This window comes from Psychromonas sp. 14N.309.X.WAT.B.A12, from assembly GCF_030397575.1.
In the GTDB taxonomy this organism is placed as follows: Bacteria; Pseudomonadota; Gammaproteobacteria; order Enterobacterales; family Psychromonadaceae; genus Psychromonas.
Genome location: NZ_JAPNXS010000013.1, coordinates 1 through 57,671, shown reverse-complemented (window position 1 = coordinate 57,671; position 57,671 = coordinate 1). Strand labels below are relative to the sequence as shown.

Annotated in this window: 51 protein-coding genes and 2 pseudogenes (1 of these 53 running past the window's edge); 34 read left to right on the top strand and 19 right to left on the bottom strand. The window is 37.3% G+C overall.

Annotation, left to right across the window (positions count from 1 at the left end):
- A protein-coding gene (gene dacB, locus OW492_RS14995) for a D-alanyl-D-alanine carboxypeptidase/D-alanyl-D-alanine-endopeptidase (protein ID WP_290041146.1) crosses the window boundary here: on the top strand, positions 1-1,227 show its 3' portion. It extends 252 nt beyond the left edge of the window; only the last 1,227 of its 1,479 coding nucleotides appear in the window; its start codon lies beyond the left edge, outside the window; its stop codon occupies positions 1,225-1,227.
- 80 nt (positions 1,228-1,307) lie between these two features.
- Here dacB and OW492_RS14990 read toward each other — a convergent pair whose 3' ends face one another.
- Both OW492_RS14990 and srmB read right to left on the bottom strand, forming a co-directional pair.
- Complete coding sequence (locus OW492_RS14990) at positions 1,308-2,843, bottom strand: hypothetical protein (RefSeq protein ID WP_290041145.1); 1,536 nt, start codon at positions 2,841-2,843, stop codon at positions 1,308-1,310.
- A gap of 152 nt (positions 2,844-2,995) precedes the next feature.
- Entirely contained in the window at positions 2,996-4,357 is a 1,362-nt protein-coding gene (gene srmB, locus OW492_RS14985; protein WP_290041144.1) for an ATP-dependent RNA helicase SrmB, read from the bottom strand.
- A 211-nt stretch (positions 4,358-4,568) separates the two neighbouring features.
- On the opposite strand from srmB, the gene cobT reads away from it, so the two are divergent.
- The 7 genes from cobT (at position 4,569) to OW492_RS14950 (ending at position 13,014) form a co-directional block, all read left to right on the top strand.
- Complete coding sequence (gene cobT, locus OW492_RS14980; protein WP_290041143.1) at positions 4,569-5,624, top strand: nicotinate-nucleotide--dimethylbenzimidazole phosphoribosyltransferase; 1,056 nt, start codon at positions 4,569-4,571, stop codon at positions 5,622-5,624.
- Between the two features lie 44 nt (positions 5,625-5,668).
- Entirely contained in the window at positions 5,669-6,445 is a 777-nt protein-coding gene (cobS, locus tag OW492_RS14975) for an adenosylcobinamide-GDP ribazoletransferase (protein ID WP_290041142.1), read from the top strand.
- Positions 6,446-6,458: 13 nt separating this feature from the next.
- On the top strand, positions 6,459-7,115 hold the full coding sequence (locus OW492_RS14970) for a histidine phosphatase family protein (RefSeq protein ID WP_290041141.1): 657 nt from the start codon (positions 6,459-6,461) through the stop codon (positions 7,113-7,115).
- A gap of 273 nt (positions 7,116-7,388) precedes the next feature.
- Positions 7,389-8,831 carry a sodium:proton antiporter NhaD gene (nhaD, locus tag OW492_RS14965; protein WP_290041140.1) on the top strand — a complete coding sequence of 481 codons (1,443 nt, stop codon included), beginning with the start codon at positions 7,389-7,391 and terminating at the stop codon, positions 8,829-8,831.
- 696 nt (positions 8,832-9,527) lie between these two features.
- The gene (locus OW492_RS14960; RefSeq protein WP_290041139.1) at positions 9,528-9,944 is read left to right on the top strand and encodes a pilin; all 417 of its coding nucleotides are present in this window, start codon (positions 9,528-9,530) and stop codon (positions 9,942-9,944) included.
- 6 nt (positions 9,945-9,950) lie between these two features.
- A complete protein-coding gene (gene pilB, locus OW492_RS14955; protein WP_290041137.1) occupies positions 9,951-11,636 on the top strand; it encodes a type IV-A pilus assembly ATPase PilB in 1,686 nt (561 codons plus the stop codon).
- Positions 11,637-11,787: 151 nt separating this feature from the next.
- A complete protein-coding gene (locus tag OW492_RS14950; protein ID WP_290041136.1) occupies positions 11,788-13,014 on the top strand; it encodes a type II secretion system F family protein in 1,227 nt (408 codons plus the stop codon).
- A 534-nt stretch (positions 13,015-13,548) separates the two neighbouring features.
- On the opposite strand, the gene OW492_RS14945 is transcribed toward OW492_RS14950, so the two are convergent.
- Positions 13,549-14,463: a LysR family transcriptional regulator gene (locus OW492_RS14945; RefSeq protein WP_290041135.1), complete on the bottom strand. Its 915-nt coding sequence runs from the start codon at positions 14,461-14,463 to the stop codon at positions 13,549-13,551.
- A gap of 301 nt (positions 14,464-14,764) precedes the next feature.
- On the opposite strand from OW492_RS14945, the gene OW492_RS14940 reads away from it, so the two are divergent.
- The 4 genes from OW492_RS14940 to OW492_RS14925 all read left to right on the top strand — a co-directional run bounded on the left by OW492_RS14940 (position 14,765) and on the right by OW492_RS14925 (position 18,580).
- Complete coding sequence (locus tag OW492_RS14940) at positions 14,765-15,748, top strand: DctP family TRAP transporter solute-binding subunit (RefSeq protein ID WP_290041134.1); 984 nt, start codon at positions 14,765-14,767, stop codon at positions 15,746-15,748.
- An 85-nt stretch (positions 15,749-15,833) separates the two neighbouring features.
- Positions 15,834-16,334, top strand: a complete 501-nt coding sequence (locus tag OW492_RS14935) for a TRAP transporter small permease (protein ID WP_290041132.1) — start codon at positions 15,834-15,836, stop codon at positions 16,332-16,334.
- A 57-nt stretch (positions 16,335-16,391) separates the two neighbouring features.
- On the top strand, positions 16,392-17,666 hold the full coding sequence (locus OW492_RS14930) for a TRAP transporter large permease (protein ID WP_290041131.1): 1,275 nt from the start codon (positions 16,392-16,394) through the stop codon (positions 17,664-17,666).
- Positions 17,667-17,743: 77 nt separating this feature from the next.
- Positions 17,744-18,580 (top strand): aspartate dehydrogenase, encoded by an 837-nt coding sequence (locus OW492_RS14925; protein ID WP_290041130.1) that lies wholly within the window; start codon positions 17,744-17,746, stop codon positions 18,578-18,580.
- Positions 18,581-18,641: 61 nt separating this feature from the next.
- Here OW492_RS14925 and OW492_RS14920 read toward each other — a convergent pair whose 3' ends face one another.
- Positions 18,642-18,932 carry a putative quinol monooxygenase gene (locus OW492_RS14920; protein WP_290041128.1) on the bottom strand — a complete coding sequence of 97 codons (291 nt, stop codon included), beginning with the start codon at positions 18,930-18,932 and terminating at the stop codon, positions 18,642-18,644.
- Between the two features lie 148 nt (positions 18,933-19,080).
- A complete protein-coding gene (gene yddG, locus OW492_RS14915; protein ID WP_290041127.1) occupies positions 19,081-19,992 on the bottom strand; it encodes an aromatic amino acid DMT transporter YddG in 912 nt (303 codons plus the stop codon).
- A 202-nt stretch (positions 19,993-20,194) separates the two neighbouring features.
- Here yddG and OW492_RS14910 point away from each other — a divergent pair, with 202 nt between their 5' ends.
- A complete protein-coding gene (locus OW492_RS14910; protein WP_290041126.1) occupies positions 20,195-21,208 on the top strand; it encodes a hypothetical protein in 1,014 nt (337 codons plus the stop codon).
- Positions 21,209-21,586: 378 nt separating this feature from the next.
- Positions 21,587-22,759: a chromate efflux transporter gene (gene chrA / locus OW492_RS14905; RefSeq protein WP_290041125.1), complete on the top strand. Its 1,173-nt coding sequence runs from the start codon at positions 21,587-21,589 to the stop codon at positions 22,757-22,759.
- A 92-nt stretch (positions 22,760-22,851) separates the two neighbouring features.
- Here chrA and OW492_RS14900 read toward each other — a convergent pair whose 3' ends face one another.
- Positions 22,852-24,444, bottom strand: a complete 1,593-nt coding sequence (locus OW492_RS14900) for an ABC-F family ATPase (protein ID WP_290041124.1) — start codon at positions 24,442-24,444, stop codon at positions 22,852-22,854.
- Between the two features lie 178 nt (positions 24,445-24,622).
- Here OW492_RS14900 and OW492_RS14895 point away from each other — a divergent pair, with 178 nt between their 5' ends.
- The 7 genes and pseudogenes from OW492_RS14895 (at position 24,623) to OW492_RS14865 (ending at position 31,075) form a co-directional block, all read left to right on the top strand.
- Positions 24,623-25,885, top strand: coding sequence for a DEAD/DEAH box helicase (locus OW492_RS14895; protein WP_290041123.1), 1,263 nt, complete (start codon positions 24,623-24,625; stop codon positions 25,883-25,885).
- 232 nt (positions 25,886-26,117) lie between these two features.
- Complete coding sequence (locus tag OW492_RS14890) at positions 26,118-26,687, top strand: DNA-3-methyladenine glycosylase I (RefSeq protein WP_290041122.1); 570 nt, start codon at positions 26,118-26,120, stop codon at positions 26,685-26,687.
- A 278-nt stretch (positions 26,688-26,965) separates the two neighbouring features.
- Positions 26,966-27,514: pseudogene (locus OW492_RS14885) on the top strand (ECF-type riboflavin transporter substrate-binding protein).
- Between the two features lie 6 nt (positions 27,515-27,520).
- Positions 27,521-29,221 (top strand): ABC transporter ATP-binding protein, encoded by a 1,701-nt coding sequence (locus OW492_RS14880; RefSeq protein WP_290041120.1) that lies wholly within the window; start codon positions 27,521-27,523, stop codon positions 29,219-29,221.
- A complete protein-coding gene (locus OW492_RS14875) occupies positions 29,218-30,057 on the top strand; it encodes an energy-coupling factor transporter transmembrane component T (RefSeq protein ID WP_290041118.1) in 840 nt (279 codons plus the stop codon). The genes OW492_RS14880 and OW492_RS14875 overlap by 4 nt, the downstream gene beginning before the upstream one ends.
- A gap of 47 nt (positions 30,058-30,104) precedes the next feature.
- Complete coding sequence (locus OW492_RS14870; protein WP_290041116.1) at positions 30,105-30,581, top strand: NYN domain-containing protein; 477 nt, start codon at positions 30,105-30,107, stop codon at positions 30,579-30,581.
- A gap of 128 nt (positions 30,582-30,709) precedes the next feature.
- Entirely contained in the window at positions 30,710-31,075 is a 366-nt protein-coding gene (locus OW492_RS14865) for a NirD/YgiW/YdeI family stress tolerance protein (protein WP_290041114.1), read from the top strand.
- 194 nt (positions 31,076-31,269) lie between these two features.
- Here OW492_RS14865 and OW492_RS14860 read toward each other — a convergent pair whose 3' ends face one another.
- From OW492_RS14860 to OW492_RS14850, 3 genes are all read right to left on the bottom strand, one after another.
- On the bottom strand, positions 31,270-32,310 hold the full coding sequence (locus tag OW492_RS14860) for a TRAP transporter substrate-binding protein (RefSeq protein ID WP_290041112.1): 1,041 nt from the start codon (positions 32,308-32,310) through the stop codon (positions 31,270-31,272).
- A gap of 85 nt (positions 32,311-32,395) precedes the next feature.
- A complete protein-coding gene (locus OW492_RS14855) occupies positions 32,396-33,715 on the bottom strand; it encodes a TRAP transporter large permease subunit (RefSeq protein WP_290041110.1) in 1,320 nt (439 codons plus the stop codon).
- Positions 33,712-34,134, bottom strand: a complete 423-nt coding sequence (locus OW492_RS14850) for a TRAP transporter small permease subunit (protein ID WP_290041108.1) — start codon at positions 34,132-34,134, stop codon at positions 33,712-33,714. Before OW492_RS14850 ends, OW492_RS14855 begins: the two co-directional genes overlap by 4 nt.
- Positions 34,135-34,405: 271 nt before the next feature.
- Between OW492_RS14850 and OW492_RS14845 the strand changes: the two genes are divergently transcribed.
- Complete coding sequence (locus OW492_RS14845; protein ID WP_290041107.1) at positions 34,406-35,362, top strand: helix-turn-helix domain-containing protein; 957 nt, start codon at positions 34,406-34,408, stop codon at positions 35,360-35,362.
- A 118-nt stretch (positions 35,363-35,480) separates the two neighbouring features.
- Here the strand turns inward: OW492_RS14845 and hemB are convergent, their stop codons facing one another.
- The 8 genes from hemB to ubiE all read right to left on the bottom strand — a co-directional run bounded on the left by hemB (position 35,481) and on the right by ubiE (position 42,051).
- A complete protein-coding gene (hemB, locus tag OW492_RS14840; protein ID WP_290041105.1) occupies positions 35,481-36,488 on the bottom strand; it encodes a porphobilinogen synthase in 1,008 nt (335 codons plus the stop codon).
- 79 nt (positions 36,489-36,567) lie between these two features.
- Positions 36,568-37,353, bottom strand: coding sequence for a TatD family hydrolase (locus tag OW492_RS14835; RefSeq protein WP_290041104.1), 786 nt, complete (start codon positions 37,351-37,353; stop codon positions 36,568-36,570).
- Positions 37,346-38,134 carry a twin-arginine translocase subunit TatC gene (gene tatC / locus OW492_RS14830; RefSeq protein ID WP_290041102.1) on the bottom strand — a complete coding sequence of 263 codons (789 nt, stop codon included), beginning with the start codon at positions 38,132-38,134 and terminating at the stop codon, positions 37,346-37,348. Before tatC ends, OW492_RS14835 begins: the two co-directional genes overlap by 8 nt.
- A 3-nt stretch (positions 38,135-38,137) precedes the next feature.
- Positions 38,138-38,527 carry a Sec-independent protein translocase protein TatB gene (gene tatB / locus OW492_RS14825; protein ID WP_290041101.1) on the bottom strand — a complete coding sequence of 130 codons (390 nt, stop codon included), beginning with the start codon at positions 38,525-38,527 and terminating at the stop codon, positions 38,138-38,140.
- A gap of 163 nt (positions 38,528-38,690) precedes the next feature.
- The gene (gene tatA / locus OW492_RS14820; protein WP_290041100.1) at positions 38,691-38,900 is read right to left on the bottom strand and encodes a twin-arginine translocase TatA/TatE family subunit; all 210 of its coding nucleotides are present in this window, start codon (positions 38,898-38,900) and stop codon (positions 38,691-38,693) included.
- 81 nt (positions 38,901-38,981) lie between these two features.
- Complete coding sequence (gene ubiB, locus OW492_RS14815; protein ID WP_354669237.1) at positions 38,982-40,622, bottom strand: ubiquinone biosynthesis regulatory protein kinase UbiB; 1,641 nt, start codon at positions 40,620-40,622, stop codon at positions 38,982-38,984.
- The gene (locus OW492_RS14810; protein ID WP_290041098.1) at positions 40,619-41,269 is read right to left on the bottom strand and encodes an SCP2 sterol-binding domain-containing protein; all 651 of its coding nucleotides are present in this window, start codon (positions 41,267-41,269) and stop codon (positions 40,619-40,621) included. The genes ubiB and OW492_RS14810 overlap by 4 nt, the downstream gene beginning before the upstream one ends.
- Positions 41,270-41,295: 26 nt before the next feature.
- Entirely contained in the window at positions 41,296-42,051 is a 756-nt protein-coding gene (gene ubiE, locus OW492_RS14805; protein WP_290041097.1) for a bifunctional demethylmenaquinone methyltransferase/2-methoxy-6-polyprenyl-1,4-benzoquinol methylase UbiE, read from the bottom strand.
- A 376-nt stretch (positions 42,052-42,427) separates the two neighbouring features.
- Between ubiE and pgi the strand changes: the two genes are divergently transcribed.
- The 4 genes from pgi to OW492_RS14785 all read left to right on the top strand — a co-directional run bounded on the left by pgi (position 42,428) and on the right by OW492_RS14785 (position 48,312).
- Positions 42,428-44,080 carry a glucose-6-phosphate isomerase gene (gene pgi, locus OW492_RS14800; protein ID WP_290041095.1) on the top strand — a complete coding sequence of 551 codons (1,653 nt, stop codon included), beginning with the start codon at positions 42,428-42,430 and terminating at the stop codon, positions 44,078-44,080.
- A gap of 363 nt (positions 44,081-44,443) precedes the next feature.
- Positions 44,444-45,298: a hypothetical protein gene (locus OW492_RS14795; protein ID WP_290041094.1), complete on the top strand. Its 855-nt coding sequence runs from the start codon at positions 44,444-44,446 to the stop codon at positions 45,296-45,298.
- Between the two features lie 124 nt (positions 45,299-45,422).
- Positions 45,423-47,315, top strand: coding sequence for an acyltransferase family protein (locus tag OW492_RS14790; protein ID WP_290041092.1), 1,893 nt, complete (start codon positions 45,423-45,425; stop codon positions 47,313-47,315).
- Positions 47,316-47,547: 232 nt separating this feature from the next.
- On the top strand, positions 47,548-48,312 hold the full coding sequence (locus OW492_RS14785) for a sulfotransferase family 2 domain-containing protein (protein WP_290041090.1): 765 nt from the start codon (positions 47,548-47,550) through the stop codon (positions 48,310-48,312).
- Positions 48,313-48,380: 68 nt separating this feature from the next.
- Here OW492_RS14785 and OW492_RS14780 read toward each other — a convergent pair whose 3' ends face one another.
- A complete protein-coding gene (locus OW492_RS14780) occupies positions 48,381-49,445 on the bottom strand; it encodes a glycosyltransferase family 9 protein (RefSeq protein ID WP_290041088.1) in 1,065 nt (354 codons plus the stop codon).
- Between the two features lie 173 nt (positions 49,446-49,618).
- Between OW492_RS14780 and OW492_RS14775 the strand changes: the two genes are divergently transcribed.
- Positions 49,619-50,428, top strand: coding sequence for a glycosyltransferase domain-containing protein (locus OW492_RS14775; RefSeq protein ID WP_290041086.1), 810 nt, complete (start codon positions 49,619-49,621; stop codon positions 50,426-50,428).
- A gap of 84 nt (positions 50,429-50,512) precedes the next feature.
- Positions 50,513-51,217: a 3-deoxy-D-manno-octulosonic acid kinase gene (locus OW492_RS14770; protein WP_290041084.1), complete on the top strand. Its 705-nt coding sequence runs from the start codon at positions 50,513-50,515 to the stop codon at positions 51,215-51,217.
- On the opposite strand, the gene waaA is transcribed toward OW492_RS14770, so the two are convergent.
- Complete coding sequence (waaA, locus tag OW492_RS14765) at positions 51,198-52,484, bottom strand: lipid IV(A) 3-deoxy-D-manno-octulosonic acid transferase (protein WP_290041083.1); 1,287 nt, start codon at positions 52,482-52,484, stop codon at positions 51,198-51,200. The two genes, OW492_RS14770 and waaA, sit on opposite strands and share 20 nt — an antisense overlap.
- Positions 52,485-52,567: 83 nt before the next feature.
- Here waaA and OW492_RS14760 point away from each other — a divergent pair, with 83 nt between their 5' ends.
- From OW492_RS14760 to OW492_RS14735, 6 genes and pseudogenes are all read left to right on the top strand, one after another.
- Complete coding sequence (locus tag OW492_RS14760; protein ID WP_290041082.1) at positions 52,568-53,617, top strand: CDP-glycerol glycerophosphotransferase family protein; 1,050 nt, start codon at positions 52,568-52,570, stop codon at positions 53,615-53,617.
- A 252-nt stretch (positions 53,618-53,869) separates the two neighbouring features.
- Entirely contained in the window at positions 53,870-54,961 is a 1,092-nt protein-coding gene (locus OW492_RS14755; RefSeq protein ID WP_290041081.1) for a glycosyltransferase family 4 protein, read from the top strand.
- 158 nt (positions 54,962-55,119) lie between these two features.
- A complete protein-coding gene (locus tag OW492_RS14750) occupies positions 55,120-56,280 on the top strand; it encodes a glycosyltransferase (protein WP_290041080.1) in 1,161 nt (386 codons plus the stop codon).
- A 156-nt stretch (positions 56,281-56,436) separates the two neighbouring features.
- Positions 56,437-56,748: a thiosulfate sulfurtransferase GlpE gene (gene glpE / locus OW492_RS14745; protein WP_290041079.1), complete on the top strand. Its 312-nt coding sequence runs from the start codon at positions 56,437-56,439 to the stop codon at positions 56,746-56,748.
- A gap of 51 nt (positions 56,749-56,799) precedes the next feature.
- Positions 56,800-57,150, top strand: coding sequence for a DUF6572 domain-containing protein (locus OW492_RS14740; protein WP_113819923.1), 351 nt, complete (start codon positions 56,800-56,802; stop codon positions 57,148-57,150).
- Between the two features lie 232 nt (positions 57,151-57,382).
- Positions 57,383-57,671 (top strand): annotated as a pseudogene (locus tag OW492_RS14735) (transketolase); the annotation flags it as partial.

The following is a 57,671-nucleotide window of genomic DNA, read 5'->3' as shown; positions in this document are numbered from 1 at the left end:
CGTTACCAAACCGCTATTCAAGGTGATAAAAAAGCATTAAAAGCTGGCATTTATAAAGGTGATTTAAGTTTGCACTTTAGCGGTGACCCGACGTTAACTCGTCAGCACATTAAGCAATTATTGCAGGGGCTAAAGCGTGCTGGTGTGAATAAAATTGAAGGCGATTTTTTATTAGATAATAGTGCATTTAACGGTTATCAATGGAGTAATGGGCAGGCTTGGAATGATTTAGGCGTATGTTATACCTCTCCAACAAGTGCCATTATCGTTAATCGTAATTGTGTGCAAGGAAATTTAAGCGTACCTGCGGAGCAAGCTGAAAAGGCGAGGTTATTTGTTCCTGATTATGAGCCTGTTGATATCACCGCAGATGTTGATGTAGTGACCAAAGAACAGCGTGATACACTATTTTGTGATTTAGAACTAACTCGTGATAGCCATAATAAATACCATCTATGGGGCTGTATGGTACCGCGTAAACGAGCGTTCCCATTAGCCTTCGCGGTTAACGACCCAAATACCTATGCGCAAAAAATAGTTGAGGCGGAAATAAAGCAAGTTGGTATCAATTTGATCGGAGACGTAAAAGTAGCGACATTAGATTATCAAAAGACTGTCGCTTCCTCTTCTGTTTTAGCATCACATCTTTCTCCGAGTTTATCTGCGTTATTAAAGCAGATGATGAAAGATTCAGATAATCTGATTGCGGATAGTTTATTTAAAACCGTTGGCGCACATTATTTCCAACAAGCGGGTAATTTCCGTAATGGTACTAAAGCGATGAAAGCGATCTTAAAAGAGCAGGGAATCGACTTAGAAAACGCTTATATTGCTGATGGTTCAGGGTTATCTCGTCATAACTTAATGAGTGCTGAATTATTTATGTCGGTAATGAAGTTTGTGTACCAGCAAGAAGCTAAATTAGGTTTGCTGGATAGTTTATCCGTTGCAGGAGTGGATGGAACATTAAGGTACCATAAAGGCGTTAATGCGAAAGCCTTAAAGGGTAAAGTCATTGCTAAAACAGGCTCATTAAAAGGTGTCGCGAACTTAGTTGGCATTGTAAAAAGCCCAACTGGTGACAAATTGTTTGTATTGATGATTAATGGTTATAACCAAGAAAATAGTGTTACTCGAGCGGTTATACCTAGGGTTGAAAAAGCGTCAGCTTATCTCTTTGAAAAAGCTTTCTTTAAACACATTTATGAAGGTACAACACCTAAATAGCGAAGCAATTAAAAAGGGGAACTATCCGATAAGATAATTCCCCTTGTTACTGTGACTTACTGCTATGTCTTAATGGGCCGTTATTTAATAGAAAACCAAGTGGTCGGCCTACCTTGAGCAAACAACAATACGCCAGTTGATTGTAATGGTGCATCAATAGCTTTTGCATCACTGACCTTAAGCGGGTAACTCAAGCCATCTGATTCTAACTGTAGCCATTGATTATTCTTTTTAACTAGCAAGTCTTGCCAAGAAAAGTGCTGTGTTTGTGCTACTTCAATAGGTGCTTGAATACGCGATACGCGACTTGAGAACACTAAGCCCTTATCTTTTTGTTCAAAGACTAACATTTCACAGCCGTTACTTGAGCACCAGTCTAATAGAACGATAGCTTCTTCTTTACCATCGCCATTCAGGTCAAATCGGACTGAGTTAAAGCGTGTGTTTTTAGGGTCTGTTCTGTGTATTTTGAAGTATTGGCGTACTGCTTTTTGTACTTCTACATCAATTTGATTTGGTGCATCAAGTTGTTGTGGAGAAAGTTGACGTGTTACTTGGATGGTTTCACTGTCTATATTACCGTGTTTTGCATTCATTTTGTCAAAGGAAATTGGATGTTCTAGCGGCGTTAACACATTATTATTATTGATTTCAGTGCAAATTAAACTGAGCCCTTCACGTTTAAACACCAGCTCTTCACGAATATTTTTATCGCCTTCTTTAGTTAACATAACCACTACTGAATCAGGGGTGTTACTTTTCCAAAAACCCGTTTTAATATTTTGCTCTGATAACTCACCTTGCTGGAATACAACGGTATGATTGTCATTTAACGATAGGTTAATCTCTTGTTGCTGTATAGCTTGGCTGAGGTACTCACCAGTGTAGGATTGGTCATTATCTAATTCGCCTAGTTCACCGCAACCAAAGAATTGACCATCTACGCTCTCCACCTTAGTGGTGTAACCCCAATACTCTTTATGGTCCGACAGGTAACATTGCCCTGGTTCAATTTTTAGGGTGAGTCGCTGATCATTGTCATCGGTGGCATGCAGAACATGTTGTCTATCAGTCTCTATTTGTGAGTTAGTAATAGTATAAGATTGGTTACTGGTTTTAGCTGCAAAGTAGAGCTGGTTTTCATGGATGTTAATACGCCAATAGGGCATGTCACCAGTCGCTTTAAAACTAAAACTATCAACGGCTTTAGCACATTGAAGTGAGGATTTAGCTAATGCCATGTGATGCACTTTATCGATACGTGTAACAACTGATGAACTTGATTTTTTATCCGTGAAGCTAATTTCACCAGCGAACTCTATATAAACCGGTTCTGATTGACTGTTACCTATCTGCTGATAGATTTCAGCTAAAGGCTCTTCTGTTTGTATCGGATACTGCTCTGGATCGTCACAAGGTGTGAAATAAGCTTGGTTATTTTTATAGCTGAGTTGCCCCCTGAAGCTAGTACCTAATATATGAGAAAAGGGTGTTGCTTGAGGAAGTGTTGAAAACACACTTGCTGTTTCTGTATTGATTTCGGGGGGAGTGGAAGCACAGGCTGATAATAGGGTGATTAATGACGTTGAAATTAACAGTGGATAAGATAGACGCATAATTGACCTTTAGACAGTTTCAGCTGAAAAATAAAAACCTTTATTATAATTACTATAACAGTCTGAAAATAATTGTCTGTAAGCTCAGATAGTTAACTTCTCAATTCTAAGAGAAGTTAACTGTTTTGACAAACATTGCTTAATAAAGTTAATTATTTATCAACATTTTCCTCTTGCTTTTTGTTTTTACCTGCCCAGTTTGGTTTACCTTTGGCTTTAATTGCACGGTGGCGCTGTTTACCCATATCTTGTTTTTTCTTTTGACGCTTCTCTTTTTGTAGGCGTTTTACTTCTTCTTCGCGTGCTTTGCCTTTTTTAGTTAAAGGTTTTTTAGTTTTACGTAAACTTGTTTTAGCTTCTTTGTGCGCAGGACGTAAACCTTTAATCACACGGCGTTTTAAGATTTGATCGGTATAACGTTCCACTTTAGCTAAGATATCAATATCATGCGCTTCTATAATTGAAATCGCTGTACCTTTTTTACCACCTCGAGCTGTACGGCCAATGCGGTGTACATAAACATCAGCACTACGCGGCATATCATAGTTAATAACATGGGTAATGTCTGGTACATCAATACCGCGAGCAGCAACGTCGGTAGCAATTAATATGTTGGTTGTGCCTTCTTTGAACTGACGTAATGATAAGTTACGTTTTTCTTGATCCATTTCACCACGTAGGTAGTTACAACGGATATTCAGTTCAGCAAGTTGCGCTACTAACTGAGCAAGACGATCACGTGTTTTTACAAACACAATCATCTTATGAACTTGTTCATGCTCAGGTTCTTGCTCCAGGATTGCAGCTAATAATTTTAATTTATGCTCTGGGTTATCAGCTAAATGTACATATTGTAAAATTTTACCGCTTTCTCTACGTGTTACTTCTGCATCTAATTTAACTGGATTTTTTAATACGTCACGTGCAAATTCGCGTAACCCTTTGCCTTCTAAAGTCGCTGAGAAAAGGGCAGTCATTTTACGCCAGCGAGCTTCACCTGCAATGCGATCCATCTCTGCGATGAATCCCATGTCTAACATACGGTCTGCTTCATCTAATACTAGGCATTCTACTTCGCGACAGTCAAAGGCTTCAGCATCAATGTATTCCATTAAACGGCCTGGGGTTGCGATCACAATATCAACAGTGCCCATAATGGTATCTTCTTGTTCTTGATAAGAGATTCCACCAATAATATTACCAACAACCAGTTTAGTACCTTCTACTAGCTGTTCAGCGACTTCACTGATTTGTACAGCAAGCTCTCGTGTTGGGGTTAATACTAAAATACGTGCAGAGCCACCTTTACGACGAGGATAATCAATTAAGCGTTGTACCGCAGGTAACAAGAAAGCCAAGGTTTTACCTGTACCTGTTGGCGCGCTGGCCATGATATCTCGTTCATCCATTGCGGGTGGGATCACTAGGTTTTGAATACTTGTAGGGCGTGTGTGGCCCATTTTAGCAACGGCGTTTAATAAATGCTGATCAAGATCAAGCGATGCAAATGACATGAGATTTTCCAATACAATAAAACAAAAAGCACATTATAAAGCAAAGATTGTGTTTAGGGGGGAATTGTCTATTAATTAACGCATTTATTCTTAGGAAATGCTTGGATTGCGATAAAATTGATTTACCATAAGATAAAATCTTGTATTTACCTCATATAATACAATAAACGTGTATTCTGTCAGTTCATTGATTTAAGTGTAAGGAAGTTGTGTGTTTAATATTGTTGCCCCGCTAGATAAAGTTACTTCAGAGTTTGTTGATGCTTTACAAGAAAAAATCGACCTTAAAACTAAACCGCAAGGTAGTTTAGGCTTATTGGAGTCTGTGGCGTTTAAAGTGGGTTTATTACAACAAACATTAACGCCTGTTTTTAATCATCCAAGTGTGGTGATTTTTGCCGCGGATCACGGTGTTGCGGAAGAGGGCGTGAGTTTATTCCCACAAGTTGTCACAGAGCAGATGGTATTAAACTTTTTGAATGGCGGCGCTGCCATTAACTGCTTTTCTAAACAGCATAATATTGATTTAAAGATAGTTAATGCCGGTGTAAAGGCTAACTTCGACCATCTTCAAGCCGAGAACTTTATTAATCAGCCTATTGCCTTAGGCACACAAAACTTTGCACAGAGTGCAGCCATGACAGAACAACAATGTGAAGCTGCAATTGCACAAGGTGCAGAAGTCGTTTTACAACAGCATAAAGCAGGCTGTAATGTGATTGGATTTGGTGAAATGGGCATTGCTAATACCACTTCTGCTGCTGCCATTATGTCGGCGCTATTATCTTTATCGGGTCAACAATGTGCAGGTAAAGGAACAGGTATTACTGACCAAACTGTATTATTAAAAGCGCGGGTTATTGACCAAGCAATACAAAAGCATCAATTACATGATGCGGATGCAATGACGGTGTTACAAAAGGTGGGCGGATTAGAAATCGCCATGATGGTCGGCGCGATGTTAAAAGCTGCTGAATTATCAATGTTAGTATTGGTAGATGGGTTTATCGCTTCAAGCGCGGCATTAGTCGCCAGCGAGATCAATGATAACTTTTTACAATATACACAGTTCTGCCATCAATCTGATGAACAAGCACATCAGTTGCTATTAAATAATATGCAAGCAACACCATTATTAAATTTAGGAATGCGTCTGGGTGAAGGCTCTGGCGTAGCCGTTGCGTATCCATTGTTAGTGTCAGGGTTAACCTTTTTAAATGAGATGGCTTCTTTTAATGATGCCGGTGTTTCCGATAGTAGCCAGTAAGTATCCATCTAAATTCAATGCGAGAAATAAGGCTTAAATATAAAATGCGGCAGCTAATCATCAAACAATGGACGTTATGCTGTTATGCATTGTCCTTTTTCTCGCGTGTACCTGTTCCTGCATCAACGGACTTTAAAGCTTACCCTTTCCATCTTGGTAATATTTACTTTCCTTTTGTTGGTTTGTTATATGCACTTGTGTGCATTTTAGTTTATGTGTTTGCTAACTTGTTTTTTAATGAAAGTATCAGTGTATTGCTGATGTTAATGGCTGGCTTGCTATTTACTGGTGCTTTACATGAAGATGGCTTAGCCGACAGCGTCGATGGCTTTGGTGGTGGTTATCATAAAGAGCAACGCCTAGCGATTATGAAGGATAGTCAAATTGGTGCTTACGGTGTGATCGCTTTAATCATGCTAATCGCATTAAAGTTATTCTCTTTTACACAGTTAGCGGAAATAGGTAGTTGCACTTTATTTATTACCCTTATTGTTGCATCTGTTTTAAGCCGGGCGAGTACCTTGCTATTAATGCAATACAGCCAATATGCGAGACAGGAGCAAAGTAGTAAATCCATACAATCGTCACAATCTTTACCTCGACACTACTTTTTTAACGCAATAGCTTTAAGTTTATTAGTGTTGTTATTACTCCCAATCACTGCTGCTGTGCTTGTTTTATCATTGTTAATTGCCAATACCTTTTTTTGGCAGCGTTATTTTAATAACAGCATTGATGGTTACACCGGAGATTGTTTAGGTTTGTTACAGCAATTGAATGAACTATTAATTTTGCTCGCTTGTATTGCAGTCTTAAGTTAAGTATTGGTGATATATGTCAGACTCTAACAAGCATTTTCCCATTGCGCATAACATTTACTTAGTGCGTCATGGCGCTGTGAATTTAGACTCTGATATTTGTTACGGGCAGTTAGATTGTGAGTTGACAGAAAGCTATGCTCAAGACCTCCAATCTTTAACAAATTACGTTCAAGCTAGATGTCCTGCAAGCGAGCATATGCAAATTATCAGTAGCCCTTTAACTCGTTGTTTAAAATTAGCGAAGGGGTTACAACAAGCTGTTCAACCAGTTTCTCCTTCCTTAAAAACGAATACTGCTTTTCAAGAGATTAACTTTGGGGATTGGGAAGGTAAAACATGGCAATCTATTGGAAAACAAGCCATCGATGATTGGAGTGCTGATCTGCTCGATTATCAATTTTTTAAGGGAGAAAGTGCAAGGCAGTTTGATCAACGTGTGGTGACCGCTTGGCATCAACTGAATGAATCCCTATCTACAGCGAAACAAACTCAGAATATTATATTGATAACCCATGCTGGTGTTATTCGTTCTATTCTTAGTCACTTCTTAAAAATACCTTTAGACCATGCGTTAACCTTAAAAATTGATAAATTAAGCGTATCGATCTTACGTGTTGTGCCACAACAAAATCAATTATCGCAATGCACGGCTATTAATCATATTTTATGACATTAACCACGAGTTTATTGATCTACACTATCTTTTCTTCGTTTGTTAAGGGCTAGTATCTTCAGTACTTGCTTAAATTATTGCTCAGAAATTTGAAATAATAAGCCTTATCTCTTTGATTAAATTTATTATTTTTGGATCTTTTAAGTTTTATTGCATTCGGCTTCAAAGTTTTCATATTTAGCACTTTGTTAACGTACATTGCACGTTCCTGCATATGCTAGAATCTGGCGAAATTTAATGCTTCAATTTATTTACTTTAAGGAAAACGTAATGTTAAAGCTGCCCTCGCGACTCGGTGTCATATTGACATTTTTTACCGTGTTCTTCTCTTCTAGCTTGATGGCTAGTACCGGAGAAACTATTGATTTAACCTCACATGGCATTGGTTATGCTGCAATTTTGTTTTTTGCTATTGCCTACTGTTTAGTGATGTTGGAGGATGTAATACATCTTCGTAAATCAAAGCCTGTGTTGGTAGCGGCAGGTATTATTTGGGGCATGATTGGCTTTTATTATTCTCAACATGGTATGAGTCATGATGCGGAAGCCGCTTTTCGTCATAACCTATTAGAATATGCAGAGCTGTTCTTCTTCCTTTTAGTCGCAATGACTTACATTAACGCCATGGAAGAGCGTCAATTGTTTGATGCATTGCGCGCTTGGATGGTGAATAAAGGCTTTACACTGCGTTTGATTTTCTGGTTAACCGGTGTGTTAGCATTCTTTATCTCTCCCATTGCCGATAACTTAACAACAGCACTGTTAATGTGTGCGATTGTCATGAAAGTTGGTGGCAACAATAAAAAATTCATCTCCATCGCATGTATCAACATAGTTGTAGCTGCTAATGCTGGTGGCGCGTTTAGCCCATTTGGCGATATTACCACTCTGATGGTTTGGCAAAAAGGCATGGTTGAGTTCACTACCTTCTTTGCGTTATTTATCCCTTCTGCGGTTAACTACCTAGTGCCTGCTATCATCATGAGTTTCTTTATTTCTAAAGACCAAGCTAAAGGTGATGGTGAAGTTGTGATCATGAAGCGTGGTGCTAAACGTATCGTTGGACTGTTTTTATTAACTATCTTCTTTGCTGTGGCGGGGCATTCATTCTTAGGTATGCCACCCGTATTAGGCATGATGACAGGCTTAGGTATTTTACAATTCTTTGCTTTCTTTCTGCGCAAAACACAAAAGCACCATTACCAATATGCAATGGCTCATACGGTTGATAAAAAAGAGCATGAACGCCTACGTGGTCTAGGTGATGGTGCTCCTTTTGATATCTTCAACAAAGTAGCAAGAGCAGAATGGGATACTTTATTATTCTTTTATGGTGTTGTGTTATGTGTTGGTGGTTTAGGGTTTATTGGTTATCTAGGCATGATCTCTGAAGCCATGTACAGTAATTGGGATGCAACTTATGCTAATATCACTGTAGGGGTTTTATCTGCGATAGTAGATAACATTCCGGTGATGTTCGCAGTATTAAGTATGGAACCTGTGATGAGCCAGGGACAATGGTTACTAGTTACCTTAACGGCAGGTGTCGGTGGGAGCATGTTATCTATTGGTAGTGCCGCGGGTGTTGCGCTAATGGGACAAGCGCGAGGGATTTATACCTTTGGTGTGCATTTAAAATGGGCACCGGTAATTGCACTAGGTTATGTAGCGAGTATCTTTGCGCACCTTTGGTTTAATGCTGTTTATTTTTAAAACTATTAATATTAAATCACGACCATAACGCTAGTAATATACTAAAAAATCAGCTATACCTAATTAGGAATGTGTGGCTGATTTTATTTTTTCATAAAAGGGTCATCATTTCGCTATAAATTAGATTTTCTTCATTCTATTTGTGAATTGTTTATTCTGTATACAACCTAATAATGAGAGCTAGGTTAATATATAAGATAAAAGCTAACTAATTTAGGCTGTTATCAATGTTCAGCCATAATTAAACTTTACTTGTCTATTAATTATTTGGTATAAATAATCGGCAAATAGTGGGGAAGGGTACTACTTGCTCAATTGTTATAAACATTAACTCGTTGATAATGGCTTTTGACAATAAAATTAGAATAGTAATGCATAACTTTTTTGTATAACTTCGTATTATGTGACCTTTAAACTGGTTTTTCTGAAATTAAAAACTATTTTAAATGAAGTCATCATAAAATGGCGGTACAATTATTCTTTTGTGGGCAATGTAAATTGTAGCAAAGGGATGTTGCAAAATTACTTTAATAGTTACTTGTAGTTACTTTATATAGTAAATTAACAGGATTATTTTTGGTTACTTTTGAATCATTTTTATTAATGATTGTTGGGTGGTTAAAGGTATAAGTTAAAAATCAATTATTGTTTGGTATCACACTTAAACAATACTAAACAAAGCTTAAGGATATAAAAATGAAAAAAATACAACAGGGTTTTACATTAATTGAATTATTAATCGTTATCGCGATTATCGGTATTCTTGCAGCAGTGGCGCTACCTGCTTATCAGGATTACGTGGTTAAATCAGAAATTGCTGGTGGTTTAGCTGAAATTTCTGCCGGCAAAGCAGGTTACACTATCGAACGTAGTGAAGGTACTGACGCTGCTAGTTTTGCTGACGCAACCGCTATTGGTTTACAAACTTCAAGTGCAATTTGTACTTCAATCGAAATTGGTGATGGTGTTACCAGTGGTGATGGGATTGAATGTACATTTTCTAACTCTAATGTAGGCGGTTCTATTGAGTTAGAATATGACAATGGCCAATTTACTTGTAAGGCTAACAGTATGACTGCTGATTCAGCTTTGCTACCTAAAGGTTGTGAATAACTTTTAATGGTTAGTAATCAGATTAGCGGCTTGGCTTCTAGCCTAGCCGCTCGTGGTTTGCTTGACCTCAGTAAACTGCCTCAAATTACTGCTTCCGCAGCTTCTGAACAGAAAGCCTTAACCACTTATTTAGTTGAAAATAACTATATCGATAGTGTGGCGTTAGCTGAGTTCTGTGAAGAGGAATATGGTATTCCTCTATTAGACAGTGAGTCTTTAAATCTAGAAGAGATTCCAGATAAATTTATTCACCCTAAACTAATAGAGAAACATCATGCCTTGCCTGTGTATGTGCAACAAAAAACCTTGTACATTGCCATGGCTGATCCTACTAATGTCTCTGCATTAGAAGACTTTGGTTTTAGTTTTGGTATGCATACTGAAGCGCTATTAATCGAAGAAACTAAACTTTCTGAAGCAATCGATGCCATTTTGGATGATGGGACTAGCTCCCTTGAAGAGATGGGTAACATTGACGATATTGAAGTTGATGATTCTGAGTCTCGCTTAGATGAAGCGCAAGCCGTTGATGATGATGCGCCTATCGTAAAGTATATCAATGGTGTGTTATTGGATGCCGTACGCAAAGGTGCGTCAGATTTACATTTTGAACCCTACGAGAAAAAGTATCGTATTCGTTTTCGTGTTGATGGTATTTTACATGAATTTGCCTCTCCTCCGGTTAACCTTGCCAATCGCTTTTCAGCGCGCTTAAAAGTTATGTCTAAATTAGATATAGCAGAACGTCGCTTGCCGCAAGATGGTCGTATTAAACTTAAAATATCCAATAAACGTAATATCGATTTACGTGTCAGTACGCTACCTACTATGTGGGGCGAAAAGATCGTAATGCGTATATTAGACTCTTCTGCTGCAAATCTTGACATCGATAAATTGGGTTATACCGATGAACAAAAAGCCAAGTACTTAAATGCGTTAGCTAAACCACAGGGCATGATATTAATTACCGGACCTACAGGGAGTGGTAAAACCGTTTCTTTGTATACGGGTTTGAATATACTTAATACCGTTGAGCGAAATATTTCTACTGCGGAAGATCCTGTGGAGATAAACTTAACCGGTATTAATCAAGTTCAGATTAACAATAAAGCGGGTTTAAGTTTTGCTTCTGCGTTGCGCTCTTTCCTACGTCAAGATCCTGATATTGTCATGGTCGGTGAGATTCGTGATTTAGAAACCGCTGAAATTGGCATTAAAGCGGCACAAACCGGTCACTTAGTCTTATCTACTTTACACACAAACTCAGCTGCTGAAACTTTAACGCGTTTATTAAATATGGGCGTACCGGCTTTTAATATTGCTTCTTCAGTGTCGCTCATTATCGCGCAGCGACTAGGTCGACGTTTATGTAATGAATGTAAAGCACCGCTAGATATTTCAGACTCAGAATTATTGCATATCGGTTTTACCCAAGAGCAATTAGCTGAAAAGCATAACCTTTATCAGCCTGTCGGCTGTTCTAAATGTACTGACGGTTACAAAGGCCGTGTCGGTATTTATGAAGTAATGGAGATGTCTGATCAATTAGGCCATATTATTTTAAATGATGGTAATGCCATGCAAATTGCAGATATCGCAGAAAAAGAGGGCATGTATACTCTGAGGCAATCTGCTATTAAACAAGCATTAAATGGTATCACCAGCCTTAATGAGGTCACTCGTATTACCTAAAAGGTCAGGAAATACCAGTTATTTTTTGTAAGTTAAAGCACAGGTAAACCACTAATAAAGCAGAAAAAAGTATAGTAAAAAAACATAAAAAATGAGAAACAGTATAAGCTGTGTTCCACTATATTAAGATAACTTCATTAAGAGAGTCCTCATGGCCAATAACAACACTGTAATAGAGCTAAATACCTTCACTTGGAACGGTATTAATAGGAAAGGATCTAAAGTTTCAGGTGAGTTGCAGGGCGCTAGTCAAAATGAGGTAAAGGTAGAATTACGCAAACAAGGGGTTAGCGTTACCCGTATCAAAAAGAAACCTAAACCGCTTTTATCCTTTGGCGATAAAGTGACACCCATGGATATTGCCATTGTTTCTCGTCAAATCGCTACCATGTTAAATGCCGGTGTACCCTTAGTGCAAAGCTTGGAGTTAATTGCTAAAAGTAATGAAAAATCATCTCTTCGTAAGTTAATGACCTCGATAGGTAATGAAGTAGCCACTGGTACACCCTTATCTCAAACCTTACGTTCATACCCTAGACACTTCGATGATTTGTATTGTGATTTAGTTGAAGCGGGTGAACAGTCGGGCTCCTTAGATACCATTTATGACCGAATTGCGACTTATAAAGAGAAGTCCGAAGCCTTAAAATCAAAAATTAAAAAAGCGATGTTTTATCCTGCTGCAGTTTTAATTGTTGCCTTTGTCGTCACCATGCTACTGCTGTTGTTTGTTATTCCACAGTTCCAAGATATCTTTTCAGGGTTTGGCGCGGAGTTACCTGCTTTTACTCTATTTGTATTAGGTATTTCAGATATTGTACAAAATTATTGGTACATGATATTCGGCGCTATTATTCTTGCTGTATTTTTATTTAAAAGAGCGCATCGAGGTAGTGAGAAAGTCCGTAATAATACCGATAAATTTGTCTTAAAAATTCCTATTATTAGTACTATTCTAGATAAAGCGGCCGTAGCGCGTTTTGCGCGTACTTTATCGACCACTTCTGCTGCAGGTATTCCGCTAGTCGATGCTTTATTATCAGCCGCGGGTGCCTCTGGTAACTATGTTTACCGAAGCGCTGTGCATGCTATGCGCACTGAAGTAATGGCGGGTATGCAAATCAACGTAGCAATGAAAACCACTGATGCTTTTCCAGATATGGTGTCACAAATGGTGATGATCGGTGAAGAATCGGGTGATTTAGATGGTATGTTAGCAAAAGTAGCTGATATCTATGAGCAGCAAGTTGATGATGCTGTAGATGGTTTAACCAGTCTATTAGAGCCTATGATTATGGTGGTATTAGGTGTTGTTGTTGGTGGTTTGATTGTAGCCATGTACTTACCTATATTTGAACTTGGTAGTGTTATTGGTTAATCATTGCTATTTGATTAAATAACTCATTCAAATGAATAATAAAAGCGAACTTAACCGTTCGCTTTATTGATCTTGTAGGGAAATTCTTCTCTTAATTTAGACTATTACGCAATAGTTAGAGCGACTAAATTTAGTTTCTCTATGAAAGTTACATAGCATCTTTTTAGTGGCGCTAGCTTCAGCCTGCTTGTTTTGGGGTATTACTGTTTTTTTGCTGCAGTCTATTTGTCTTAGTATTTTGCTATTGTTGTTTTCAATATCTATAACAGCATGCGATGACTCTTATACACTGCGCTCTGAATACCAAGCTTTGCTTGATAGGTGTCGCGACTTACTAGTGATGTTCGTTATTTTTATTATTACGTTATTTATCAAGCTTACGAAACATGTTTTCACTTTGGGGCGCTGGGTTTAGCCTGCATGTTTTGGGGTATTACTGTTTTTTGCTTTAGCCTGCTTGTTTGGTGTTATTATTATTGTGTTCTTATTTCAGCCTGCTTCTTTTGATTTTTTCTACTTTACTTCACCCACAAGTTAATTCAAACAATGAAATATATGCTTATCTGCTTGGCATGAATTCAGGATAAAGTCCCAGGTGAGTTTGAGATCTTTGAACTGATGGAGGTCTTTACTGGTTGATATCCATAGTTCTCTAGAGAGTACTAGCTCCGGTAATACTTGCGTTAATTGAGTTTCACCATAGGCAACAAAGTGTGGAAGGATGCCTAGCCCTAGGCCTGATTTAATGGCTTGGCTTTGCGTGCCTATGGTTGTTGATTTATAGATAAAACTTGCAGTGGTTGAAACCTCTTTTTGATACTTTAGTTGCTTGGTAAAAACTTGTTCTTCAATGTAGCCAATAAAAGGGTGATGTTTAAAGTCCGACTTACTTTTGATAGCTGGGTGGTTAGCCGTGTAGTGCTTGCTCGCAAATACGCCTAAGGTGTAATCAGTTAATTTTTTCTGAATGATATTAGCGCCATTTTGTGGGCCAACAGTTATGCTGATATCTACTTTGCCACTGGTAATAAAAGTATTACTGGCTAGCGAAATAAGCTCTACATCTATCTCTTGTTCTTGTAACCAAATGGGTAATCGACTCGCTAAATAATAGTTACTAAAACCTTCAGTAACACCTATACGAATGGTGGATCGCGATTTTAATTCGTTTCGGTATTTTTCATTTGCTAACAGTAGAGTACTTTCACACTTTTCAGCATAGGGGAGCAAGTTTTCGCCGGCTTTGGTGAGGTGGAAGCCAAGATTATTTTGGTAGAAGAGTTTGGTGCTGATAGATTTTTCTAATTGCTCAATTCTGTTGGCAATGGTCACATGAGAACAGCCAATCTTTTGTGCTGCTGACGAAAGTCTGCCATAGCGTTTTAGAGCAATAAAATACTTTAAGTCATTCCAATTTATCGACAATAGATCCGGGCTATCATTACTCATTGGTGCTCCTTATGTAATGAGATTAATATGCAATAGAGGCTAATTGATGTACTTGTTATCCTTTGATACTGCTTATTTTATTACTCATTTATCCACTAAATTAATAACAGATTGTCTATTTTTAAAGCAAAAATTTAGCCTTGATTGTAAATATTTTAACACCTACTGTAAATAAAGCTCTATTGTTTTTAAAGGACTAAGGGGCTAATTTGAAACCATCAAAAGACAAACACAAAGAGAGTGTTAGTTTTTTCTTCGCAAGATTAACTGGACTTAAACTGAAGAACGATAGGGAAATATGATGAAAAAATCTATAATAGCAGCACTGACACTATTCATGAGTACGTCAACTTTGGCGGCTGAATTTAATTTTACCTTCGCTCATGTACTAAGTGACCAAACTCCTAATGGCCAAGCAGTACGTGCATTTGCTAAAGAAGTGAATGAAAAGTCTGACGGTCGCATCAACGTGATGGTTTTACCAGCAGGACAACTAGGTGGTGATGTTGAAATCATCGAGCAGTTACAAATGAACATGGTACAAATCGCTATCCCACCTACGGCTACTCTAGGTAACTTTGAACCACGTGTGCAAATTCTAGATCTGCCTTTTTTATTACCTTCTAAAGAAGTGATGAAAAAAGTATTAGATGGTCCAACAGGACGCAAAATTCTAGATACCTTAGATGGTCACGGTATGCATGCAATAAACTTTTGGGGCGCTGGCTTCCGCCACATGACCAATAATGTACGTCCTATTAATAGTCCTGATGATTTAAAAGGGCTTAAGATGCGTACTATGCAATCTCCAATCCTATTAAGTACTTACCGTAACTTTGATGCTAATCCAACGGCGATGGCTTATTCTGAAGTGTATAACGGGTTACAACAAAGTGTTATCGAAGGGCAAGAAAATCCAATTGCCAATATCACCAGTAAGCGTTTTTACGAAGTACAAAAATACATGACGTTAACTGCTAATGCTTACCACGGTTATGCCGCTATTATGAATGATAAAGCTTGGGCATCTTTACCTGATGATCTAAAAGTAGTGATGACCAATGCATTTAACTACGGTAGAGACGTTTCACGTGATCTAACAGATAAGTTAGAGGCCGATGCTTTAGACAACATTAAAAAACATACTGAAGTGACAGAGTTAAGCCCTGAGCAAATCCAAGTCTTTGTTAAAGCGAGTTTACCTGTGCATGAAGAGTTCCGTGAAACGATCACTTCTGATCTATTAGATGATGTTTACGCTGATATTAATGAGCTGAAAGAGTAAGCACGGTAAGTATCGACGTTTGAGCTAATAGCGTTCAAACGTTTTATTCAGCGCGAAAATATTAATCAAGTATAGGGAGGAAGATATGTTTGAGCTAATCAGTAAGTACTTAGATAAAATAGAAGGCTTTTTTATCGCCAGCATACTCGCAGTGGCTTCACTATTAACCTTCACACAAGTGTTTTTTCGTTACGCACTAAATGATTCTATTTTTTGGGCTGAGGAAGCGGTTTTATATTTGATTATATCAATGAGCTTTCTTTCCACCAGTTTGGGAGTTCGAAAGGGCACACACATTACCTTAGATCTATTAAAGTCATGTTTACCGCCATTTCTTATTCCTTTTTTTATTGTGTTCTCCTCCGTAATAGGCATAGCCTTTGCTGTTGCGCTGTTTTATTACGGTGGAAACCTTTTTCTTAATACCCTTGAGCGTGGACAACTTTCACCTGCATTAAGGATTCCGGTGGCATCAATTTATGCCTTTATTCCGGCTACTGCATTACTGCAAGTATTCCGTTACGCGCAGATCATTCATTCAGTTGTTACCAAACAGCCAATAAAAATTGAGTCTCCTCAACAGTAAGTTTTAGATAGTGATAAACCACCATCTAACTCCTTTTTATACAGTAAGGTTTTTCACATGATAATGTTTTTGTTAATTATTTTCTTCATTCTGTTACTGCTGGGGTTACCTATTTATGGCTCACTTGCGTTCTCTGTTGTGGGAGCAATGGAAGTAACAAATACAATGGATCCTACGATCGTACCGATGCGCATGTTCTCCGGTATGAATAACTTTTCGTTAATGGCTATTCCATTTTTTATTTTAGCCGCCGAATTAATGCGCGTGGGCGGGTTATCTGCTCGATTAATTAAACTAGCGCAAGTATTGATTGGTTGGGCGCCTGGTGGCTTAGCGTCTGCTGCCGTACTGTCCTGTTTATTCTTTGGCTCTATTTCAGGGTCAAGTCCAGCAACTGTGGTTGCCATTGGTAGCATCATGTTTCCTGCGTTAGTAGCGGCAGGGTACAGCAAACGATTTTCTATTGGTTTATTAACCACAGCTGGTACCTTAGGACCGATTGTACCGCCAAGTATTGCCTTGATTATTTATGGCTCAGTGACCTCAACCAGTGTTGGGCAGTTGTTTGCAGCGGGTATTTTACCTGCGCTGTTATTAGGTGGGTTAATCATTGCTTATTGCATGATTTACTCAAAAATTAAAAAGTATCCTAATGCGCCTTTCCCAACCTTTAAAGAGGTCGTTGAAGCTTTTAAAGGTTCAGCTTGGGGGCTAGGTTTACCGACTATTTTATTGGGTGGTATTTATAGTGGTGTATTTACCGCCACTGAATCTGCTGCAGTAGCCTGTGCATACGGTTTGTTTGTTGGCATGTTCATTTATAAACAAGTGAATGCCAAAGCGCTATGGGAAATCTTACAAACAACGGGGTTAACCTCGGGCTCTTTATTGTTAATTACTGCTGGTGCTTCTGCGTTCTCATGGTTATTAACTATGACAGGATCTGCCTCTCTTTTAGCGAATTCAGTGCTGTCATTAAGTGATTCCTCTGTGGTGATCACCGCCTTGTTAAACGTGATCATGTTGATTGCTGGTTTCTTCTTAGACAGTGTCTCGGCGATTATTGTATTAGCACCATTGATGTTGCCGATTGCTACAGATGCAGGGATCGATCCCGTTCACTTTGGCATCATTAACTTGGTTAACTATTCCGTGGGAATGATCACGCCGCCTGTGGGCTTAAACCTTTTTGTTGCCGTGGCAATTTCAAAAATGAACCTATTAGAGATCTTCAGAGGGTGTATTCCATTCTTAACCATCATGATTATCGGGCTAGTGATTATCACTTATGTACCTTGGTTAAGTTTGGCAATACCTAGCCTCTTATATTAGGCCATCGTAAAAGTGAATTAAAAAGCAGGCTAACTATTAACTATGTCGTTGCTATATATATTTAACAAAGGGTTACAATGAAACATATACGAAAATTAAAAGTAGGCATCATTGGTTTAGGTGCGATAGGTCGAGAAGTGGCTAATCGTATCGAAAGTGGCAAGGTTGGCGAAGCGCAGCTTGTATCTTTACTGTGTAGAGATAAAAATAAAAACCTTTTATTAAGTGCAGATCAATCGGAACATTTTAAATCAATTATTACTGATGATATTGATGAGTTTTTTGCTGCACAGCCAGACATTGTGATAGAAGCCGCTGGGCAGCCTACTTTAAAGCATTATGGTGAAATGGTATTAGCAAAAGGGATTGACCTATTAGTGTCTAGCATTGGTTTGTTCACTGATGATCGAGCTTTAACTCAATTTATTGAGACAGCGGACCGATCTGGCGCGAAGATCTTACTTTCCACTGGAGCGTTACCTGCAGTTGATTGGATGTCAGCTGCCTCATTATCTGAAGTGAATAATATTTCAATTACTCAAACAAAACCGGTGACCTCATGGAAGAACACACCTGCTGAAGAGTTTATTGATCTCAACTCATTACAAGATCCTACTTGTTTCTTTGAAGGGACGGCTCGTGAATCGGCTAATCTTTTTCCTAAAAGCAGTAATATAAGTGCGATGCTTGCTCTGGCAACCATAGGGTTAGATCAGACAAAGGTGAAGCTCGTTGCAGATCCAACAAGTGAAATCATGAATACCTATATCGACTTTGACAGTACTGTGGGTAAGCTGCAAGTAAATTGGCAAGGTGTCCCATCTATAACTAATCCAAGTACTAGTGCCGATGTGCCTTTAGCAATTGTTAAATGTATTAGAAACTTATCATCGTCGATCAATTACGGCGCGTAGTAAACGTCCAGTAGCATTGTGAGTAACTCTACTCATTCTGCTACTGGGGTTATAAATGCTTTTAACTGATATCAGTCATTTCATTCAAGCTAACACTTTCTATGCAGCCTGCTGTTGCTGCTTTATAGCTCTTGAGGTTTTGATGGTTCATATGAGCTTGCCATGCTTCTCTTGATTCCCAAGTTTCAAAGAATAGGAAGTGTGTTGCATCGTCATTATCTTGATGCAGTGTGTAATTGATACAGCCTTGCTCAGTGCGTGTTGCTGCGGTCAATTTTAGTAGTGCAGTTGTTACTCGTTCTAGTTTATCTTTTTTAACAATAATATTGGCAGCAATAGTAAGTTGAGTCATTGGTGTTTCCTTTATCATTATTCATCAGCGAGTTATTGTTTAAATATTTATATTAAACGACTAAAAGCTTGATGAACATTAATGTCATTTTTAATGTTCATAAATGATAAGTAAAAGCGAACATCCATTTTTAATAAAGTGAATACTCTTAACTAGTTTGATTACCTTCTGGTTTTGATCTGGTTACTAAAAAGCAGATCAGAGACCCTAAGGTTACTAGCGCGACACCTTGCCAAAACGATCCTGTTAAAGATAACGATAAATAAACAGAAGCGAATAGCGTAGAGAACACAGGCGTAAAGTAGGAAAGCGTGCCTAATAATATAATGTTACCGCCTATCACTGCTTGATTCCATAATGCATAGCCAGTACCAATACTGATCCCTGCAATCACTAAGATTAAAGTAGAAGGCAGCGTGAAATGTATGCTTGGTTCATGGCTGAAAAAGTACTTTACCCATAGTGTGATTGCGGTGGCGGCAAAGAATAATACAATGGCATTTTTACCATTGCTGATTTTTTTAGTGATCACACAATAGATAGCCCAAATAAATGCAGCTGAAAAAGCCATTAAATAAGTGATTGGATTATCTGAAATATTGGTAACCAATGTATTGATTGAAATGTCTTGATCACCAGCAATACACCATCCTACACCTGCGAACGCAATAAGAATGCTCGGATATACTAAAATATTCACTTTCTTAGGGCTAATTAACACACTCAATAATATTGTTAGTGCCGGCCATAGGTAGTTAATAATGGACATTTCCATGGCTTGATGTCGATCGTTTGCCATCCCCAAGGATAATGCTAAGCAGATTTCATAGGTAACAAATAAACCACCGCCAATGAGTAAATAACGCATAGGGTAATCTTTAATCTTAGGAACACCCATCACACACATTAAAAATAGAGCACTGATACTATACATCATCGCTGCCCCTGCAATTGGGCTAAATAACTCAGATAAATCTCTGATTAATGCCGCAACAGAGCTCCAAAGCAAAATGGCAAAAACGCCATAAAATGTATATCTATTTTTATTAATAAAGGACATAAACACCATGTTTATCATTATATTAAAATCGGATCCTCATTATGGATATTAATCATGTGGATGCAATAGATTAACTTAATTATTCAATGCTATTTTAGGTTATTCTATCCTAACTTATCCTATTAATAGACTAGGTAGAGGTTATGCCTGTGTATGGGAAAGAGCGAGTTGTTTTATGGTTAACTGTTAAGGTGAGTATTGAATGTTAGATGCGATTTGTATTTTATCTAAAGGCCATCAGCCGACTAAGCATTATCAGACTGCGGAAGGTGAAGCTAAAGCGCAAACGATTTTTTCTATTTTTGAATTCAAATTACTGCCAACTGAACAAATTGAGCAATATCGACACGCTTTGTACTGTCCTGAATGCTTACAAGTTGCGTATTTTAGACGCGCCTCTAAAGATGGTAAACAGGCTTGCTTTGGCTCTCGTTATCATCTTGCAGGGTGTTCAGAACTAAATACTCATAGTCGAGATAAAAACATAGTCAGCGAGAGTAAGCTCCTGCAATCAGAACATGTGCTGGTGGAGTCAAAGGGTAATCAATTGCCTCAAGTTGTTGTAGCCCCTGATGCCGATTCTGTTGCATCGTTAGACAAATCAAAAAAGCTAAAACTAAGTGAGCAAGGATTCACGATCGACTTCACTGCGAAGCGTATTATAAAAAGTAAGCCTTTATTAGCTGATATCAAAAAAATAGAGAGTTCAACAGCGAATAAATCAAACAACACTGATCGTGAACATTCAGTACTTAAACAAAGTGAGCAAACAGATAAACCAGTAACACAAACGCTAAGCGCGTTACTAAAAAGTCTATTCAAGAAAAGCTCTTTAGCAACCTCTGATGTTTGGGTACATACCAGTGAAAAACATCGTTGGCGAGCTAAAAACTTATTTGTGCATTTTCGTGATGCTGAACAGCTAGAAAAAGTGGCTCCTAGAATGTATTGGGGAAACATTAGTCATAGCGATAGCCAGTTGTTGTGGTTAAATGTCGCTGATAACAAACAGCTCTCTATTCCTATTAGTCATTTCAAAGAGGAATTGTTATCGCGATATGAGATCACGCAGGCCGAAGATTTAAAAGGAGCAAAAATAATTCTTTTTGCTAAATGCCTTAATAATAAACAGAAAAGTCGACAGTTTTTAACGCTTTGGGATAATGACCTACAGTATTTACACCTCGTTTTGACGAAACCTAACACAGTGAGTTGAATAAATTGCTTTGCTGTAAAAGTAGAGCAAATAACGCTTTAAAAAGTGATAAAGTGAAAATAACTCCCCATATCTCTGCTAACCTCCTTTGACAGTCTTTTCTTTAATTTATGTATTAAATATTGCACTTGTCATTTTTCTGTCATCTAACTGATGTAATTTCGATTTGTTTAAATGCCGCAGTTGCCGTCAAAATCAATTTGGTATTTATTTTTTGAGTTCAAGTCATGCGAATCACTGGTTATTTTAAGCTAAATGTTAAAAGCTGACCTTCAGTTTACAAATGATGCAAATTGATTGGGTTGGTCTTATATCAGTTAGGTGACTTGCATAATTGCTATTAATGCATAGATAAAATTGACAATGGAAGCGTCGACAATGTGGAACATATTTAAAACTTTCTTACTCTTAGGTTGTTATAGTTTTGGCGGCCCAGCCGCTCATATCGCTTATTTTAGGGAGACATTTGTTCAACGTTTAGCTTGGTTAAGCGAGCGTCAATATGCTGAGTTTGTTGCCCTAAGTCAGTTTTTACCGGGTCCAGGTTCAAGCCAAGTTGGTTTTGCTATCGGTTACCACAGAGCAGGATTAAAGGGCGCAATATGTGCCTTTCTAGGGTTTACCTTACCGTCTATTATGTTAGTGAGCATATTAGCCATCAGTGCAGGATACTTAATTGACAATAGTATATTTCATTCAGTGATCCATGGACTGAAGTTACTTGCGGTTGTGGTTGTTTTAGATGCCGTTCTGATGATGTATAAACAATTTTGTAAAGATAAAGCGCATATATTGCTTTGTTTACTAAGCGCTTGCGCTTTACTGGTTATGCCAAGTGTTATTACTCAATTACTGGTATTACTGCTTGCTGCGTTAACCGGTGTGGTTTTATTTAAAATGAAAGAACAGGAGTTTACCGATAAAAAAACACATTGTTTGATTCTTAATCCTCTACGCTCATTACATTACCGCCCGTTATCATTGTTTATTCTGTTACTGTGCATCATCCCATTCTTAGCCAGTTTTACACCTTTATTCTCAGTCTTTTCAGACTTTTTCCAAGCGGGTAGTTTAGTGTTTGGTGGGGGGCATGTTGTTCTCCCTTTATTACAAAATATCGTTGCTGAACAGTTAACGTCGGATCAATTCTTAACGGGGTACGCCATTGCCCAAGCGGTGCCAGGGCCAATGTTTACCTTTGCGACTTATATTGGCTACTTTATGTTGCCTGAAATGCCGTTACTAGGGGCGTTAGTGGCGACACTTGGGGTATTTTTACCGGGCTTCTTATTACTATTAGCTTGTTTAAAAAATTGGCAACGCCTTGCAAAAATTCCTTGCATTAATGCTGCTATCAGTGGGGTTAATGCTGCAGTTGTTGGTTTGTTGATTAGTGCGCTATATCAACCTGTGTTTATAAGTGCGGTCTTTGATGGCTTAGATATGGCGATCATTCTAGTTGGCGTTTACCTACATAAAAGTCTTAAGTTTCCGATTGTATACCTAGTACTTTTATTCGCCATGATAGGTTTGGTGTTAGGCTATATTTAAACATAAAAAAATCCGATACTTATAAAAGCATCGGATTTTTAGATTTAATTAAACTTAATGGCTAAATGAATAGCAAAAGTTAATCATTAAAGTTACTCACCAACACCTTGGCTTTTTAGGTACTCTTCGTAAGTACCGTGGAAATCAACCACTTCATTTTCTTTGATTTCGATAATACGTGTTGCTAATGAAGATACAAACTCACGGTCATGACTGACAAATAATAGAGTGCCTTCATAGTTTTCTAAGGCTAAGTTTAATGATTCAATCGATTCCATATCCAAGTGATTGGTTGGTTCATCCATTAGCAAGATATTTGGTTTATTCATCATTAACTTACCAAACAGCATACGACCTTGCTCACCACCAGAGATGATTTTAACTGATTTAGTGATGTCATTTGCACCAAATAGTAAACGACCTAATGTACCACGTACGACTTGCTCATCATCGCCTTCTTGCATCCATTGACCCATCCAGTCCATTAGATTTTGGTCTTTTTCAAAATCAGATGAGTGGTCCTGTGCGTAGTAACCTAATTGTGCATTTTCAGACCATTTGTATTCACCTGAAGATAACTCAATTTCACCCATTAAAGTACGTAATAGGGTTGTTTTACCCACACCATTTTGGCCAATGATAGCAACGCGTTCACCTACTTCGATCATTAGGTTTAAGTCTTTAAATAAGGTGTTGTCGAAGCTCTTCGTCATCGCAACGGTTTCTAATGCGTTACGGAACAGTTTCTTCTCTTGTTTAAAGACAATGTAAGGGTTAACACGGCTAGATGCTTTAACTTCATCTAACTGGATTTTATCCATTTGCTTAGCACGAGATGTAGCTTGTTTTGCTTTTGATGCATTTGCAGAGAAACGGCTTACGAATTCTTGTAATTCAGATAGTTGTGCTTTCTTCTTCGCATTTTCAGATAATAGACGTTCACGTGCTTGTGTAGCGGCAGTCATGTACTCATCGTAGTTACCTGGGTATAAACGTAATTCACCGTAATCGATATCAGCCATGTGTGTACATACTGAGTTTAAGAAGTGACGGTCATGCGAGATAATTACCATAGTACATTGACGTGCATTTAATTCAGTTTCTAACCAGCGGATAGTATCGATATCCAAGTTATTGGTTGGCTCATCAAGAAGCATGATATCTGGATTTGAGAAAAGTACTTGTGCTAGTAACACACGTAGTTTCCAACCAGGTGCAACTTCAGACATTGGGCCGTAATGTTGCTCTAATGGAATACCAACGCTTAATAGGATTTCCCCAGCGCGTGAATCGGCTGTGTACCCATCCATTTCTGCAAACTCAGTTTCTAAATCAGCGACCTTCATCCCATCTTCTTCACTCATTTCAGGTAAAGAGTAAATGCGGTTACGCTCATTCATTACTTCCCACATCTCTTTGTGGCCCATCAATACTGTATCCAGTACTGTGTACTCTTCAAAGGCAAACTGGTCCTGATGTAGCTTAGCAATACGTTCATTAGGATCTTTGGTTACGTTACCAGCACTTGGCTCTAGATCACCGGTTAAGATCTTCATAAAGGTCGATTTACCACAACCATTTGCACCGATTAAACCATAGCGGTTTCCGGTACCAAATTTGACTGAAATATTTTCAAAAAGTGGTTTTGCACCAAATTGCATGGTGATGTTATTTGTACTTAACACGGCTTATTCCTAAATAGTTTGAGTATTGCTTTTTTAAAGAGGAGTATTATACATATACCGTGAGGTTAATCACCTTTCAATTGTATGAATTTTATGCATTGGTTTCGATAGCGTGTAAAGCTTGCTTAAGGTAAGCTACGCACCTTAAGGCATATGCCGTATTTTAATGAGATGTTATATGAGTTTTGATTCACTAGGTTTACCCGTATCGTTAGTAGAAGCTGTTAAAGCGCAAGGTTATGAAAAGCCGTCACCTATTCAAGAACAAGCGATCCCAGCTGTGATTGCAGGCAAAGATGTTATGGCTGCAGCACAAACAGGTACTGGTAAAACGGCGGGCTTCACCTTGCCATTATTGGCAAAGTTGGAAAAAGGACCGCGTGCTAAACCGAATCAAGTTCGTGCACTTATTTTAACGCCAACGCGCGAATTAGCCGCACAAGTTCAAGCAAGCGTACAAAAATACGGGCAAAACATGCCATTACGCAGCATGGTCGTTTATGGTGGTGTTAAAATTAACCCTCAAATGCAAAACCTGCGCAGTGGGGTGGATATTCTAGTAGCAACGCCAGGGCGTTTGTTAGATCTTTACCAACAAAATGCCGTACGTTTTCAACAGTTAGAAGTATTAGTGCTTGATGAAGCTGACCGTATGTTGGATATGGGCTTTATTCACGACATTAAAAAAATCTTGAAAGTGCTGCCACCTAAACGTCAAAATCTGCTGTTTTCAGCAACTTTTTCAGATGATATTCGAGCCTTAGCAAAAGGCTTAGTGAATAATCCTGTGGAAATTTCAGTCACGCCACGTAACACCACGGTAGAAAAAATCGAACAGGTGTTATATGAAGTGGATAAAACCAAGAAAACAGCACTATTAAGCCAGTTAATTTTAGATAATAAATGGCAACAAGTCTTAGTGTTTGTTAAAACTAAACATGGGGCAAATCGCTTAGTTAAAAACCTAGAAGCGCGTGGTATTCGCAGTGCTGCTATTCATGGTAATAAGAGCCAAGGCGCACGTACTAAAGCATTAGCGCAATTTAAAGAAAGCCAAATTAAAGTCTTAGTTGCAACTGATATTGCAGCGCGTGGTATTGATATCGACCAATTACCGAACGTAGTGAACTTTGACTTACCTCATGTCAGTGAAGATTATGTTCACCGTATCGGTCGTACTGGCCGAGCTGGTAATGAAGGCCTTGCTGTTTCGCTAGTCTGTCAGGAAGAGTTTAAACTATTAAAAGATATCGAACGCTTTATTAAAAAGGTAGTGCCACGCCGTATTCAACCGGGATTTGAACCGGGTGAGCCATTACAGCCTTCAGTATTAGATACACGCGAAAAGAAAATTAAGAAACCTAAAGTGGCTAAGCCAGCTAATCGTGCTGGTGGTAATAAAAAACCACGTGGTGTGCGTAACAATTTTGTAGGTAGTTAAGTTAACTTTTGCTGTATGTGAAAGTAACAATTACTTTCACAATAACAAAGCCTTTATTATTTAGTCTATTTAGATTGATGATAAAGGCTTTTTTGATCGTGCTATTTGAGCGTAGACCAGCCCAAACCAATTGTAATTTGCAGATCACTTTTAAGAATCAACTAGCTAAACTTCTTCCTTTTCATTACTGTATATAGATAAAATCAACCCTCTCAACAGGTCACCATTACCAATGAACGACATCAAAAAATGCCAGTGGGCTTTAAAAACTAAACTTGAAGAGGCTTACCATGATACGGAATGGGGCGTACCTGTTTATGACGATCAAAAACTGTTTGAAGCACTGTCTTTAGAGCTTTGTCAGTCGGGGTTAAGTTGGCATACCATCTTAAATAAACGCGAAGGTTATCGTGCTGCCTTTAATCAGTTTGATCTTAAAAGTGTGGCGGCATTTGATGATGCAAAAGTTGAAGAACTATTGTTGGATGCAGGCATCGTTCGACATCGTGCAAAAATATCTGCGATCATAAATAACGCACAATGTATTTTGAATGTGCAAAAGGAATTCGGCAGTTTTTCTGATTACATTTGGCAATTTACCGATCACAAAACCCTTGTTGGTCATTGGCCAACAAAGGAAGAAGTGCCTGCATCAACTGAGTTATCGACGCTAATCAGTAAAGACATGAAGAAAAAAGGCTTTAAGTTTTTAGGGCCAACCACTACCTACGCTTTTATGCAGTCTGTTGGGTTGCTTAATGACCATACTACGGACTGTTTTCGCTTTAATGTATACGAATAAATTAAAAAAGCTCAGTTAACGATAACCCTGATTTGTTACTTATCCTAATCAAATAGGCATTGAATGTAGATTATTCTCATCTTAAATGAGTGGCTTTCTATTGCGACACCTCTTTGAAGTTACTCTGTTTAAATTGTACTAAGGCAAGTAGATTTGAATTCTCGTTCTTTGCCATTCAGATCCTGCTTTTTTATTGCTAGACATCTAGACTCTCAGACTTCTTATTGCTTTTTAATACCCGTATAATCAGCGCCACTAACTTAATTAATGAGGTCTACATGAAACTGTCCACTAAAACCGTTGTTGTAATTGCTATTGGTGCTGCTCTTTATGGCATTGGTGGTTTACCTATGTTTGGTATTCCAGTGTTTGCTAATACCACTTTAAAACCTGCAATGGCGATCCTTGCGTTATTTTCCGTTTTATTTGGGCCTCTTGTTGGCTTTTTAGTAGGCTTCATAGGTCATTGGGTGACTGATTTATTCGCAGGATAGGGCGTTTGGTTTACCTGGGTATTAGGATCTGGGATTGTTGGTTTAGTGATTGGTTTGTTCCCTAGATTAACTCATCGACGTATTCAGTCTGGTGTATTTGAGATCAAAGATTTTGTGCTATTTGTTGTACTTGCCTTAATTGGTAATGTAGTTGGATATGGTTGCTCTGCGCTATTAGACACTATTTTATATGCCGAACCTTTCAGTAAAGTCTTTACGCAATTAACTATTATCGCTTCTGGTAACACTGTCTTAATCGCTGTGGTGGGCTACTTTATTTTGAAATCGGTTGCCAAACGTAACCAACAAAGTAGCAACTTGAGCGAAGGATAGTTAGGTATGCAGATTGAGTTTTCGAATTTCTCTTTTCAATATAAAGCCTTAGATAAACCAACGCTTAAAAATATTAATCTGAAAATAGAGAAGGGCGAAAAAATTGTCATTATCGGTGCGAGTGGCAGCGGTAAGTCGACCATTGGGCGTTGCCTCAATGGTCTTATTCCACATGCAATAAAAGGCCAGTGTTCAGGGCAACTTAAAATTGCAGGAAAAGAGACAAGTCATTTTGAGATGCACCATTATACGGAGCATGTTGGCACAGTATTGCAAGATACTGATAGCCAATTTGTTGGGTTAACAGTCGGTGAAGATATTGCTTTTGCATTAGAAAATCAATGTACTGCAACGGCTGATATGTATCCTATTGTTAAATCTACAGCACAAATGGTGGACTTAGGTGCTTTGCTAAACGCTTCTCCACAGGACTTGTCTGGTGGGCAAAAACAGCGAGTGTCATTAGCTGGTATTTTAGTCGATGACGTTGATATCTTACTTTTTGATGAGCCATTAGCAGCCTTAGACCCTAAAACCAGTAAAAAGACTATTGAGATCATTGATCAATTACATCGGGATGCTGGTAAAACGATTATTATCATCGAGCACCGTTTAGAGGATGTGTTGCATCGAAATGTTGATCGAATCATTCTAATGGATCATGGTGAAATAGTTGCAGATATGTCACCCGATGTACTGTTATCCAGTTCATTATTAACTACCCATGGTATACGTGAACCGCTTTATTTATCAGCATTGAAATCAGCAAACTGCACGATTGAAGCTGAGAACAAGCCCGCGAATCTTGATACTTTATCTTTAGCACAATACAAAAATAATCTTCTCGAGTGGTTTCATGTCACTGATTTACAAGCAGAACAATCTAAGCAAACACCTCTATTAACCTTATCAGGGTTAACCTATTCCTATCATGGGGAGGTGAATGCGGTTGATAATGTTAGTTTCTCCATTAATAAAGGTGAGTTTGTTTCGATTCTTGGTAAAAATGGCTCTGGAAAATCAACCTTAACTAAATTGGTAATGGGCGTCGTTGAGCCGGATTCAGGTAAGATAATACTAAATGGTAAAGACCTTTCGAAATTAAGCATTTTTGAGCGTAGCCAAGCGGTTGGTGTGGTGATGCAAAACCCGAATCATATGATCTCGCATCATATGATATTTGACGAAATTGCCTTTGGTTTACGTAACCGTGGTGTTGATGAGCAGCTTATAGAACAGAAAGTGTTGCAATTATTGGCGCTTTGCGGTTTGAAAAAATATCGTCACTGGCCAATTGATGCCCTTAGTTATGGACAGAAAAAGCGCGTCACTATTGCCTCTATTCTTGTTTTAGAGCCAGAGTTACTTATTTTAGATGAGCCTACCGCTGGGCAAGACTACCGGAGTTATACGGCGATGTTGAGTTTCATTAAAGAGCTTAATACTCGTCTCGGTATTACAGTGGTGATTATTTCTCACGATATGCACCTAGTATTGGAATATACAACGCGATCTATTGTGTTATCTGACAGTCATTTGATTGCCGATGCGCCAATGACAGAGGTGTTTAGCCAACCTGAGTTATTAGCTAAAGCTAACCTAACAACAACCAGCCTATATCAATTAGCAGTCAATTTAGACATTGAGAATACCAGTGCGTTTATGCAGTGTTTTATTCAAACAGAACAAGCGAGAAACAGTGCATGAAAGCAGAAAAAATGGCCTTTGGAATAAGTTATGTTGAGACTGGTTCTGTACTCCATCGCTTAAATGGTATTACAAAGTTTGTACTTTTTATGGCGTGGGTGACCGTAGTACTCACTACCTTTGATTTACGCCTTATCATTGTATTAGTGGGTGTGGGCTTATGGTTGCTGAAGATGACCAAGGTGCCAGTAAAGGTGTACCGTACCTTGTTGATTGCGACTGCCAGTGTGTTGTCATTAAATGCGTTGTTTATGTTTTTATTAGCGCCGCAACAGGGGACTGCGTATATGGGAACTGAGACGGTTTTATTACCTCTTGGTTTTTATTCTGTTACTCAGGAAACCTTGTTTTATTTGGTGACGGTAACCTTAAAATATTTCAGTATGTTTCCGATTGCTTTAGTGTTTGTATTTACCACGCATCCGACAGAATTTTCTGCTAGTTTGAATCGTTTAGGTATACCTTATAAAGTTGCTTACGCGGTGAGTTTGACGCTACGTTATTTACCTGAAATTAAGAAAGATTACATTAATATCATGCATGCGCAGCAAGCGCGTGGTGTTGAGTTATCTAAGAAAGCCTCTCTTTTTTCTCGTTTAAAAAATCTAACAAGCATTCTAGGCCCATTAATTTTTACCAGTTTGGATAGAACGGAAGAGATATCCAATGCGATGACGTTACGTGGTTTTGGGCGACATAAATCACGTACTTGGTATAGCTTAAAGCCATTAATGAGAAAGGATTGGATCTGTTTATCTACTATTTTAGTGTGTGTATCACTAGCGATTGTTAAGCGTGTGTGTGAAGCGCAGCTATTTTGGTACCCGTTTAATTAATATTCATATCAGCAAACGCTAACCATCAAAGTACAAGGTCATTATTAATGAAAAAGATTGCTATTTTTGCTGATGTTCAAAACATCTATTACACCACTCGCCAAGCGTACGGAAAGCAATTTAACTATCGAAAACTATGGCAACAAATTAGCGCGCAAGGTGAAATTATTTGTGCTTACGCTTATGCCATTGAACGTGGAGATAATCAGCAACAAAAATTCCAAGAGATGCTAAGGCATGTGGGTTTTGATGTACGTTTAAAACCCTTTATTCAACGAAGTGATGGCACTGCAAAAGGGGATTGGGATGTAGGGATTACTATTGATGTAATGGAGTCAGCCGCTGAAGTTGATACGGTTATTTTACTTACAGGAGACGGTGATTTTGCTATTTTGTTAGATAAAGTTAACAGTAAGTTTGGTGTCACTACTGAAGCCTATGGTGTCCCTAAGTTGTCAGCTAAAGCTTTAATTGATGCTTGTACTCAGTTTCATCCTATCGACGCTGATTTATTAATGGGTTAACTTTGCCTGTTAAAGTTAGTGTGAACGAATTACCACTTGTTTAGTCGTAAATAATGAGAGCGCTGAGTATTTACATTTTGTAGTTGTAAATACTAACGCTGTGTTATTTTTACTAAATGAGGAACGCTATGATTAATTCTAAGTTTATGCTTAAAGGTTTAATGTCAGCACTATTCGCCAGCCTATTTTCCATGAGTGCATTTGCAGCATTCGTTGGTCCAGGTGCTACATCCATCCAAACCATTACAGCTAAAGAGGCGCTTGAGTTAGCCGATGATAGTAAAGTGGCTTTACAAGGCTCATTAGTGAAGCAAACGGCTGAAGAACATTACCTATTTAAAGACCAAAGTGGCGTAGTTATGGTAGAAATTGAAGATGAAGACTTTCGCCATATTACAGTAACGCCTGAAGATAAAATTCGCATTATTGGGGAAGTTGATAAAGAGTGGACGGAAAGCAAAGTAGACGTTGAGCATATAGAGATCATTAAATAATCTGTACATCAACATCAACATCAACATCAACATCAACATCAATATCAACAAAAATGCCGCATTAGACGCGGCATTTTAGTTTTTATATATCGTATTTTCGCTACTGACTTTTAGTGCCAATCATATTAATGAAAGTGGCCATTTTAAAGTCAAGATCAGCATTGAGTCTAGCTGCTACTCTTAGGCTTTTATGTTTAACTATAACGATAAGGTCTTCCTGCTTTTTCCATATCTGCGTTGTATTGTTTGAATATCTCAACAATTTTCGCTTTTGTTGGTGATTCTTTTGCAATTTCATCCCAGAAATCACGCGCATCAGATTCAACTTGTGCCCATTCTTCATCAGGAATAGTCGTTAACTTCATGTCTGGACCGTTAACACGTAATTGCGCTTCTCCACCCCAATACCACCATTGGCGGTAGTAATGTGATGTTTCCATACACAAGGCTAGCAATTCTTTAAGGTGTTCAGGTAGTTCGTTATAACGATCCATATTAGCAAAGAAGTGTCCAATCCATGCACCAGAAATATTATTGGTTAGGAAGTAATCCGTAACTTTAGACCAACCTACGGTGTAATCTTCAGTAATACCAGACCATGCGATACCATCTAGCTCACCTGTTTGCAGTGCAACCTCTACATCCTCCCATGGAATAGATACTGGTACGACGCCGTATTTTGACATAAAACGACCAGCAGTAGGGAATGTAAATACTCTCAATCCTTTCAAATCCGCTAAGCTATTAATGGGCTTTTTAGTGGCAAAATGACAAGGATCCCATGCACCAGCAGAGATATGTTTAATGCCAAATTTTGCGTACTCTTCTTTCCAGATTTTATCTAGGCCATACTGGTTAAATAATACAGGTACATCGAGTGAATAACGGCTACCAAAAGGAAAGTAACCACCAAATGTGGTGACTTCAGTTGGAGAGGCCATAGAGTCATCATCAGACTGAACGGCATCAATAATTCCTTTTTGTAATGCGCGGAATAATTCACCAGTCGGTACCAGTTGATCCGCAAAATAAAGTTCAATTTGCATCTCTTCACCAGCAATACGGTTAAATGCCTCTATTGCAGGCTTAACAACGTGTTCTGCAAGAGCAGGACCTGCATAAGTTTGCATACGCCATTTTATTTTAGGTGAAGCAGCAAAGGTTTTTGCTGGTGCTAATACAGTACCTGCTGTTAGTGCTGCTGCACTTGTTAAAAACTTACGTCTTGAATTCATAAAATTTCTCCTGTTAATTAATTGGTAACGGACTTTTTTTCATCCGAAGTAAATAATGAGCTAAATAGAAATACTAATGGTTCTGTTATCCGTAAACGTAATTTGGCAACCACAAAGCAAGTTGTGGGAAGACCATGATAAGAATCAGTGCGAGTATCATAATGCCAACAAAAGGTCCGATTGAGCCGTAGATGTCTCGTAAAGAAATCTCAGGTGGAGCCATTGCCTTCATTAAAAATAAGTTATAACCAAAGGGCGGTGTCATGTAAGCAATTTGACAAGTAATGGTGTACAACACGCCGTACCAGATCAGGTCAAATCCAAGGGCATGCACTAAAGGAACAAATAATGGTGCAACAATAACTAACATCGCAGTATCATCGAGAAATGTTCCCATGATCAAAAAAGATAACTGCATTAAGATAAGTATTGCCCATGGGCTAAGCCCTAATTGCTCTGTAAATAGATCGGCAATTGCTTTAACGGCACCAAGGCCATCAAATATAGCGCCAAACCCTAACGCAGCGAGAATAATCCACATAAACATGCAAGAGATAGCCAATGTATTACGAACAGAATTTTCAAAGACGATTTTAGTCATACGTCTTTTAAAAATAGCGGCTGCGAATGCTGCCATTGCCCCGATTGCAGAGCTTTCCACTAAGCTTGTCCAACCATTTACAAAAGGCACCATCATGACTGCAAAAATACCAAGTGGTAATAGCCCTGCTCTTAATAAGCGTAATTTTTCAGCGCGAGGAATATCTCGTTCTTCTTTATTGAGTGCTGGTCCCCAAGAAGGGTTAAGTCGACAGCAAACGACAATATAGATAATAAAAAGAGTAGCCATAATTAGCCCTGGGATAATCCCGGCTAGCCATAGTTGCCCAACAGGTTGACGTGCAATCATTGCATAGAGAACGAGTACAACAGAAGGTGGCACTAAAATACCAAGGGAAGAGCCTGCTTGAATAACACCTGTGACCATTTTTTTGTTATAGCCGCGCTTTAGTAACTCCGGTAACGCAATAGTGGCGCCGATAGCCATACCTGCGACTGAAAGCCCATTCATTGCTGATACCAGTACCATTAGACCTATCGTGCCTATCGCTAGACCACCAGGCATAGGGCCCATCCAAACATGGAACATCTTATAAAGATCGTCAGCAATCTTTGATTCAGACAGTACATACCCCATAAAAATAAACATGGGTAAAGTAAGCATTGGATACCAATTCATTACTTTCATTGCAGCAGTAAAAGGGATTTCTGCTCCGCCAGTTCCCCACAACATAATCGCAGAAATAGAGGCGACAGCGCCTATCGCGGCAAATACGCGTTGACCGGTTGCCATTAATAATGCCATCGAGGCAAACATCGCGATTGCGATCATTTCATAACTCATTTGATTTCTACTCCTCGAATAACAGCAACATCTTTAAAAAACTCTGAAATAGCTTGTAAGATCATCATGATGAATCCTACGCACATAACGGCTTTGATTGGCCAAATAAGTGGACGCCAAGCGGTGCTTGTACGTTGCCCATATTCAAAGGAGTAAAGCAGACTTTCCAAGCCGCCATATAGGAGTACAAATAGGAAAAAAATGAGAAAAAACACGGTAAATATATCCATCCAAGCGCGTTTCTTTATTGACCAGTTACCATAGAACAAGTCCATACGTACGTTTGCTTTTAGTTGAATTGCGTACGCACCACCGAGGATATAATAAGCGGCCATAGTAAATTGTGCCGATTCAAGCGTCCAAAGTGAGGGCATGAAAAAAGTTTTAGAGATTGATGACCACAAAAGTATGGAAACCATAAGAAAGATTCCATACATAGCGATACGGCCGACAAAATAATTAAATTTATCGACATACTTAATATAAAAGAGAATAAAACCAGGCATCTGCTGTCCTTATGCGAATTGGTTCGTTTTTTGCTGATTTAGAATCAACGGTTATCGATTAAGTACTAGCGATATTCGTACCTAACTAATATCAAAAATCGGCAAATAGAAAAGGTCTTATTTAACAGTTAGATAGAGAAATTAAGCACTATATTGGTTCATGATATAAAACAAGGAAATGTAGATGGATGAACTGACCTTAAAAAACAATGCACTAATGATGAGCAGTATTCACTCATATGATGCAAATCATCAGGCGGCGAACTTAGTTAATTGGCAGCAGGAGTTTGATCAACTTAGCCAAGGACATTTTATTGGGGTTATTAACGAGCTTCACTTTCCTCATCTTCATGCATTTCGAGAGGACACGAGTCATAGCTTGAAGCAACAGTGTCGTATAGAAGATGGTGGACTGTGGTTAGGCTTTAGTGCAAATGATAAAAGCTGCCGAATTAATAATGAGCCGACGACTTTTAACCAATTTCTATGTCGATCAGGTGGCCAAGACTTTGAATTATTAACGCCTGATAACTTTTCCATTTATGGGCTGGTTTTACATCCTAGCTTTTTTACTGGATTGACTGAGCAAACAAAAGAAGAAGTGTATGACAGTAGTAGTGATGGCCTATGGTTGGATAATATTGCGTTAGATGAATTATATAAATTTCGCCAATACCTCTCTTTATTATTAGCACCGAAAGGTAATCATTGGAGTAGCAGTACCCATGAGTCTATTCTTCATGATGCTATTTTAGAGCTACTTACTAAGGCACAACGAACGTCAGCTGCCTATGTGACTTCACCGCAACGGCAGCGTATTATGGCTAGAGTCCAAGAGTATTTAACGGAATCTCGTTTAAAATCTCCAATTACGATGAGTGAAATATGCGCGGCAGTGCATGTAAGTCGTCGTACATTACAATATACTTTTGCTCAATGCTATGGGATATCGCCTAAGCAGTATATTCAAGTGGTTCGGCTTAATCAGGCGAGACGAATGCTACAAAGTAGCGAGGAATTTCATACCATTGCTGATGTTGCATTTAATTATGGATTTTTTCATCTAGGCCAATTCTGCGGGAGTTATAAACGTTTGTTTGGTGAGACGCCGCGGCAAACATTGCAATATAAAAATAACTAAAACCACTTTAAAGGCAAAGAGCCGTTAATTTTTAATAGGTTGAGTGTTTGCTTTTGGGATGAGGGAAAGGGGGACACAGGCAAAAATTTAATCATTACTTTTGCCTGTGAGAATGCGGTTACTTTTGTTCTTTCAGCCAGATCGCTACTTGCTTAGCAAAGTAGGTCAAAATACCGTTTGCACCTGCACGTTTAAAACATAATAGTGACTCTAAAACACACTCTTTTTCTTTTAACCAGCCGTTATCGATGGCTGCTTTATGCATCGCATATTCACCACTGACTTGGTAAGCAAAAGTCGGTACCTGTAACTCATGCTTTACACGACGTACGATATCTAAATATGGCATTCCAGGTTTTACCATTACCATGTCTGCACCTTCTTGAATATCTAAGGCAACTTCATGAATTGCTTCATCGCTGTTTGCAGGATCCATTTGGTAGGTAAATTTATTCGCACCTTTTAAATTACCTGCACTGCCTACTGCATCACGGAAAGGGCCGTAGTATGTTGATGCGTATTTTGCACTGTAAGCCATGATTTGAGTATTAATGAAGCCTGCATTTTCTAATGCCTCTCGGATTGCACCAATACGTCCATCCATCATATCTGACGGTGCAACAATATCAGCACCGGCCTGCGCATGTGAGAGGGCTTGTTTCACTAGGATGTCAGTGGTGATATCGTTTAATACATAACCTTCGCTATCGATAATGCCATCTTGCCCATGCGTGGTGAAAGGGTCTAAGGCAACATCGGTGATCACGCCTAGATCTGGTGCTGCTGCTTTAATGCATCGCACGGCACGTTGCGCTAGGCCATTTTCATTGTAAGCTTCTTCTGCCATTTCCGTTTTAATATAACTTGGTGTTACTGGAAATATGGCGACAGCAAGGATACCTAAGGCAGCAAGTTCTTTAACTTCAACTTCTAAAAGATCTAAGGATAAACGTTCGATACCAGGCATCGAAGGAATCGCCTCACGGCAATTAGTGCCTTCAATCACAAACATAGGATAGATTAAATCATTTACTGATAATTGATTCTCTTGTACTAGGCGACGTGAAAAATCATGCTTACGTAAACGGCGTAGACGGCGAGCGGGAAAAGATTGAGAAACAGTCATAATGGCTCCAAGGTGAACAGTATTGTATTTAGTGTTAATAGTCAGCGTAATGAAATCGACTAAATACAGAGTCGTTTATTTAAATTGTTAAATTAAAAAACGTATTCGTTGTTTGTTGTGTATTGCTTAAGAGTAATTGTAAGTCTTGTTGTCTTGCATCGGCAATGGTTTTTGCAATATAAGGCAAGTACTTGGGTTCGTTACGACTCGACTTTGGTTTAGGTCGCATTGAACGTGGTAGTAAATAGGGACTATCTGTCTCGAGCATTAAACGATTATCGGGAATCATTTTAACGATATCGAGTAAGTGTTGGCCGCGGCGTTCATCGCAAATCCAACCTGTGATGCCAATGTGTAAACCCAATGCTAAATATTGCTCAAGCTCAGCTTGTGTGCCAGTAAAACAATGCACGACTGCATTAGAGAGTTGTTTAATGTAAGGAGATACTAATTCAATGAATCGTACACTGGCATCTCGTTCATGCATAAACACAGGTAGTTGATACTCAACGGCTAATTCAAGCTGTTGTATAAAAGCATGTTCTTGCTCGGCAGGTGTGGAGAAGTTACGGTTGAAGTCTAATCCACATTCACCTACCGATTTTACTTCTGGTTGGACTAACAACTCTCGTAGCTTTGTTAGTGCTCGTTGATCCATACTGCTTGCATCGTGAGGGTGAACACCCGCTGTGCTATACAGAAAACCTGGGTATGATTTTGATAAAGTAAGCGCTTGCTCACTTTCAGTGATATTAGTGCCAGTAACAATCAGTTTACTTAATCCAGCTTGTTTGGCTTGTTTAAGCACCGCTGGTAAATCTTTATCAAAACGCGAGTTAGTTAAATTAACGCCGATATCAATCATTACGAGCAGACTCTTTATCGATATTATTTTCTTCTTCCTGATCGGTCTTCTTTACATAAAAACGTGCAAACAGTAAACCAACTTCAAATAAAATGAGCATAGGGACTGCGAGTAAGGTTTGTGAAATAACATCCGGTGGTGTTAACAACATGCCAAAAATAAATGCAGCCACAACAATATAAGGACGTTTCGCTCTTAATGAATCAGGTGTAGTTGCGCCTGTCCAACATAATAATAATGTGGCGACTGGGATTTCAAAGGCTAAACCAAAGGCAAAAAACAGCTTTAATACAAAATCTAAATAGCTGCTAATATCTGTTGCAATGGTAACTCCCTCTGGCGCTGTACTGGTAAAAAATGAAAATACTAAGGGAAATACAACATAGTAAGAAAAAACCATACCCAGATAAAACAAAAATGCACTGCTCGCGACAAGTGGCGCAACAAGCTTGCGCTCATGTTTATATAGGCCAGGCGCTACAAAAGCCCATACTTGATACAAAATGGCTGGTATAGCAATTAATATAGATAGCACGATGGTTAATTTGATGGGTGTAAAAAAGGGCGTGGCAACACCTGTGGCAATCATGCTTGAGCCTTCAGGTAATTGGCTAGTAAGCGGGATCGCAATGTATTGGTAAATATCATTGGAGAAATAAACTAAGCCCAAAAATAAGACTAAGACAATCACTACAATTTTTAAAATTCTATCTCTTAATTCTAAAAGGTGGGTGATTAGCGGTAAGCTATGTTGTTCTTGTTCTGACATCGACTCACTCATGCGTTATTTGTCCTGCGAAGGTGTTTTTTCAGGTATTGCATCATCAGCAATGGATTGTTTAGGTGTTTCTTTTACTGATTTAATGATGTCGTCAACATTGTTTTTATAAGGTTGTGTGAGCTGTTCAACATCCTGTTTCATTTCATCAATTGAGGCTTTTAAGTTAGGATTTAATTGTTCTAGCTCTTGTTTACCTTTTTTGAGCATATTCTCATTCATTTCATGTAATTCAAGTTCTTGAGAAATCTCATTTTTAACTGAGTTTGCCATGTTCTTAGCAGTATTAACCCATTTTAAAACGGTGCGAATAGCAATAGGTAAGCGTTGTGGACCTAACACAACAAGTCCAATCACGGAGATCAAAACGATCTCCCAGAAGCCAATATCAAACATTAAATAATGTGCCTTTTACTAAAACCTACCTGGCACTTATACAATGAAATCAAGCTAGATAGGTGATGGTCTTCAAAAAGTTATGTCGATGACACTCAAAAGCTATCTATATTTTGCGTGGTATCGCCTAGTAAAATAGATGACTTAATGAGTGTGAGTAGTATTAGTCTTTTTGTTCGCTTTTTTCAGCCTTTAGGCTTTCTGGTGATTTTTTATCTAACTCTGTAGCGTTGTCTTCATCTTTTATTGCTTTTTTAAACCCTTTAATTGCGCCACCTAAGTCACCGCCAATACCACGCAGCTTTTTAGTGCCAAATAAAACAATAACAATCACTGCTATGATAACTAACTGCCAAATTCCGATGCCGCCCATAATCTTCTTCCTATGTGTAAATAATGTTGTAAGTTAACTGGTAAACAATAACCCATTAATGTGAAATTTTTACTACAATTGTCACAATTTGTTATTAAATCGCCAAGCAAGTACCCAAGATATTACTGCGGGTATTGTTAAATACAAGTTAATATTGCCATCTTCCTGTAAATATAACAGCGCAGAGATAATACTTAGGGTAATAGCCAAGGCTGTAATCACTTGGTTTTTACTATTGCGATTTTGTTGTTCATTTAAGCGTTGCATCAATAACTGCTGTTGTTTTTGAACTTGTTTGGTTTGCGCTAAATTATGGTAAACCAGCTCTGGAATATCTGGTAATTTCTCTAACCAAAATGGTGCTTTTACTTTTAATTTATTGATTAGGGTTTTAGGGCTTACTTGCTCACGCATCCAATTTTCTAAGAAAGGTTTTGCGGTATCCCATAAATCTAATTGCGGGTATAACTGACGTCCTAACCCTTCAATATATAACAAGGTTTTTTGCAACAATACTAATTGTGGTTGAACCTGCATATTAAAGCGACGTGCAGTGTTGAATAAATTAATTAATACCTGTGCAAAAGATATTTCAGATAATGGTTTCTCAAAAATAGGCTCGCATACGGCACGAATAGCAAATTCAAACTCTTCTACAGGTGTATCGGAAGGCACCCATTCAGAATCAATATGTAGTTGGGCAACTTGGCGGTAATCTCGGTTGAAAAAAGCTAAGAAGTTTTCGGCTAAATAACGTTTATCTTCGTTAGTTAATGTACCTACTATGCCACAGTCAATACCAATCCAAAGCGGATCTTCTGGGTGTTCGTAAGAGACAAATACATTACCAGGGTGCATGTCCGCATGGAAAAAGCTGTCTCTAAACACTTGTGTGAAAAAGGCTTCTACACCTCGCTCAGCTAATAATTTTAAATCAGTATTTTGTGCTTTTAATGCATCAATATCGGATACTGGAATACCGTAAATTCGCTCCATTACTAACGCATCTTTAGTGCAGTAGTCTGAATATATTTCAGGTACGTATAACAGTTTAGAGTTTAAAAAATTGCGACGTAATTGAATCGCATTTGCACCTTCTCGCATTAAATCTAATTCATCTACGATGGTTTTTTCATATTCGCGGATCACTTCAACTGGGCGTAATCTTTTTGCATCTTTTAAGAAGCGTTGCAGTAACCCGGCAAACCATTTCATTAATTGTAAGTCTGCTGAAATCGTTTTCTCGATACCTGGGCGCGTGACTTTAATTACAACTTCTCTACCGTCTTCTTTTAAAATCGCTGTATGAACCTGTGCGATAGAGGCTGATGCTAATGCTACTTTGTCAAAATCATCAAAAAGTTCATGAATAGGGCGTTGGAAAGATTTTTCTATTTGTTTGATGGCCAGTTCACCAGAAAAGGCGGGAACATTATCTTGTAGATGAGCAAGCTGGTCTGCATAAATTGGCGCTAATAGATCACGGCGAGTTGATAACATTTGCCCAAGTTTGATATAAATAGGGCCTAATGACTGTAAGCTTAAACGTAAGCGTTCTGGCAAACTTAAATGCTGATGTTGATTGCGTAACCAAAATAAACATAGGCGCAGAACCCAGTAGCTCTTTGGTCTTTGTGCTTTAGGGACTAGTTCAATTAAGCCGTATTCTATGAAGGTTTTTTGTATCTGGTATAAACGCGATAGCTCTTTAATTTTTATCATTTTTTGTCAGCTAATACCTTGGTTTGTGATAGGTTGTTGAGCTGCTTATCCAGCTTATTGTTGATCTTATTGAGTAACAGATCTGCATCCGTTGCTAAACTACTGACTTGATCGCAAAAGTACGCAACTTCCAATGCACTTGGAGCGAGTTTGATCTCTTCCGTTACATACAGTGCAGATTGCGTTTCAATACGTTTATATTGAAATTGGGTCGTTTGAAACGCTGTTTTAGCATGTTGGCAGAGTTTATGTGCAATAACATCACCCACTTTCTGTGATAAATGCTCTTCCCAATCGATCTGCATATCAGTTAATAACATAGCAAACTTCTGCACTAACTGGATGTCGCCATCAACTTCTAACTCGCCCGATTTAATCAATTGCGTTAATTGACGATTATCTTGCAGTTTATTCAGTGCCTGAAAACTGACCTTGATAGTACAGTCAGGTTGACCTTCAAATTGATTAAGCACATCAACCTGCTGCTCAGAAATAATAAAATACAGTGGTAAGTCTATCTCTTGTAAACTCGCCGCAATGATAGTGCCATTAAGTTGTTTACGTTTGCTTATTGCACTGCTATCTAATTGATGTAGCTGATTCACGCTTGTTTCTAGTAAGCCGCAAAGTAAGTTGGTTAATGACATATTATCTCTCGCTGTAAAAAGGCTATTTAGTATTTGTAACCGCGATGAAGTGCGACAATACCTGCACTTAGGTTAAAGTATTCTGTTCCTTCAAAACCGACATTATTCATCATCTCTTTTAAGGTGTCTTGGTCTGGGTGCATACGAATACTTTCAGCAAGGTATTGGTAACTTTCACTGTCGTTAGCGATTAACTTACCTAACTTAGGTAAAATATTAAATGAGTAGAAATCGTAGAACTTCTCAACCGGCGTGTATACAGGTTTAGAAAACTCTAATACTAAAAGGCGACCGCCTGGTTTTAATACACGGTAAATAGAAGCTAATGCCTTATCTTTGTCTGTCACATTACGTAAACCAAAAGCGATAGTGATCAGGTCAAAATGGTTATCTGGGAAGGGCAGTTCTTCAGCGTTTGCTTGAACATAGCTAACGTTACCTTCGATCCCCATATCACGCAGTTTAGTACGGCCGACTTTGAGCATGGAATCATTGATATCAGCTAAAACTACTTCACCTTTTGTGCCAACAATACGTGAAAACTTGGCAGTTAGATCGCCAGTGCCACCTGCAAGATCTAATACTTTTTGACCTTGACGTACGCCTGAACAATCAATCGTAAAACGTTTCCAAATGCGGTGAATACCCATGGATAACACATCATTCATGATGTCATATTTAGCGGCAACAGAGTGAAATACATCGGCAACGAGCTCTACCTTCTTATCCTCTTCAACGGTTTTAAAACCAAAGTGAGTTGTATTGTCTGAGTTTTCTTGCATCTTATCTGTTTACCTTTTGATAAATATATTGGCTTAATTGGATATCCTCGAATGATACCAATTTTTAAAGGATATTTGGATCTTTATTGTCGACCCTTACATTGCTTGTTTTAATGTTACGCTTTCTTACAAAAGCTCACTCTTTTATTGGCTATTATTCAGCGCTAATAATTCACACTACCACACACGATTTAGTATTAAATTATTCACAAGAGTTATTTAAGTATGCCCTTTTTAAAGGTACATTAGTTGTTGTAACTCATTGTTTTGCCTTTTTTATCAATATTTAATGAACAGTGTGTGGTTATTTCTGATAACTTATAGTCAATGAGCAATAACTGCAAAAGCTTTAATATCATAAACTTGGGAACCTCTTATGCTGAAAAATATCAAACCAACACAGACCAAGGCTTGGTCTACGCTACAATCGTTATTCGATGACCACGCAGATATGCAGATTTCGCAATTATTTGCTGAAAACGCACAGCGTTTTGAGACTTTTTCTCGTCAATTCAATGAAGACTTTTTATTAGATTTCTCTAAAAATCTAATTACTGAAGAAATTTTAGCAAGCCTGTTGGATTTAGCTGAAGAGGTCGATTTATCAGGTGCTATTAAAGCACAGTTCTCTGGCGAGAAAATTAATATCACAGAACAGCGTGCCGTATTACATACTGCTTTACGTAATCGTAGTAATACACCGGTATTTGTTGATGGTGAAGATGTAATGCCAAAAATCAATCAAGTACTCCAACAAATGAAAGCATTTTGTGAAAAGGTACATTCGGGTGAGTGGTTAGGTTATACCGGTAAACGGATTACAGATGTGGTGAATATTGGCATTGGTGGCTCAGACTTGGGCCCTTATATGGTCACTGAAGCACTTCGTCCTTATAAAGTCGATGGCATTGAGACGCACTTTGTATCTAACGTTGATGGTACACACATTGTTGAAACCCTAACTAAGGTGGATCCAGAGACAACGTTATTCTTGATCGCGTCTAAAACCTTTACCACACAAGAAACTATGACCAATGCTCATAGTGCTCGCGATTGGTTCTTAAATTTTGCGCAAGATGAAGCGTTTGTAGCGAAACACTTCGCTGCATTATCTACGAATGCCGCTGCAGTCACTGAGTTTGGGATTGATACGGCGAATATGTTCCAATTCTGGGATTGGGTTGGTGGCCGTTATTCTATTTGGTCTGCGATTGGTTTATCTATTGCTTTAACTGTCGGTTTTGATAATTACGAAGAGCTATTAGCCGGCGCGCATGAAATGGACCAACATTTTGCGACGACTGATTTTAAAGATAACATTCCAGTATTATTAGCGGTTATTGGTATCTGGTATAACAATTTCTACGGCGCTGAGTCTGAGGCTATTTTACCTTATGATCAATATATGCACCGTTTCCCTGCTTACTTCCAACAAGGCAATATGGAATCTAACGGTAAATGTACAGACCGTAACGGTGACCCAGTTGATTACCAAACAGGACCTATTATTTGGGGCGAACCTGGTACAAACGGGCAACATGCTTTCTACCAGTTAGTACATCAAGGGACTAAGTTAATTCCTTGTGATTTTATTGCTCCGGCCGTAAGTCATAACCCAGCAGGTGACCATCATCCAAAATTACTATCAAACTTCTTTGCTCAAACCGAAGCATTAGCTTTTGGTAAAACAAAAATGCAAGTGGAGTCTGAATTTACAGCTGCCGGTAAATCAGCAGAAGAAGTCGCTGATTTAGTCCCTTATAAAGTATTTGAAGGTAACAAGCCAACTAACTCTATTCTTGTTAAAAAAATAACACCTAAAACACTAGGGCAATTGATTGCTATGTACGAGCAAAAGATTTTCACCCAAGGCGTTATTTGGAATATCTTTACTTTCGACCAATGGGGTGTTGAGCTTGGTAAGCAATTAGCAGGACAAATCTTACCGGAATTAAGTAATGATAATTGTGTAGAAAGCCATGACTGTTCTACTAATGGTTTAATCAACGCTTGGAAAGCTTGGAAATAAGTTTTATCTCCCCACTCTAAAATTGACTGCCTCAGGTTGTATTAATTTGAGGCAGTCAGTATGCTTAGTTCTCTTTATATTTTACTCATTGTTGATAAATCATTACTATACCCCTTTGGTATTATCGTTTTATAGCGAGTAATGCTGAAGTGCTTATTTAGTTTAAATTATTCTTTATTCTTGCCGATCAACTTATGACAAGTAATATTGTTTAATGATTGCCTGCAATGCTTTATTGAAGAGTTGTTGTAGATAATTTTATATTAGGTGAATAGGTAAAAATAGATAGTACGGAAACTGCCTATTATTAAACAATAATAGTCTATTATTGCAATATGCATTAACCAAATTACCGAGACATACATGTTAGAAACAGCCATTCTGGTATTGCTTTACAATAAAGAAATAAAAGACAGTAGTACTTTAAACTCTTTAATCAAATCGACAGCTCAATATTCAAACGCTAAAATTGTTATTTGGAATAATGGCCCGAAAAAGTTAAATACTGTCAACTCTCAAGCCCTTATCGACTTAGGCTGTCAAACAGAGATCGTTGAAACAGTCACTAATGATTCCTTAGCAGTTATATATAACCGTTTCATAAAAGCCAATCAGGCTAAAAAGTATATCTTACTTGATGATGATTCTGAGCTGAGCGAGCAATTTATTAAAGCCTCTGCTTTAAGCAAACCTGAACATCTTTCTTTACCCATTATTACTAGTAACGGAAAAGTGCAATATCCAAGTATTGACCGCAAACGTTATTCATCAGAAACAATAATAAAAGATAGTAGCCGAGTTACGACGATCGGTAGTGGCTTAGTGCTTGGTATTAATATTGTTAATGCATTAAATGAATATTACAACAGCGTATTTGATGAACGCTTTTATTTATATGGTGTTGATACGACATTTTGCTTAAGAGTGAATGAAAGCAACCAAGTTAAAAATATACAGTTAATTTCTGGGTTTGATCATTCATTATCTAAGCTAGAAAGTGAAAGCACAAAAATGAATAACTTCAGACGCATTGAGAGAAGTTATGAGAGAGGGCTTAAACTTAGATATTATGTACCGTTGCCTAGGGCTATATTTTTGTTATTAAAAACTGGAACTAGCACATTAAAAAGGCGGCTCGTCGGGAAAAGGTACCAAGTTCGTTTTTTGTATGTGCTAAAAGCATTTTTATCTGGGAAGCATTACAGGAATAATAGTTAAGTAACCTCCTTATTATTATACCAAGTACTTAATACTGGAATTACATGTAAATTAAACATATTTTTTATTACACTTTTTGTATAACATTATTTTTAATATTACCCCAATTAATCGGAAAGCACTTTTGCAATTTAGAAAAGATATAAATGGTTTAAGGGCAATTGCTGTTATTGCAGTTGTATTATTTCACTTTAATAATTCATTGATTTCAGGTGGCTTTTCTGGGGTTGATGTGTTTTTTGTCATCTCTGGTTTTTTAATGACTGGAATAATATTTAAAGGTGTTGAACAAAATAACTTTTCTCTTTCGAAGTTCTATATTGCACGAGCAAATAGGATTGTCCCAGCGTTGGCAGTATTATGCTTTTCTTTAATGATATTAGGTTGGTTTTTCCTTACACCATATGACTATAGTTCTCTAGCGAAGCATATTAAAGGAAGTGTTACATTTAGCTCTAATGTGATGTACTGGAAAGAGTCCGGATACTTCGATACAGATTCTTACTATAAGTGGTTATTACATACTTGGTCTTTATCAGTTGAGTGGCAATTTTATATTTTTTACCCGTTAATTATTGTTTATATGCGCAAAGTAATGAGCATAATAACAATGAAAAAAACGATTTTATTAGCATTTATTATTAGTTTTTTACTCTCTGTGGTATTGACTTATCAAGCACCCCATTTTTCATATTTTATGTTGCCTACTAGAGCATGGGAGATGTTAGCTGGCGGCGTCGCATATCTTTTCCCAATTACTCTAACAAAACGAAATAAAATAGCCTTTGAGTACGTAGGAGTTATATTAATTATTAGTACTTATTTTTTCGTTTCAGAAAGTGATTTATGGCCTGGGTACTTAGCTACATTTCCCGTTTTAGGAAGTTATTTGATAATACAGGCTCAACGAACTAATAGCTTTTTAACTGGAAACATGCTTTTTCAACATATAGGAAAATACTCTTATTCTATATATTTATGGCATTGGCCTTTAGTAGTTGTAATACATTATTTTTCATTGCCAGGCTTTTATATATATATCGGACTTATTTTGTCTATATTACTTGGTTTTTTAAGTTATAAATATATAGAAAGACATACATTTAAAGAGGGCATATGTAATCTTCGTAGTCTTTTAAATTATAAACCTTTAATGATGGTTTTATCTATTTTGGTATTGGCTATTCTTATTCGTAGTCAAAATGGTTTTATTAATTTAGCCCCCAAAGAATATAAGTACTTAATTAATAACTCACAACCTAGCCCTCTTAGAGGTGAGTGCCATTTACGTAAATATAAAGCTCCAAGTGATTCATGTGAGTACTTTAATGAAAATAACGTCTCTTGGGCGACTTTAGGAGATAGTCATTCCACTGAGATTGCTTACGCATTAGCAAAAAAAATACAGCCATATGGTATCGGCTTGAAACATTTTAGTTACTCTGGGTGCAAGATATCTTTTGAGATGCCTAATGACTTTAGTGATTGTGCAAAATGGTATAATGAGGCTGTTGATTATATAGTTAATGATGAAAAAATAAAAAATGTGGTTATAAATCATAGATTCACAGAGGGATTATTTGGGGGGGTAGACGTTGGTTCTGAACAATATTTGCAACAAAAAATGACTAAAAATACCCTTAAAATGGTTAAATCATTTGATGAAATGGTACTTTTGTTAGCTGCAGAAAAGGAAAATATCTATCTATTTTATCCAATTCCTGAGTTACCTGAAAATATCAAAGATCTAGTGAGATTAAAGTATAGAAAACGAAATATTCCAGATAATATAGTTGGAACAAGTCTGAAATGGTATCAAGAAAGAAACAAATATATGATTCATCATTTTGATACAGCAAAATACCCAAGTAATGTTCATCTGTTAAAAGTAGAGGATATTTTCTGTGATTCAAAAAATTGCTATGCCGTAAAAAATGGCGAACCGCTTTATTTTGATGATGATCACCCTTCACTTATTAGCGCAACTAAGCTAGTTCAATCTATAAAAATTAATTAAATTTGACCTCAAAAGAAGGCTAATGAATTATTATCTGCCTTCTTATTTTTTAATTTAATCCATCAAAGTAATACGTAATAGTTATTATTTTAAATTTATAAATACCTCAATATAACTGATATTTTATAACATTAATTGAGAAAATAATTATATATATCAGCCTGCTTTGCACATTCTTTACTTATTTAAATTTTATCATGGATAATTGTTTTTAAGTAAGGGAAGTCACTATATGTCTTTCACTGTGCGTGTGAAAAATAACCGTTCTAAAACTACGTCTCACTTTGTTAGTTTGATTTTTTCTGTTCCAATTAGTTTATATAAGCAGTATAAGTCCAAACGAAAAGTTACAAAAATGAAACGTAAACTAAAAGGTAATGGAGTTAGTTATTCAAATAAAACTTTGTTTAACGAAGCTAATGAAAAGCTGTTGTTTATACATATTCCTAAAGCAGCCGGAATGTCTGTTGTGAAAGCTTTGTATAATCAGGATAGATCGCATCATGCTTGTGCAACAGACTACAAAAAGGAAGATGAAATTAAATTTTCTCAAGCTTTTTCTTTTGCCATTACACGTAACCCATATTCCCGATTATATTCAGCATACAATTACCTTAAAAGCGGCGGTATGAATAATATTGATCGTGCATGGTGGGAATTATATTTGGCTAAGTATGATAGCTTTGAGTCGTTTATTATTGAAGGTGGCTTAAATTATGCCATTGAAAATAAAGCGGAACATTTTATTCCTCAATATAAGTTTGTATTCGATGAGGATAATAATTTATTGTGCAATTATTTAGGAAAAATAGAAAAGCTTAATGAAACAGAGATTTTATTAACTAAAAAGTTGCAAAAACAGGTTACATTTTCTCACAGTAATGCTGTTAGTAAATCTAGCGTTGATTTAGATGATATTTATACATTAAAAATGTTAGAGATCGTTAACGAATGCTATCAAAAAGACTTTTCTTTGTTAGGTTATGATACTCGATAACCCTACTTTAAATCATCAATACTCAGTAAAAATTCTTCTATGTTTTTCTGAGTATTGATATTTCAGTTCTAATCTAAGTGATCAATGACGTTGATAACCTGTTCCAAACTAATATCCTTCATAATATGTTCCCCTTTTGTTCTGGCACTCCAAGGCAACTCTGAAATTGACTTATTGTACTGTAATTGAACGTGCTTTTTATAGACACTGACCACGTTATCTTGACTCAAATAAGGGCCTGTTCTTTGCGGGTTACTGTGACCATATAAACCAATAACAGTAGTACCTTGTGTGGTTGCTATATGAGCTGGGCCTGAATCTGGCGCTAGTACAATTTGTGCTTGCTTTAATGTTGCCGTGAGTTGCTTTAATGACGTTTTACCAATTAAATTGATCGCTGATTGTTGCATTAAATTTTGTATGTTATTGCCCAATGTTATTTCTCTCGGGGCTGGGGAGCCACACAACACAACCTCAAAACCTTTTTCTATGGCATAGTCAGCAATGGCTGCATAACGGTCTGTTAACCAATTACGCTCATCTTTACTGGCAGCAGGGCTAATCACAAAGAGTGGTTTATTCGCTGAACTAATGCTTTGTGCAAAGCTGATATCTGACTTACTTAATGGAATATTCCAAGTGGGTATCGTTTTATCGATACCAAGGAAATAAGCGAATTCAAAAAAGCTTTCTAACACATGTTGTGATGCGGTGTCAGGGATCTTTTTATTAGTGAATAACCATTGTCCCTCTTTAGCACGTTTGCGGTTAAAGCCTATTTTATATTTTGCTTTAATACCAATAGTTAATGCGCTGGCTCTTAATGCGAGCTGCATATGTAATAGCGCATCAAATTTTCTACCAGAAAGCTGCTTCCAGATCGCTCTCATGCCTTTAAAACCGGTTTTTTTATCAAAAATGATCACTTCAACATTTGGTAAATCATTCAGCAACTGTGCTTCAATTTTTCCCATGATCCAAGTTATTTTAGTTGAAGGCCATTGTTTTTGAATAGCCTGGACCATAGCAACTGCATGACAAACATCACCGATAGCGGATAGACGTAGGAGGCATATAGATTTTGGGGCTGATGTAAATAGAGGGGGCATAAAAGGTGTTCCAAGTAATTTCATTGAATTATTACTTATGATACTTCATCAACAGTTGAAATTGTATGAATAGAACTAGAAGTTTAGTGTAATATTTGGCTATCTAACTTTACGAAGTAAAGTAATCAGGAATGAGCGTGAGAAAGTATTAGTTAAAATATTTATTCAAGGCGCTTTTGATAAATGGAATGGTGATTATGAAGAATAAAAATGTAGTTTATGGGGCATTAGTTGGACATTATGATGATATTCCAAAACATAAACATAAAGTGGAAGGTTGGGATTATGTCCTCTTCACTGATATATGCAATTTAAAAGAAAAAAATGGCTGGGAAATTAGACCTCTTCAACATTTAGTTAAAAATCAAGATGATGATAATAATAAAATAAAAACGGCAAGGTGGCATAAAACAAACCCTCATAAATTATTCCCTGAATATGAGTACTCTTTGTGGATTGATACAAATATTAATGTACTTGATAAGACACTTGATAAGTTTATTAATTTAGCTATATCTAATAATGATGAAATTTCTACTGTAAAGCACCCTTTGAGGGATTGTATATATGAAGAGGCGACTGCATGTGAGGCATCGGGTAAAGATGCGCCTGGACCTATAAAAAATGTAGTAAATTTTATTTCAAAAGAAGGCTTCCCTAAGCATTATGGTTTATTTGAAACTAATCTTTTATTAAGAAAGCATAATACGGATAAAGTTAAGAAAGTAAGCGAAGTATGGTGGGATGTGGTTAATAAATACTCTAGAAGGGACCAATTAAGCTTTTCGTATGCTTTATGGAAGGAAAAAGCGAATTGTACTTATTTATTGGGGGAAAGCAGGTCTGTTAGAAACTTGTCCGGTTTTACTATTTTAGGCGGGCACAGTAAAAATAACAAAAAGAAATACCTTAAAAAAATTAAAAAATTTATTTTTTATATTAAAATAAAAAAGGATTTTAAAATCATAAGGATATGTGGTTTTTATTTATTAAAAAGAGATTTTTAATTATTGCTACATTTTTAACGTCTTGATACAGATGTAAATAGAGGCATGTTAATATCTTTTCTTTTCGGTAAATGGAATCACATCATGTTAAAGACGTTTGAACAAAATAACTGTTATATCATGTTTGATGATAGCTTAATTAGCGATGATATAGAACGTTGTTTTGATCCTCAATACTGGGAGCAACTTAATAAAGTAACTGGTAGTGCGACAGGTCGAGGGACAACATGGTTTGTGCAGTTAGACGCCATACAAGGGGCGCTGCGTCATTATCGACGTGGAGGGTTATTTGGCAAAATTATTTCTGATCATTATGTATTTAATGGCTGGGAGGTGGCACGTTCCATTGCTGAATTTAATTTATTACAAAAACTTAATCAACTTGAAGTAAATGTACCTCGCCCAATCGCAGCTCGAGCTATAAAGCATGGTTTTTTTTATCAAGCAGATTTGTTATCAGAAAAAATACCCGATGCGCAGGATTTGGTGGATATCTTACAACAACGTAAATTAAACGAAGCTGAATACCATGCGATAGCAATACAGATTAAAAAAATGCATCAAGCGCAGGTTAATCACACGGATTTAAACATTCACAATATCTTGCTGGATAAACAAGGCAAAGCATGGATCATTGATTTTGATAAATGTTATGAACAAACAGGGAGCGAATGGAAAGAAGGAAACTTAAAACGCCTATTACGTTCTTTTAATAAAGAGTTCAATAAGCGTCAAATTAAATGGGAGATGCAAGATTGGGAGTGTTTATCTAAGGCTTATCATCAATAATACTTAGTATCGCTTTACTGGTTTTAAGTAGAGCACCTTGATTCCTTTCAACAAAAGCTAATGCCTGTTTCCCTTGTTCATTTTGTATTTGTTCGTTTGCGAATAAATGCTTTATTGCATTAGCGATCTCTTTTGCATCTTGGCAAATAGTACAAGCGCCTAATATCGTTAGCTGCTCTGTTATCTCTTTAAAATTAAAATAACTGGGCCCATTCAAAATAGGCTTTTTGAGTGCTGCAGCTTCAAGTAGATTATGCCCGCCGACCTTATCACCAATTAAGCTTCCGGCAATGAAACAAACATCTGATGCGCCCAGTAAAACCATCATCTCACCCATGGTGTCACCAAGGTAAACTTGAGTTTGTTCTGTTATGTTGTGTTGGCTGCTTCTTGATATTACCGATAACTTATTTTTGGTAACGAGTTCTTGTACTGAGCTAAAGCGCTCTGGGTGACGCGGCACGATAATTAATAATGCCTCTGGTATGCTCGTTAATACTTGTTGATGAGCTGCAATAACCTGTTCATCTTCACCTTTATGTGTGCTCGCCGCAATCCATACTGGTCGCGCATTACCCAAAGCTGCTCTTAACTTCTTTGCTTCGTCTAATTGTGTTGGCGTTACTTTGATATCGAATTTAATAGAACCTGTCACTTGAGTTTGGTGCGGAGAAAGACCAAGGTTAATAAAACGTTGTGCATCATGTTGAGTTTGCGCTAAGACAAAATCAATATTTCTCAATAATAGATTAAAGATGAAGGGAAACTTCTTATAACGTGTGGCAGATCTTTCAGATAATCTGGCATTAATAATTGTTACCGCTATGTTCATTTTTTGGCAGTAATGTAATGTGTTAGGCCAAAGCTCAGTTTCCATAATAAATAATGCTTTAGGTTGCATGCGATTAATAAAGCTTTTAATAGCAAAAGGAAAGTCTAAAGGCATGTAACGGTGTTCGACTAAATCCCCTAACTTTTTCACTTCATTTGCACCTGTGCTGGTGGTCGTGGTTAAGAGAATATTAAGTGAAGGTGTTTGTTTTTTGAGTTCTTTAATTAAAGGGGTGATAGCGACGACTTCACCAACAGAGACTGCATGAACCCATATTGGATTGTTAAATGTTTTATTAATTGGCGGAGTGATACCAAAGTGCTCTTTCCAGCGTTTTCCAAATTTAGGTTTGTTTGGTTTTGACTTATACAAGCCAATTAAAAAAATTGGCGCTACTAATATTAATAAAAGGCGGTAAATTAAACGTAAAAGCATATTATCAATTATTCGCTGTTTGCTAAAAAGATGTAGTGTACACTACTATTATTTATTTTTAGTTCAAATTGTAGGGTAAATCAATGCAGGTATCACCATCAAATACAGAAAGAAAGTCGTTAAAATTTCTTTTTTATGTTGAGCAAAATTATGCCTTCGATATTCTTCGCCCAATACAGATTGAAGCTATTAATCAAGGTTACCAAGTAAAATGGCTAATTGTCGGAAATGACGCTTCTACTCAATATTTGCGAGATGATGAGCAAATGCTAGCCTCCATTGACGATGCCATTGCTTTTAAATCTGATGCTGTTTTTGTTCCTGGCAATCATGTACCCCGTTTTATACCTGGCATTAAAGTACAAGTTTTTCATGGTTTAAACCAAAGTAAACGCGGTAACGTTTATCCTGAGAGAGGCTTGTTTGATCTTTATTGCACTGAAGGGCCGCAACGAACTGGTATGTTATTGGAAGCAATTAAAGATAAAGCTCATTGTAAAGTAGTTGAAACCGGCTGGGTAAAGTTAGATGCTTTATTTAGATACCAATCTAAAGAGACTTTTTCACGTCCACAAATTTTATTTTCATCGACTTTTTCAACTTCATTATCCTGCGCTGAACTTGTGTATGATGAAATTAAGAGACTAAGTAAAGATAGCCAGTGGCAATGGTTAGTGACATTACATCCTAAAATGGCCAAACAGACAGTACAAAAGTATAAAGATTTACAGGGTGAGAATTTAGTTTTTTTTGGTAATGATCAAGTGATTGAGGCTTTGCACCGAGCAGATTTAATGATTTGTGATAATTCCTCTATCTTTCAAGAATTTTTACTACTAAATAAACCTGTTATTACTGTTAATAATAGGTCTCCGTTGGATTGCTTTATTAATATTACCGAAGCTGCCGAACTAAAGGGAGCAATTCAGCAAGCTTTGTCTCCTTCTTCTGCTTTAATAGAGCAAATTAAGGCATATGGTCCAGCTATCACTCCTTTTCTTGATGGTAACTCATCTAGTCGAATTTTATCTGCAGTTGAAGAGATGATTGAAAATGATTGGCAAGACACAAAGCCGCGTAATTTTATCCAAAATATTAAAATGCGCAAAAAGTTAAAGTATTGGAAACATTAAATTATTTATTTGCTTAATAAATCGGTTTTATTTATCTCATTTGATTGGTGTTAAGGGATAAGATACTCTACACATCATATACTTATTGTTTATAGCTTTTGATAACTAATCATTAAAGTAGAAAAATAGATAACTATTTTCCTTAGATTAATTAACATTAATCAACAATCTTTTACTCGTATTCTTTTGAGGTTGAAAGTTCCTTTTAGGAGTCGGCCTTCATTTTATCAATTTTTTGGATTTAGAATTACCATGATCAATGTTTTAGTGGTGACACACCATGCTCGTGAAAATATTAACCCTATACGTCCTGAGGCATCTCAAATAATAGGACTACATAAAACAGGGAAAGTGAGAGTAACGGCTTTATGCAACCCAAATTCGCCACTTATTGCGTTGTTTGAGTCGAATGGAATAAAAGTGTTCACTGATAAGCTAAATAAAAAATTTTCATTATCTAGCATCAAAAAAATTAAACAGTTGATTAAACAGCATGATATTAAAATTCTCCATCTGTTTAATAATATAGCTTGTTGTAATGGCGCAATGGCGGCTATCGGTACTGATGTAAAAGCAATTGCTTACAGAGGGCAGACTGGCAATATGAGTCGACTTGATCCTGCTAGTTATTTAACTTTACTTCACCCGCGTTTAGATAAAATTATCTGTGTTGCAAAGGCTGTTGAGTTAGAGCTAAAAACTCACCTTGGTCGACATAAAGATAAAGCCGTGACTGTCTATAAAGGTCACGATAGTAGCTGGTATCAAAATCCAAAAGCTGATTTATCTGATTTAAAATTAGCAGATGATAGCTTTATTATTTCATTAGTTGCTAATTTAAGACCGCGTAAAGGCTTACCCGTTTTGATGGAAGCATTATCTTTATTGCCTAAGGATACAAACCTTGACGTTTTATTAGTAGGGGCTGATCCTTCATCACCCAAAATACAGGCTTTGATTGAATCAAGTGGCCGTGTTGGTAGAGTACATGCGTTAGGTTATCGAACTGATGCGCCTGAAGTCGCTGCTGCTTCTGATTTAACTGTATTACCAACAACCAAACGAGAAGGCTTATGTCGTGCTGTGTTAGAAGCTAACTCCTATGGTATCCCTGCCATTGTATCTGATACAGGCGGTAATGCCGAGTTAGTGAAAAATGGTCATTCAGGCATTGTTGTTCCGCCATCTAAACCTCAAGAATTAGCTGATGCCATTATGAAGTTATACAATGATAGAGCGTTATGTGCGCTTTACGGTAAAAATGCCAAAGAAAGAGCTGTGAATAAATTTAATGTTGAGCAAGGGGTGGAAGCAACGCTTGATGTTTATTTGTCGTTGGTTTAATAATCGTATTTAAAGCAGTCTCTAAAAAATCAAAAAATTATTATGGATTTATGTAACATATTAATTTTTATAAACTAAACTAGAGCATTAAAGTCGTAAAATTGTACTTATTTGATGTTGTCTAAAAAGTAGCTTCAAATATGATTCTAGGTATAAAAATGAAAAAAGTATTATTTGTTGTCCATAATTTAAAGTTTGGTGGTATCCAGAAGATAACTGTGGAATTGGCCAGGGCATACGCCTCATTAGATTATGAAGTTCATATTATCTGTCTGGAAAAAGGGCAATTAATTAAACTAGATTTCGAATGTCATTTACATACCTTAGACATAAAGTCATTCTTAAAAAGAAACCCTTTATTAGCGTTATATTATGTAAGTTATAAATTGCTTTTTAGACACATTGTTCCTTCATGCGAGCTATTTCTTTCTAAGCCGATATTCAAGCCCTTGTTATTAAATCTATTAACAACTTTAGAGTCTGAAAAAAAGTTTGATGCTATTTTTATTAGAGGGCTGCGTTCAATTAAACGTACTTGGTGGCTTGATCGTGATGATATAGTTAATAGCCTTCATTTGCCTTATCAGTTTAAAACCCATAATAACTTTTTGATGAAAGGTTACTGTCTTCGAACTAATCGTTGCCTTTTCCAAGATAAACTTTATTTTGCTGTATCGGAACATATCACATTACCTGTTGTTAATATGTTAACTGAAAATAGTATAAAACCTAGAAAATTCGAGGCGATACATAATCCTTGTGACATTGAACGAGTTAAGCTGTTAAGCAAAGAAAAAATAAAGATATATTCGGGTAAATATATCTTAGGTGTGGGGCGCTTGACTAAACAAAAAAGGTTTGATTTATTGATAAAAGCTTATCATCAAGCAAATGTTAAAGATTATAAATTAGTAATATTAGGAGAAGGGAATCAAAGGTGTGAACTTGAAAAACTCATTGCTGAATTAGAGTTGGGTGATTCCGTTATTATGCCTGGTTTTGTATGCAACCCTTACCCTTGGTATAAAGCCGCTACATTATTTGTTTTAAGCTCTGATTGTGAAGGTTTTGGAAACGTTATTGTTGAGGCTCTTGCTTGCGGTGTTCCTGTGATTAGCACAGACTGTGGACCAGTCCATGAAATTCTAACTGAAGAGCTGAGCCAAGGTCTAACTCCAACTGGAGATTATTTATTGTTGTCAGAAAAAATAAATCAATACTTAATTTCACCTGTCACACCTAATCAAGAAAGCATTGATAGATTTTCATTTGAAACAATTATCTCACGACAATTAGGGTTAATTGAGCGAGAAGACTAAAAATTTCAGAATAGTGAGTCCATTACTTTATGAAAAGTAAATTTAATTTCGTGTATACGACTAACTGTTAAATAGAAAAGTAGTTGATTTTAGTGCATCATATTTTTGAGTAAAGATTTTGATATGCACATGCGCATTTAATAAAAGGAATAAAAAATGTCCACATTTAAGCTAATAGAAATAGCTGAAACCAAACAACGTTTAGAGAATGAAGAGGCTGTTCTTGTGGATACGCGTGATGCTCAGTCTTATGCTGCTGATCATGCAGAAGGTGCTTTTAATTTAAATAACGAAACACTAAAAGAGTTTTTTGAAAAAGTGCAGTTTAATACACCTGTATTTGTTGTTTGTTACCATGGTAATAGTAGTAAAGGGGTTGCTCAATATTTAGCCGACCAAGGTTATAAGGATACTTATAGCGTTGAAGGTGGAATGGCCATGTGGCGCGAATTATATCCAATGGTTTAGGTTATTAGTCGTATACATCAGCATTAATTAGATAAAAAGTTAGGAATAGTAATGAGCGTAGTTGAAACAGATAGCATTGATGCTATTGGCATGGAAAAGGAAGCGAAACGTGTATTTTTAAGTATTATTGACCCGTTAGTTTGGGATCACGACGATGTACACCTTTTTACACTACAAGAAAAAATTAATACTTATTTGTACTTCATTGAGTCTGGCGAACTATTAAAAGCACTACCAGATGCGGAAGGGTTTGATATTGCGATTGAGTTGATTCTTAAGCATATGCCAACAGATCAAGCCATTACCTTTTTTGATAAAACCACACAAATATTATTAGATCAGGGAATTATTTTTGTTTTTGGTCCAAATAAAAATACTGGATATGCGGAGCAACAAAGCTAGTTTAACAGTCTTTATTAAGGGTATTTAATCTACCCTTAATTATTTTATTTCATATTACTTAACCTATACTTTTGCATTTTCTTTACTATTCCCCAGTTAAACTTTATTTTCTCCAATTATGTGATCAATTTGTAAATTATCGTTTGCCCCCGTACCACGTATTTGTGATAATCCGCACCAGATATATCCGCACATATTCTTTATTAAATCTAAATGTAATCAGGAGAAACAGATGCCTTCTCGTCAAGAGTTAGCTAATGCCATTCGTGCCCTTAGTATGGATGCAGTACAACAAGCCAATTCAGGTCACCCTGGCGCACCAATGGGGATGGCTGATATTGCACAAGTGTTATGGACTGACTTCCTAAAGCACAACCCAACGAACCCAGATTGGGCTGACCGCGATCGCTTTATTCTCTCTAATGGTCATGGCTCAATGCTTATCTATTCTCTATTGCATTTAACCGGTTATGACCTTTCAATCGAAGACCTTAAAAACTTCCGTCAACTGCATTCAAAAA

Excerpts from the sequence above, each read along its gene's own strand:
- OW492_RS14775 (WP_290041086.1), top strand. The coding sequence starts at position 49,619 with ATGAAGAATAAAAATGTAGTTTATGGGGCATTAGTTGGACATTATGAT.
- ubiB (WP_354669237.1), bottom strand. The coding sequence starts at position 40,622 with ATGATAAAAATTAAAGAGCTATCGCGTTTATACCAGATACAAAAAACC.
- OW492_RS14760 (WP_290041082.1), top strand. The coding sequence starts at position 52,568 with ATGCAGGTATCACCATCAAATACAGAAAGAAAGTCGTTAAAATTTCTT.
- OW492_RS14890 (WP_290041122.1), top strand. The coding sequence starts at position 26,118 with ATGAACGACATCAAAAAATGCCAGTGGGCTTTAAAAACTAAACTTGAA.
- OW492_RS14880 (WP_290041120.1), top strand. The coding sequence starts at position 27,521 with ATGCAGATTGAGTTTTCGAATTTCTCTTTTCAATATAAAGCCTTAGAT.
- OW492_RS14875 (WP_290041118.1), top strand. The coding sequence starts at position 29,218 with ATGAAAGCAGAAAAAATGGCCTTTGGAATAAGTTATGTTGAGACTGGT.
- OW492_RS14970 (WP_290041141.1), top strand. The coding sequence starts at position 6,459 with ATGTCAGACTCTAACAAGCATTTTCCCATTGCGCATAACATTTACTTA.
- OW492_RS14835 (WP_290041104.1), bottom strand. The coding sequence starts at position 37,353 with ATGATTGATATCGGCGTTAATTTAACTAACTCGCGTTTTGATAAAGAT.
- OW492_RS14930 (WP_290041131.1), top strand. The coding sequence starts at position 16,392 with ATGATAATGTTTTTGTTAATTATTTTCTTCATTCTGTTACTGCTGGGG.
- tatA (WP_290041100.1), bottom strand. The coding sequence starts at position 38,900 with ATGGGCGGCATCGGAATTTGGCAGTTAGTTATCATAGCAGTGATTGTT.
- OW492_RS14770 (WP_290041084.1), top strand. The coding sequence starts at position 50,513 with ATGTTAAAGACGTTTGAACAAAATAACTGTTATATCATGTTTGATGAT.
- OW492_RS14960 (WP_290041139.1), top strand. The coding sequence starts at position 9,528 with ATGAAAAAAATACAACAGGGTTTTACATTAATTGAATTATTAATCGTT.
- OW492_RS14935 (WP_290041132.1), top strand. The coding sequence starts at position 15,834 with ATGTTTGAGCTAATCAGTAAGTACTTAGATAAAATAGAAGGCTTTTTT.
- OW492_RS14920 (WP_290041128.1), bottom strand. The coding sequence starts at position 18,932 with ATGACTCAACTTACTATTGCTGCCAATATTATTGTTAAAAAAGATAAA.
- chrA (WP_290041125.1), top strand. The coding sequence starts at position 21,587 with ATGTGGAACATATTTAAAACTTTCTTACTCTTAGGTTGTTATAGTTTT.
- OW492_RS14855 (WP_290041110.1), bottom strand. The coding sequence starts at position 33,715 with ATGAGTTATGAAATGATCGCAATCGCGATGTTTGCCTCGATGGCATTA.
- OW492_RS14910 (WP_290041126.1), top strand. The coding sequence starts at position 20,195 with ATGTTAGATGCGATTTGTATTTTATCTAAAGGCCATCAGCCGACTAAG.
- tatC (WP_290041102.1), bottom strand. The coding sequence starts at position 38,134 with ATGAGTGAGTCGATGTCAGAACAAGAACAACATAGCTTACCGCTAATC.
- OW492_RS14860 (WP_290041112.1), bottom strand. The coding sequence starts at position 32,310 with ATGAATTCAAGACGTAAGTTTTTAACAAGTGCAGCAGCACTAACAGCA.
- waaA (WP_290041083.1), bottom strand. The coding sequence starts at position 52,484 with ATGCTTTTACGTTTAATTTACCGCCTTTTATTAATATTAGTAGCGCCA.
- nhaD (WP_290041140.1), top strand. The coding sequence starts at position 7,389 with ATGTTAAAGCTGCCCTCGCGACTCGGTGTCATATTGACATTTTTTACC.
- OW492_RS14845 (WP_290041107.1), top strand. The coding sequence starts at position 34,406 with ATGGATGAACTGACCTTAAAAAACAATGCACTAATGATGAGCAGTATT.
- OW492_RS14940 (WP_290041134.1), top strand. The coding sequence starts at position 14,765 with ATGAAAAAATCTATAATAGCAGCACTGACACTATTCATGAGTACGTCA.
- OW492_RS14850 (WP_290041108.1), bottom strand. The coding sequence starts at position 34,134 with ATGGTTTCCATACTTTTGTGGTCATCAATCTCTAAAACTTTTTTCATG.
- OW492_RS14785 (WP_290041090.1), top strand. The coding sequence starts at position 47,548 with ATGTCTTTCACTGTGCGTGTGAAAAATAACCGTTCTAAAACTACGTCT.
- glpE (WP_290041079.1), top strand. The coding sequence starts at position 56,437 with ATGTCCACATTTAAGCTAATAGAAATAGCTGAAACCAAACAACGTTTA.
- hemB (WP_290041105.1), bottom strand. The coding sequence starts at position 36,488 with ATGACTGTTTCTCAATCTTTTCCCGCTCGCCGTCTACGCCGTTTACGT.
- OW492_RS14780 (WP_290041088.1), bottom strand. The coding sequence starts at position 49,445 with ATGAAATTACTTGGAACACCTTTTATGCCCCCTCTATTTACATCAGCC.
- pilB (WP_290041137.1), top strand. The coding sequence starts at position 9,951 with ATGGTTAGTAATCAGATTAGCGGCTTGGCTTCTAGCCTAGCCGCTCGT.
- pgi (WP_290041095.1), top strand. The coding sequence starts at position 42,428 with ATGCTGAAAAATATCAAACCAACACAGACCAAGGCTTGGTCTACGCTA.
- OW492_RS14870 (WP_290041116.1), top strand. The coding sequence starts at position 30,105 with ATGAAAAAGATTGCTATTTTTGCTGATGTTCAAAACATCTATTACACC.
- ubiE (WP_290041097.1), bottom strand. The coding sequence starts at position 42,051 with ATGCAAGAAAACTCAGACAATACAACTCACTTTGGTTTTAAAACCGTT.
- OW492_RS14865 (WP_290041114.1), top strand. The coding sequence starts at position 30,710 with ATGATTAATTCTAAGTTTATGCTTAAAGGTTTAATGTCAGCACTATTC.
- OW492_RS14740 (WP_113819923.1), top strand. The coding sequence starts at position 56,800 with ATGAGCGTAGTTGAAACAGATAGCATTGATGCTATTGGCATGGAAAAG.
- OW492_RS14750 (WP_290041080.1), top strand. The coding sequence starts at position 55,120 with ATGAAAAAAGTATTATTTGTTGTCCATAATTTAAAGTTTGGTGGTATC.
- tatB (WP_290041101.1), bottom strand. The coding sequence starts at position 38,527 with ATGTTTGATATTGGCTTCTGGGAGATCGTTTTGATCTCCGTGATTGGA.
- OW492_RS14950 (WP_290041136.1), top strand. The coding sequence starts at position 11,788 with ATGGCCAATAACAACACTGTAATAGAGCTAAATACCTTCACTTGGAAC.
- yddG (WP_290041127.1), bottom strand. The coding sequence starts at position 19,992 with ATGTCCTTTATTAATAAAAATAGATATACATTTTATGGCGTTTTTGCC.
- OW492_RS14925 (WP_290041130.1), top strand. The coding sequence starts at position 17,744 with ATGAAACATATACGAAAATTAAAAGTAGGCATCATTGGTTTAGGTGCG.
- cobS (WP_290041142.1), top strand. The coding sequence starts at position 5,669 with ATGCGGCAGCTAATCATCAAACAATGGACGTTATGCTGTTATGCATTG.
- OW492_RS14945 (WP_290041135.1), bottom strand. The coding sequence starts at position 14,463 with ATGAGTAATGATAGCCCGGATCTATTGTCGATAAATTGGAATGACTTA.
- srmB (WP_290041144.1), bottom strand. The coding sequence starts at position 4,357 with ATGTCATTTGCATCGCTTGATCTTGATCAGCATTTATTAAACGCCGTT.
- OW492_RS14990 (WP_290041145.1), bottom strand. The coding sequence starts at position 2,843 with ATGCGTCTATCTTATCCACTGTTAATTTCAACGTCATTAATCACCCTA.
- OW492_RS14895 (WP_290041123.1), top strand. The coding sequence starts at position 24,623 with ATGAGTTTTGATTCACTAGGTTTACCCGTATCGTTAGTAGAAGCTGTT.
- OW492_RS14810 (WP_290041098.1), bottom strand. The coding sequence starts at position 41,269 with ATGTCATTAACCAACTTACTTTGCGGCTTACTAGAAACAAGCGTGAAT.
- OW492_RS14755 (WP_290041081.1), top strand. The coding sequence starts at position 53,870 with ATGATCAATGTTTTAGTGGTGACACACCATGCTCGTGAAAATATTAAC.
- OW492_RS14795 (WP_290041094.1), top strand. The coding sequence starts at position 44,444 with ATGTTAGAAACAGCCATTCTGGTATTGCTTTACAATAAAGAAATAAAA.